Here is a 57,236-nt window from a genome sequence, read left to right on the forward strand (position 1 = left end):
GGCTGCCTAAAGAGTGCCCTCATAGGCCCAACCGGGCTTGGCTCGCGCACGGTCCGCCTCGTCGCACCACACAACAAACTGGTTCAGCACCAAACAGCTCCAGCCCGCTTCGCGGCCGACCGGTCAATCGGGTCCGCGCGTGCTTCTCTACTAACGTCTCCATCTCACTGCAATCGCCGCCCTTTGGTTTCCCTTGCGGACCCGGCGGCAGCGCGTAGCGCTGTGCCGAAGCTCTTTCGTGCTGAACCAGCGGCCATCTAAAACTAGCTCGTCAGACCGTGCGCGATCCAAGCCCGATTGGTCCTTTGAGGGCGACACTTAGGCGAGTGCCATCGAGGACGAGAGAACTACCCAAATTGCGTGTGACCGCGGGCTTGAAAAGCTGCTTTCTTTGCCTACTTTCTTTGCAGCAGCAAAGAAAGTAGGTGCCGCCCCGCACAGGGGCAACGCTAATAGACCACTAAAAAAACGGGATCCGGCGAAAACAAAACCTAAGCCACCTGCGCCGCCTGTCCCCCCAAATAAGCCTCGATAACCTTCTCATTAGCCTGAATCTCGGAAGGCTTCCCTTCGGCGATTTTCTGCCCGAAGTCCAGCACGGAAACCGTATCGCAAACGCTCATCACCACATCCATATGATGCTCGATCAACACAAGCGTGATGCCATGATTGCGCACCTTGCGAATGATCGCGACGAGTTCGCGAATATCCGGCGCGGTCAATCCGGCCGCGGGTTCATCGAGCAGAAGCAATTGCGGATCGAGCGCCAACGCACGCGCGATTTCAAGCAGACGCTGCTTGCCGTAGGGCAGATTGCGCGCTTCCTCTCCGGCGACATGCTCCAGGCCCACAAAACGAAGCATGTTGAACGCACGCTCACGCGCCGCGCGCTCTTCGCGCCGATATCGCGGACTCATCACGCCGACATCCGCGATGTTCGATCTGAACGTGTGATGCAAGCCGACGAGCACATTCTCCAAAGCCGTCATCTCGCCGAAGAGCTGCACGTTCTGAAACGTCCGAGCGATGCCCGACAGCGCAATCTTCGACGACGTACGCCCCGCGAGCGATTGCCCCTCGTATTCGATCGCGCCAGCAGTCGGGACATAGATGCCCGTCAGCACGTTCATCATCGTGCTCTTGCCGGAACCGTTGGGACCGATGAGGCCGTGGATCGTGCCGCGCTTCACAGTGAGATTCACATCGTTCAACGCCTTCAGGCCGCTGAACTGCATCAGCACGCCGCGCACGTCGAGGATCGTATCCGCGCCTTCCGTATCGACCGCCGCGACGGCATCGTCCTGGCGCGTATGGCTCGCGAGCTCATCGGTATCGACCTTCGTCACGCGCACGCGGCCAAGGTTCAGCGTCTTGCGCACGAAGCCGACGATGCCATCCTGCAGGTAATAAACGACGAGCAGGATCATCAGACCGAAGATGGTCAGACGCCAGTCGGTGAGCGCCTCGATCCAGAACGAAAACACCGCGAGTCCCGCCGTGCCGACGATCGGCACCGCAACGCGCTGCGGCGTCGTGGTCTTCTTCGCGAGCGCAAGCGCGGCGCCCGCGACGACGACGACCGCCAGCGCCGTCGCGACGACGCGGAAGTTGGAGATATCGTCGAGCAGCTTGGGTAACATGACGATCACCGTCGAACCGATGATCGCGCCCGTGCGCGTCTTGCGTCCGCCCATGATGATGGCGAGCAGGAAGAGGATGGTCAGTTCGAAGTTATAGGTGTTAGGCGAAATGTATTGCTCGGAATACGAGTACAGGCAGCCCGCGAGGCCCGCGAATCCCGCACTGATTACGAATGCAATTACCTTGTAGCGATACACCGACACGCCCATGCAGTCCGATGCGATGGGGCTGTCGCGCAGCGCTTCGAATGCGCGCCCGAGATGCGACTTCAGCACGCGATGCACGACGATCAGCGACACGACGAGCAGCGCCGCGACGAGCCAGTAGTACTGCACCTCGTCGAGCCTGTGTCCCGCGAACATCGGCTTCGGGATCTTGAGACCCATCGGTCCGTTGGTGAGGAAATCCATCTCGTTGATGAGAATCTGGATGATCGTGCCGAACGCGAGCGTCACCATCGCGAGATACGGACCGGACACGCGCAGCGCGGGCAATGCAAGGATCGCGCCGAAGCCGGCTGTGATCAGAATCGAAAGCGGCGCGGTCAGATAGAACGGCATGCCGAGCTTGATGAACAGCACGCCCGCCGTGTATGCGCCCACGCCGAACAATCCCGCGTGACCGAGCGACACTTGCCCCGTGTAACCCACGACGATATCGAGCCCGAACAGCAGGATCGCGTAGATCATGATGGTTTCGACGAGGTGGATGTAGTACGGATTGCCCGACGCCACCGGGAAAATTGCGAGTGCGGCGAGTCCGACGAGCGCCGCGATCCAGTTTTTTGTTTTCATCGTCGCCGCCTCAGACTTTCTTGATCGCCGTCTTGCCGAAGAGACCTGCGGGCTTGACCGCGAGCACGATCAAGAGCAGCACGAGTCCCGGCACGTCCTTGTAGCCGGTGGAGATATAGAAGCCGGTCGTCGTCTCTGCGATGCCCAGGATCATCCCGCCGACGATGATGCCCATGCCGCTCGACAAGCCACCGATGATCGCCACGGCAAACGCCTTGAGGCCGAGCACCGCGCCCATCGTCGCGCCGGTCAATGTCAGCGGCGCGATCAAAACCCCTGCAAATGCAGCGGTCAACGAGGAAAGCGCATATGAAAACGTGATGACGAGGCCGGTGTTGATGCCCATGAGCGACGCTGCATCGCGATCGTTCGCGGTCGCGACCACGGCCTTGCCGAAGATCGTCTTGCGGTTGAAGAACTCGACCGCGAGCATCATCACGAGCGCGCCGCCGACGACGAGCAGTTCCATCGGCAGCACGTTTGCGCCGAAGACCTTCAGTGGCGCTTCGGGCAGGGGCGAAGGAAAGCGCAGATCGTCGCGGCCCCCGACGTTTTCCGCGACGTTCTTGAAGATGATGCCGAGCGCGATCGTCGACATGATCCAGCCGAACTCGGACTTGATCTTGATGGCGGGCCGCACGCCGATGCGTTCGACGAACGCGCCCTGCGTGAGGCCGAAGAGACACACGAGCGGAATCATCAGCCAGTAGTTGACGCCAGCGGATACGAGCGTGAGGCCGACGAGCGCGCCGAGCATCAGGGCATCGCCCTGGCCGAAGTTCAGCGTGCCGGATGTGGCGAAGGTGAGTTGATAGCCGAACGCGATCACGGCGTAGATCATGCCGAGTGCTATGCCGCTATAGACGAGTTGAAGGAGGATCATGGTCGGGGTTTTTCTTGTGCAGGTCTGCGCTTCTTGAGATTCCTGATTTCGCTTCGGTCTATAGCTTTTGCGTGATGCTGTTTTGCTGGATCGCGTTTTCGTGTCGGCTCGGTGTCGTCGCCGGATCCCGCTCTCGCGTCGGTCTATTAGCACTGCCCCTGTGCGGGGCGGCACTCACTTTCTTTGCTGCTGCAAAGAAAGTAAGCAAAGAAAGCAGCTTCCGATACGCCCGCGGTCACACGCAATTTGGGTAGTCCTCTCGTCCTTCGTGGGCTGCCTAAAGAGTGCCCTCATAGGCCCAACCGGGCTTGGCTCGCGCACGGTCCGCCTCGTCGCACCACACAACAAGCTGGTTCAGCACCAAATAGCTCCGGCCCGCTTCGCGGCCGACCGGTCAATCGGGGATGCATGTGCTTCTCTACTAACGCCTCCATCTCACGGCACTCGCCGCTCGCCGGTTTCCCTTGCAGACCCAGCGGCAGCGCGTAGCGCTGTGCCGAAGCTCTTTCGTGCTGAACCAGCGCCCTTCGAAAACTGGTTCGTCAGACCGTGCGCGAGCCAAGCCCGATTGGTCCTTTGAGGGCACTCTTTAGGCGAGTGCCATCGAGGACGAGAGAACTACCCAAATTGCGTGTGACCGCGGGCTTGAAAAGCTGCTTTCTTTGCCTACTTTCTTTGCAGCAGCAAAGAAAGTAGGTGCCGCCCCGCACAGGGGCAACGCTAATAGACCACTAAAAAAACGGGATCCGGCGATATAAAAAAATCAATTCGAAGCAGTAGTGGTCTGCTTGGACCGCAGAGTCCCGCCGCCTTTCTTATCGGCGTCATACGCATAGATCACCCGCCCGCCCTTCACCTCCCCGATAACCGGCACATTCGGCGTAATAGCCTCGTGATCGCCCTTCGTAAAGGGCTTGTCGTACACCATCACGACACCTTCCACCTTAGTGTTCAAATTCTCGAGCGCTTCCTTGACCTTCGGCCCATCCGTCGTCCCCGCCTGCTTGATGGCCGCAGCAAGCAAATACACCGAGTCGTAACCTTGGGCAGCAGAAACCGGCGAATCGATCCGCTCGTTCTTCGGCTTGAATTCCTTCAGATAAGCCTCGATGAAGGCCTTGCGCTTCGGCGTGTTCGCTTCCTGAATGAAAGTCTGCGGCATGCGCGCACCTTCGCCGTTAGTGCCGGCATTGTCGATGTAATTGGCCATCGAAAGCGTCCAGCTACCGATCAAAGGCACCTTCCATCCAAGCTTGGCCATGCCGTTCGCGATCTGCGCAAGCTCGGGCCCGATGCCGTAAGTCAGCACCGCTTCCGCACCCGCCTCCTTCGCCTTCAGCAACTGGGCCGTCATGTCGACGTCCTTGATGTTGAACTTCTCCACGGCGACGGGCTTCACGCCTTTCGCGGCAAGCGCCTTTTCCAGATCCTCGCGGCCGAGCTGGCCGTAGTTGGTCGAATCGGCGAGAATCGCGACCTTCTTGAAGCCACGCTTCGTCACCGCTTCCTCGACGATCATCGGTGCCTGAATGCGATCGGCGGCAGCGTTGCGGAACACGTAGTTATCGGGCTGATCGTCGAATTGCTTCGTCACCACCGTGCCGGTCGCGACATTGTTGAACACCGGAATCTTCGCTTCCTGAAAGAAGCGCTGCGATGCGAGCGCTACGCCCGTGTTGATATAGCCGACAACCGCGACAACCTTCTCCTTGTTGATGAGCTCCTGCGCGATCTGCACGCCGCGCTCGTTCTTCGCTTCGTCATCGCGCTCGACCAGCACGATCTGACGCCCAAGCACGCCGCCCGATTTGTTGATCTCGGCGGTGGCAAGACGCACGCCATCGCGCATGCTGACACCCATGGAAGACGAACCGCCCGTGAACGGACCATCGACGCCGATCTTGATCGGGTCGGCCGCGTGCGCCAACGAGAAAACGCCGAACGCGAGCGTGCTCGCAATGAGCTTCATCTTCATGTGTGTCTCCGTCGCCTGATTCGTTATTTGAAAGTCCCATGCAACGCGGCGAATTTCGCAATGCCTTTTAAACGCATTCCGCGTTATCGATTACATAGACTGTGAGCGAGTTTAGAAAAATGTAAGGATATGACCATATTCGGACATACCCGAAGAGCACGAGCGTTAGCCCACACCCGATGCATCGCAACTGTGCAAAGCCCGGCATAACCCGGAAAAGATGCGAATTTAGACAGCATCCCAAAGCGTTTTCATGGCTTTCGAAACGGAGAAAACAGCGGGTATACGCGTAACGCCAAAGAAAAAAACGCGCGGCATCCCGGAGGATGACCGCGCGTAACCTTGCGCACTCTTCAGGCTATCGCAGCGATGACAGCGTTTGCGCGATGCACTTGTTATCGCGGCGCACCGGTTTCGATCGCGTGCGCGAACTGACGCAGCACCGCGCCCGATGCATCGGTGACGGCCCAGAACGTCATGCCATCGTGATTCCAGCGCGCGAGCGCGTAACCATCGTCGGATTGCGTGACGACCGGCTCCGTCTTCGCTTCGCCCTTGCGCTCGGGAAATACGTACACGTCGATCGGATGCTTCAGGTAGCGATACACGACGACCGCCACCGGCCGATGATCGATGTAATCCAGCCGTCCGCCGACGAGCGCGAAGCCCGGACCCGCCGGATCGATCACCGGCGGCGCATAGTCGATCCGGCCGTTGAACCACGGCTTCACCGTGTGCTTGTCGCTGGACAACACGTCGATCGGACGATCCGACATCAGCGCGCGCACATGGCTCGACACGATCTCCTGCGCGATGGGCGAGCCCGTCGATACGGACGAGACGAGCGGCAGCGCCTGGAACCACAGCATCGTGCCGAGCACGAGCGCCGAGAGCGTCGCGCCCGCGAATGCGCCGCCGAAGAACGGCCACGGCGCGGCAAACGGATTGCGCGAGCCGCGTTTCGCCGGACGCGCCGGCTCGCGCCTGCACGCCTCTTCCTCGGCCTGAGCCCGCACGCGCGCCAGCACTTGCGTGCGCAGATGCACCGGCGCGCGCTGATACAGCGAACCATCGGTAAGCCTCGCATCGAGCGAGGCAATGTCGTTATTTTCCATTTCCCGACTCCTCTGCGTGACCCGGTCCCGCGCGGCGCACGAGGCGCACGCTCGGCTTGTCCTGCCCGCCCTGGGCCGCGCGCACCGCCCCCGCCAGCATCTTGCGGCCGCGCGCGAGCCGTGACATCACCGTGCCGATCGGCACGCCGGTCACGGAAGCGACTTCCTTGTAGCTCATGTCTTCGAGTTCGCGTAACACCAGCACCTCGCGAAAGGCGATCGGCAGCGCCTCCAGCGCGCGATGCACCAGATGAATTTCGTCGCGGCGCACGGCGAGCGTTTCGGGATCGGCCGCGCCTTCCTCCGACCATCCCGGCAAGGCTTCGTCGCCGCCCAGTTCCTCGTCGTAGGGCGTCGCGTCGGCGAGTTGCACGCGCCGCCGCCATTCCGTGAACCACGTATTGCGCACGATCGCGAGCAGCCACGCACGCGCGTTCGCCTCCTCGCCGCCTTCGAATCCGCCGAAGAAACGGAACGCGCGCAGATAGGCTTCCTGCACGACATCGTCGGCATCGTTCGCGCTGCCCGACAGCCAGCGCGCGAGGTTGTACGCGGCGTCCAGATGCGGCATCACCGTCGCTTCGAAGCGCGCGTGTGCCGCCTCGGCGTCCGCCTGGCCGCGGCGCCCGGACCTGTCTTCTTTCGACCTGCCTGGCCACATCGCGCGGGTCTCCTTTCCACAATCACGTTCGGAAAACTTCGTTCGGGCGCGGCGGCATCGCTTTTCCGCGCCTTCCCATCCGTTACTCCTCACGCGGGCGCTTTATTCCCGTTTGCAACGGCGACTCAAAAAAATATAGCGGGAATATCCCGCCGCATTCGCTGGTTCGATGGACGGATGCCAACGCGATCCTGCCCGCCGCAACGGGCATCGCCGGCTTCGCGCCCATGCACCGACCGCCGTGGGCCCGACTTCACCGATTCGAACGACAAGAACCGCGGCCGTCATCATCAAAGGAACCATCATGAAACCCGACCCGAACGCACTGCCGCCCGCGCAGCAACGCGACGAACTCGACGAGCACGGCAAGCGCCGCCGCACCGCACTTTCGTGCATGGCCTGGGCGGGCGCCGGCGTCATCTGGACGGTGAGCGGCGGCGTGCCCGTTTCGCGCCTGATCTCTTCGGCGGAAGCGGCCGAGCAGACCGGCTCGTTCAGCTTCGTGCAGATCAGCGACAGTCACATCGGCTTCAACAAGGATCCGAACACGGAGCCGACGAGCACGCTCGAAGAAGCCATCAACCGCGTGAGCGCGATGGAAAAACGCCCCGCGTTCATGATCCACACGGGCGACATCACGCATCTGTCGAAGCCCGCGCAATTCGACACGGCGACGCAGATCATCGGCAAGTCGGGCATGGACGTGCATTACGTTCCCGGCGAGCACGACGTGCTGGTCGAAGAAGGCAACGCGTTTTTCGACCGCTTTTCCGGGCAATACGGCAAAGGCAGCACGCGTCACTGGTACAGCTTCGATCAGGGCGGCGTGCATTTCATCGGCCTGACCAACGTGATCGACCTGAAGGGCGGCGGCCTCGGCTTTCTCGGCGATGCGCAGCTCGCGTGGCTCAAGGCGGATCTGCAGGGCAAATCGAGCAGCACGCCGATCGTCGTGTTCGCGCACATTCCGCTGTGGGCGTTGTATCCGCAATGGGGATGGGGCACCGACGACAGCGCGCAGGCGCTCGCGCTCTTGAAACGCTTCGGCTCGGTAACGGTGCTGAACGGCCACGTCCATCAGGTGGCGCAGAAAGTGGAGGGAGAGATGCGCTTTTATTCGGCGATGTCGACGGCGTTTCCGCAGCCCGCGCCGGGCGCACCGTCCGGTCCGGGGCCGATGAAAGTGCCATCCGAACAATTGCGCACGATGCTCGGCCTGCGCGAAGTCACGCATATCGCGGGACGCGGGCAACTTGCCGTCACCGATACGTCGCTCGCGGGGGTGCAGTCATGATCGCATCGACGATTGCGCACTACGTTTCGCCCGACAATCTCCGCCCGCTCGCCGGCAAGCTGCTGCGCCAGGCCGCGCTTGCGCTGGTCGTGAAAGGCGTCATCGGCGTGGCGATTCCGTCGGCGTGCGCGGCAGAACCCGCGCAACAGGTCGCGCTGGCGAACGCGCCGACCGTTTCCATCGACAACTTCGCGTTCAATCAGGCGACGATTACCGTGCCCGTCGGTACGAAGGTGACGTGGGTGAATCACGACGACATGCTGCATACCGTCGCCGACGAGGGAAAGAGCTTCAAGTCCGATCCGCTCGACAGCGGCGACAGCTTCTCGCATGTGTTCGACAAACCGGGCACGTACAAGTACTTCTGTTCGCTGCATCCGCACATGACGGGGACGGTCGTCGTGCAATGAGTCGCGTCAGCCGCGCGCCTTCGCGATCGCGGCGAGATTGCCCTCGCCGAATCCGTGATGCCCGCGCCGCTCGACGATCTCGAAGAACATGTCGCCGGGCTTGCGCTCGACGAACGTCTGCAGAAAAAGCTGCGGCGTGCCGTCTCCGAGAATCTCGCCGTCGACGAGAATGCCGCGCGTGCGCAGCTTTCCGATGTCGAGACCGTGGCCCGGCAGACGCTCGTCGATCTCGTCGTAATAGCGCGGCGGCGGCTGCAGGAAGCGCACGCCACGCGCCATCAATGCATCGACGGAAGCGAAAATATCCGCCGATGCCAGCGCGATATGCTGCACGCCCTCGCCTTCGTGATCGGGCAGATATTGCTGCATCAGATCCGTGCGATAGGTGCCTTCCTCGTACACCGGAATGCGGATCGAGCCGCACGGCGAAAGCGTGACGGCGGAATCCTGCGAGACGTGCCAGTCTGGATGCACCTGATGAATCTCCGAGAAGTGCAGCACTTCCCGATAGAAATCGAGCCATTCCTGAATGCGGCCTGCGCCGACCGTCTGCGTGAAGTGGTCGACTTCGAGCAGGCCGGTGCCGTTGAGATCCGCGCGTGCTCCCGGAATCGGACGAAAGTCGATGTCGTAGATCGATGTCTCGCCGCTGTTCTTGCCCGGCCAGTGATCGACGAAATAGATATGGGAATCGCCGATGCCTTGAATCGCCGGAATCGCAAGCTCGTTCGGGCCGATTTTTTCGCCCTCGAAATCCCACGCGCCGTATTCGAGCGCGCGCTCGTGGGCGACCTGCGCATCGAGCACGCGAATGCCGATCGCCGCGATGCCGACGCCATGCGACTCGGCAAAGCGCGACGCGAACGAATCCGGCTCCGCGTTCAACAGAAAATTCATGCTGCGCTGGCGAAAGAGCGTCACCGCCTTGCTGATGTGCTGCGCGACGGGCACGAAGCCGAGCGTCTCGAACAGTCGGGCGAGCCCTTCAGGATCGGGGCTGGAAAACTCGACGAACTCCAGCCCCGCGATGCCGAGCGGATTGTCGCCGAGGTTCGAATCGGGCGTCGCGCGGGCGGAGGAAGAGGAGTCGGGCTGGGTCATCGGCAATACCTCGAAAATGTACGATCTGGTTCACGGACGCAAAACTACCACGACCTGCTGCTTCCGTGCGACCGGCGGCTTCATCCAAATGGCCGCGACGATGCGCCTAGAGTAGCGGCAGCGGGATTGCCGTGTCAAAGCCGGGGCCGCCCGACGCGTCCCGGCCGATCGTACGCGCCTTCAGGCGGCGAGGCGCGCCGCGCTCATCGACGGACGCTTCGCTTGCGGCGGAAACACGTTCCAGGTGCCGTCGTCATGGCGGAAGAAGATGATCGCGAGCGGGCCGCCCGGATGCTGCGCCTCGATGCAGACGTAGCGCGCGCCGGTGACATGCGAACGGCACAGACGCACGACGCGTGCCGGATGCGCGGCAGTCGGGGCGAGCCATTTGTCGACGGCCCAGTGCAGCGAGTTTTCGGTGGTTTGCATGATGGTCTCCTCGGAATCGATCGGCAAAACGTGAGGTTCAGGCTGCGAGCGCCACATTCATGCGGCGGCGGCGTTCGGCGGCGACATAGGCGCGGAAGAGTCCCGCCACGGCTCTGACGGCCGCGTGGGGATCGATGAAGCACGCTTGCACCTGACGGCTGCGGGCGCGGCCGTCGAGGCACCACGTAACGAAGTGCTCGCAGTTGTTGGTGAGCAGGTGATAGTTGTCTTCGCCGAGGCGGCTGCGGGCGCGGCGCACCGCTTCCATGCCGACGAACTTCGCGGCCGGGTTCTGGCGGATCGTGACTTCATGACCGGCGGCGAACTGCTCGACCGGGACTTCCTCGACCGGGCCGCGATGCAGCGACTTCGCGAAACCGGCATAGTGGATGACCATGCCGTTGCCGGCGTAGATGCCGTGATGTTCATAGCCGGAACGGCGCGTGACGAGTTCGGTGCCGAGCGCGGGTTCGTCGTCGAGCGAGAAGCCGTTCGCGGCGGCTTGCTGTTCGATCAGTCCGATTTGCTGGATGGTTGACATGGCTGGCTCCGATTTTTCTTTGCCTGGCGCCAGGTGTTTGTTCGGCGCCGGGTTGCCTAGCCTTTTGCATCTTCCTTGCCAGTGTCGATAAGTCATTGATTACGCGTGGTTATTGCGGAATCGGGAGCGTGTTTCGACGGCGTTGTGTTTTTCATCGGCCAACAGTTTTCTTGCGCGTTTGTTGGACCTGCTGCACCAGAATTCGCGTCGTGCGGGCCGATCGGACGCGCGCCGCGTGTGTTGGTTATGCGGCGCGACGCCAACATCGCTTGTTGGCGACGATCCAACGGATGCGATTCGGCATGCAGCCAGCCCCGTTTGGCCGATGCCGCCAGAACGCCGTCCCATCGGCGATTCGGACGCAATCTCCGCCATTTGGCGTGCGTCGGCATGGGCCTTGCATTGATCCGTGCGTCCTGCTCACAGGCCATCCCGGAGAAACGACATGTGCGCCTTGACCGTCAGCGATCTCGAATACGACCGCGTGCTGGATCACGCGGCGATGTCGGCCATCAGCGGCGGAGGCGGTGCGCCGTGGGTGTTCGGCTGGATCACGCCTTTCGTGGAGCGTTCATCGGGCGGCGGGGCCGCAGCCGGCGCGATTACCCTGATCGATGTGACCAACAACATCTACGCGGTCACGAACAACATCACCAATAACGTGACGAACATCACGGTCGGCCAGATGGTCAATCAGTTTCAGAACGTCGCGGTCAGCAATACGGGCAACGGCGCGAGCCTTACCGTCAGCCCGAATTCGGTCGCGGGGAATCGCGCGGGCTAAAGCGGTGCAGATCAAGATTCGCTTCGGACGCGCGTTGGTACACAATGAGCGGGATCGTCCGCAAGGCCCGCCCGACGCCGCGTCACCCAGCATTCCGGAGGTTGCCGTGACCTTCACCACCGAGTTTCGATGGACATCCGCCGCCCGCACCGACACGGGCTGCGTCCGGCAGATCAACGAAGACGCGCTGCTCGATGCGCCCGAGCGCGGACTGTGGGCCGTCGCCGATGGCATGGGCGGCCACGCGGTCGGCGATCTGGCGAGCCGGATGGTGATCGAGAGCCTCGCGAAGGTATCGCCGGCGAACGATCTTGCGGGCACCATCGCCGATGCCCGCGCGCGTCTTCTCGACGTGAACGACAAGCTGCGTGCGGAAGCGGCGCGGCGCCAGGTGTCGCGCATCGGCAGCACGGTCGTCGTGCTCGCTGCGCGCGATGGCGCGTGCGGTTATGTATGGGCCGGCGACAGCCGCATCTATCTGCTGCGCCAGGGACGGCTCGTGCAGCTCACGCGCGATCACAGCCACGTCGAGGAACTGAAGGCGCGCGGGCAACTCACGGCGGAAGAAGCGCTGCATCATCCGGCGCAGCATCTGATCACGCGCGCGGTCGGCGCGCTCGATGTGCTCGAACTCGACGAGAACACGCTCGCCCTGAACGACGGCGATACGTTCCTGCTATGCAGCGACGGTTTATCGAACGAAGTCAGCGAAGCCGAAATGATGAGCGAGCTCGCGCCGGGCAATTGCGATGTCGCCGCGCAAAGGCTGCTGGAAATCGCGCTCGCGCGGGGCGGGCGCGACAATATTTCAGTGGTCGTCGCGCATGCGGTCGATTTGATGGCGACGGATAAGACGCAGGTGAATCCGTCGATATAAAGGCGGCTCAACCGCCCGCCTCCTTGTTCTTCTGCGCCGCGGCTCGAAACTCCTTCGAATGCAGCCCGTGCTTTTTCAAAAGCATCTGCAGATGCGAGCGGTTCATCTCGTACCGTCTCGCAAGCTCGGCCACCGTTCCGCCGGTTTCCTGCAAGCCTCGTTCGAGAAACGCGCGCTCCGCTTCGTCGCTGGCGACGCGCTTCGCTTCCGCGAGCGAGCTCGCCGTCGCGATGCCGTTTCCGCTCGCCGCCGGCCCGCCCATTGCGAGCGAGAGCGATGACTTCGGCCGTATGTCGACCGGCAGATGATCGATGTCGGCCATATCGCCCGCAAGACACGCGAGCCGGTACACCACGTTCCGCAACTCGCGGATGTTCCCCGGATAGTCATAGTTGCGCAGAAAATCCCGTAGCCGCGGCGACAACTTCACCGGCCGGCGCTTCAATGTCGCGGCCGCTTCGTCGCCGAAATACGCGAGCAGCAGCGGAATTTCATCGCGCCGTTCACGCAAAGCAGGCAGCGTCAGATGAATGACGCTCAGCCGATAAAACAGATCCTCGCGAAAACGCCCCTCGTCGCAGAACTTGCGCAAGTTGCGATTCGTTGCCGCGACGATGCGCGTATCCACCGCGATGGGCTCGTCCGAACCCACGCGCTGAATTTCATGCGCTTCCAGTACGCGCAACAGCTTCACCTGCCCCTGCAAAGGCAGTTCGCCGATCTCGTCGAGAAAGATCGTGCCCGTGTGCGCGCTTTCGAATTTTCCCTTGCGATCATTGCTCGCTCCGGTGAACGCGCCCTTGCGATGCCCGAATAGTTCGGACTCCAGCAGATTGTCCGGAATCGCGCCGCAGTTCACCGAGATATACGGCTTGTCGGCACGCAATCCGTTCGCGTGAATGACCTTCGCCATCAATTCCTTGCCGGTGCCGCTTTCGCCATCGATCAATACCGGCAAGTCCGTCGGCGCGGCTTTTTCCGCGATTTCCAGCGCTTCCAGCAACTTCGGGTTATCGCCGAACGTGCCTTCGAATACGAAGCTGCGTTCGATCAGCGCCTGCCGCCGCGCGCCCGGCGGAAGATCGCGCTTCGGTTCGGCGGCCGCCGCCTGCACGAAGCGCTCCTTGTGCGACAGTTGCATGACTTCGTCGCGCAGGGTGCTCGCCTGCCGCAACAGCTTTTCGATCTCGGGACGCTCGAGCCGCGAGGTCCATCGAAGCGTCGAGCGCAAGATCTCGATCTTCTCGATGAGCCCCGCATACGAAATCGCCGATGACGCGGGCGCGCTGGTATCGCTTTCCGGTTGGTCGAGTATTTTCATGCTGCGCTCAGTTGCTTTTGCACGAGTTGGTAGTACATGCCCTTTCTCGCGACGAGTTCGTCATGCTTGCCCTGTTCGACGATGCCGCCTTCGTACAGCACGAGAATCTTGTCGGCGCGCATGATCGTCGAAAGGCGGTGCGCGATGATGACCGCCGTGCGCCCTTTCAAAATCTCCTGCATGTTGCCGAGAATATTGCTTTCCGATTGCGTATCGAGCGCGGACGTCGCTTCGTCGAATACGAGCAGACGTGGATCGTGATACAGCGCCCGCGCGATGCATAAGCGCTGAATCTGTCCGCCCGACAATCCTACGCCGCGCTCGCCGACCACCTGCTCATAACCGAGCGGCATCTTCGCGATGAACGCGTGCGCGTCGGCCATCTTCGCGACTTCTTCGATACGCCTTCTGTCCGGCGCTTCATCGCCGCTCGCGATGTTCTCCGCGATCGTCCCCGAAAACAGCAGGTTGCTCTGCATCACATAGCCGATCTGCGCGCGAAAGAAACCTTTATCGACGACGTTGATATCGTAGCCATCGACGGTCATCTTGCCTTCGCTCGGCGCATAGAAACCGACGAGCAGTTTCGCGAGCGTCGTTTTACCGGAGCCGCTGCGCCCGACGATCGCAATCAGCTCGCCCGGCTTGATATCGAAGCTGATGTTCTCCAGCACGTAGGGCGCATCGCCTTCACCATAACGGAAGTACACGCCGTTGAAACTGATATCGCCCTGCAGGTCGGGCAGCATGACGCGCTGCTGCATGTCTTCGGGCTTCTGCTCCGGCTCGATATCGAGCACGTCGCCGAGCCGCTCCATCGCGACGCCCGCATCGTTCAGCAGGCTCCACAAGTTGATGAGACCCATCAGCGGCGCGAGCACGCTGCCCATGTAGGCATTGAACGCGATCAGTTGCCCGATGGTCAGTTCGCGCGCAAGCACGAGATTCGCGCCGACCCATAACACGCCGATGGTCGTCGCCGCATTGAGCAACTGGCTGCACAAGCCCACCACGATATTGAAGCGCTGCGACTTGTATTGCACTTCGAGCGACTTCGCATACTTCTTTTCCCACTTGAGACGCACCGCGCGCTCGATACCCATGCCCTTCACCGTCTCGACGCCGCCGAGTGCTTCCATCAGATACGAACGCGCATCCGTTCCCGCTGAGAACGTTTCGCGCGCGTTCTGCTTGATGCGCGGCGTCGCGACGACCGTGAGCACCATCATCGGGATGACGAACGCAATCAGCAGCAACGTGAGCTTCACGTTGTAGAGGAACATGATCGTGAAGTAGATGAAGATCATCAGCAGGTTCAGCACGGTCGATACCGTCGATTCGGTGAGAAACGCGCGAATCGTGTGATTCTCCTGAAAGCGCGCGAACACATCGCCGGTCTTGCGCTTCGCGAAGAAGCCGAACGGCAGCGAGAACGTGTGCCTGAAGAACTGCGACATCATCGCGAAGTCCATGTTGCGGACCATGAAGTTCGCGAGATACGCACGTATCGTCGTCATGAGCTGCGTGAACAGGCTCGCGATGATGAGCCCTGCGATCAGCACATGAAGCAGGTTCACGTTCTGATGCACGATCACGCCATCGAGAATGTTCTGGATGATGAGCGGCGGTATCACGCCCAGCACTTGAATGACGAAGGTCGCGAGAAAGAGATGCAGCAGGATCTTCTTGTACGGCTTCAGATAGCCGACGAAACGCAGCCACGGCGAACGCGACACGGCCTTTTGCGTGAGATCCTGCCCCGGCGTGAAAAGCAGGCACGTCCCGCTCCAGCCGCGCTCGAACTCGCCGACGGTCATCTTCCTGAAGCCGATCGCCGGGTCCGCGACCCATACGTTCTCGCTCGACACGCCATAGACGATGATGTAGTGGTATCCCTCCCAATGCGCGATGAACGGCATCTCGAAGCCGCGCAACGATTCGAACGTGCACTGCACGCCGCGCGTCGTGAAGCCGAGCGATTCGCCGGCGCGTGCGAGTGAATCCAGCGTCGCGCCGGATGTCGTGACGTTGGCCAGTTCGCGCAGCTTGCCGAGCGTCATGTTGATGCCGTAGTGACGGCAGATCATCGCGAGACAGGCCGCGCCGCAATCCATCTCCTCCGCCTGCTCGATCCACGCGAAGCGCTTGATGACGCGCTCGCCCAGTTCGGGCTTCGTGTGCAGATCGAGCATTGCGGGCAGCTTGCGGCGCTCGGTGATCTTCTTCTGCCGCTGCAATTCGCGCTCGGTGAAGCGGATGCGCTCTTCGAGCACTTCGCGCAGCTTCACGTTTCGCTCGATGATGAAGTGCACGGTCTTCTCGGGAATCACGAGCAGGCGCGTATCGGTGCTCGCGATGGCGGAGGCCATCTGCTCCTGGCGCATCACGCAGGCCTTCTCGCCGAAGATCTCGCCGGGACCGAGCGTCGCGAGCACATGCCGCTCGCCGCCCTCTTCGCGCACGATCCGCACTTCGCCTTGCCGCACGACATAGAGACGCCGGTCGTCGCGCGACTCCTGCTTGAGAATCTCCTTGCCTTCCGCGACACGCTTCACGCCGACGCTGCGCACGCATTCTTCGAGTTCGGCCTTGTCGAGCTTGCCGCGCAGATCGAAGAGCTTTGCGACGAAGCCGCCCGCCGAGTTAATGGCGACATAGCTCGTGACGAAGGCGAGCGCGGCGGGATTCTTCGCGATGACGGGGTCGATCGCCGTGCGCGGGATGAACAGCAGCTCGGTCTTGCCGGAGGAGCGCACCGACGACTCATGGCGATAGTCGCGCAGCATCGCGATATCCGCGAAGGTCTCGCGCTCCTTCTTCACCCCCATGCTGATTTCCTTGCCGTGCTCTTCGGTGAAGATACGCACGGACCCCGCTTTCACGATATAGAGTCCATCGGCCGCATCGCCCGCGTTGCACACGGTCTCGCCGAAACCGAAGCGCCGCGACTCCGCTTGCGCCGCGAATTGCTCGATTTCCTCGCGCGTGAAGGGCGAAAGAATCTCCACCGACGAAAGAAAGTCGGCAGGCGAATCAAGGCTCGATGGAGCGTCCATGTCGTGTCGCGTTCCGGTCGATCAGCGTGCTTCGATGACGTGTTCCTGCGCGCGCGCCATCATCCAGTCTTCGCGCAGCAGGCGGCGAATTTCCGCGGACACGTCCTCGTCGAGCTTCGCCGGATACTTCGCCGTCACCGCGAAAATCTCATACGATGCGCCGTCCGCCGATACGAACGGCCCGAGCAGATCGCCGACCTCCGCGTTGAAGACTTTCGCCTCGACGTCCGGTTTCATCTGTCCGCGCATCACGCGGCCGATCACGCCGCCCGCGTCGCGCGTGTCGGCGAGCGAGTGCTCGCGCGCCATGTCGGCGAAGCTGTCGGGATCGTCGTTCAGATACGAGATCATTTCCTTCGCGCTGCCTTCGGTGTCGAGCAGGATATGACTGACTTCGATGCTGTCGAACTTCGGCGAGTTGAGCTGGAAGTACTCTTCGATCTCGCGCGCCGTGCCTACCTTGTCGAGCATCTTTTCCTGATACAGCGTGTCGGTGATGAAGACCTCGAACTCGTCGAGGCTCACATGCAGCGCATCGAGATAATTGTTCATGTCCGCCGCGCGATGCAGACCGCGAATGCGCCGGAACTGATCGGCGCGATTCTGGATTTCATCGTCGCTCACGGCGATACCCGACTTCTTCGCCGCGCGCACCGTGAGCTTGTCGCGCACGAGCTGCTCGATGAGACTGTCGAACTGACCATTCAACTTCAATAACCTGATGAATTCGCCGACGTCGACCACTTCGTCGTCGATACGCACAATCGCCGTCATATCGTTCTCCGTTCGGTTCCATGTTGAATTGCGGATCATGTTCGCGTTGCGGCGCCCGTGTAACCCCCCATATTTATCCCGCTACATTGCGGAACGGATCCAGCCCGAGATCGATGAGGCGCCGCTCGCGCACGACGATCTCAGCGGTCGCCGTCATGCCGTAACGCAGCGGATACTTCGTGTCCGCGATCTGATAGGAATCGCGATCGAGCGTCACGCGTCCTTCGTAGACGGGTTGCTTGCTCGTCGGGCTCGGCTTGGTCGCGGGCGAAATGAACGCGAGCGTGCCCTCGATCACGCCATAGCGCTGATAAGGAAACGCATTGAACTTGAGCTTCACCCGCTGCCCTTCGCGCAGAAACGCGCGGTCGTGCTCGGCGATCTCGATCTTGAGCACCGGCTTCGCATTGGCCGGCGCGATGCCGCCGAGCGGCGTGTTCGCCTGTATCTTGTCGCCGGGCTGCGTCGATGTCACGTCCGTCACCACGCCGGACACCGGCGCGAGAATCAACAGGAAATTGTCCTTGTCGATGTTCTCGAACTTGATGCGCGCGGCCGCATCCGCGACGAGGCGCGCGGTCTGTAGTTGCAAACGCAACTTGTCTTCGGTGCTCGCGACTTCGCGCATCGCGGCTTCGTATTGCAGACGCAGGCTCGTCGCTTCCTGACCGCTCGTTTCCAGTTGACGCTTGGCCTGCGTGAAATCGTGACTCAGACGGAAGTCGAGTTCCGCGAGCCGCGATTGCTCGACGCGATACGCGCCGTCCGCTTCGAGATAGGCATTGCGTTTCTGATCGACCTGCGCTTCCGCAATGCCGCCGCCGCCCGGCAACGCGAGCAGACGCTGAAAGCGGTCGAGTTCGACCTTCGCGGCATCGCGGGCGCGGCGCGCGTTTTCGAGCGTGCTGCGCGCTTCCTGCAACTGCGCCTTCTGACCTTCCGCGAGCTTGCTCGTGCCTTCGGCCACGCGCTGCTGATGTTGGTGCTCTTCCACATCCATCTGATCCTTGAGCGCGGCGATCTTGCGCTCCATCAGCAGCTTCTTTTCGGGGAACTGCTTCCATTCGCGCTCGGCATCGTCGAGCTTGAGCTGCGCTTCGAGCGCATTGGTCGCCGCTTCGATCGCACCGCGCGCATTCAGGCGCGCGACGACATCGTCCTTGCGCACGGGCTGCCCTTCGGCGATATAGAGATCGGCGAGCTCGCCGTCGATCGGCGCATAGAAACGCCGCACTTCCGATTCCGGCGCGAGCGTGCCTTGCGCCGTCACCATCACGTCCGCATGGCCGACGAACGACCACACGAGCGCCGACGCGACGAGCGCCACCATCGCGAAGACAAGGCCCTGCGTGAGCCGCGCGGGTTCCGCCGTGAGAATCGCGATGCCTTCGGCGCCGTGTTCGCCTAGCGCCTCCGACAGCGGCTTAAGGTGTGCGTCTCTCTTCACTGCTCGTGCCTCCGCCGATCAGACTCAGCTTGGTATTGAGAAGCCCCGGTTCGAGCACCATCCGCAGATCCTGCAGCGAACGCCGTTGCAGATCCGCTTCGGTGCTGATCTCATTGGCGAGCGCGGTCCACTTCGCCGTCGCGCTGTCCGCCTTAACCTGCCGGAAAATACGCATGCCGCGCGTGGCCGCGTCTTCCGCGTCGGACAGCAGCCGTGCCTGCGTCCGGAACACATCCGAGACGCCCGATTCGAGCCGCTGCGATCCGCCGATGCCGCCGTTCGTCCGATACTGCTGCCACGACGTTTGCGCCTGCGTCATCAACGCTTGCGCGCGGGCCGTCGCCCTGTCCTTCAACGCGGTGAATTCGGGCGCGACGGCTTTCGCGTAGAACGCGTCGCTCTCGAGATCGAGCGTCTCGTAGAACGACAGCAGCGCGTCTTCGTAGCCCTTCGAGCCGCGCGCCTTTTGCAGCTCGGCGAACTGCGCGGCCACGGCTTTCTTGTGCGCGAGTTCCTTCTGCACGGTCTGCGTCCACGAGCCTTGAGGCAGCTTTTGCAGCGCGTCGATCGCCTGCGCGCTCTGTCCGCGATTCCATGCATCCGCGACGCTCGTGTATTGCGCGAGCACGTCGGGCGGCGGCAACTGGCTCGCGGTCATCTGCCGAAATTTTTCCTGGAACGGCGGCGTCGAGAAATGGGCCTTGCTGACCGAACCCGCGAGCGGCGCGAGGCTCGCACCGTTGATGCTGCGTCGCAAGCCCGCGTAGGCATCGAGATCGGCGCGCACGCGATCGAGACCCGCGAGCCGCGGATACTTGTCCGCATATTCCTTCAACGCCGCGCCGATCGCATCGGGATCGTCCTGGCCGAGATTCTTCGCGATGCTCGCATCGAGCCTCTCGATGGCCGCGAGATACACCGAATCGTCGCTTTGCAGCTTGCGCAGATGACTCAGCGCGAGCGCATACGGATCGCGGAACTCGGGCACATAGCCCGCGATGCGGTCCAGATCGCGCTGATGTCCCGCCGCGTCCGCTTCCCAATGCTTCAGGATTGCGCCGATGCGCGGCTCGTCGCCGTACATGCGGATCGGCGCTTCGGCGCCGCCACGGCTCATCACAAAACTTTCCAGCTTGCCGATCCATTCGAGTTCGTCGATAAGCGAATGCACGTCTGCGTTGTGCTCGCTGAGCGAACGCATCTGCGCGATGATCGCGTCCGCGTTCGCGAAATCGCCCTTTTTCAGTGCAGCAAGCCAGCGCGGCACGTTCGACTTGAGCACGGCCTCGGTGTTCATCGACGTGAACGGCGCGTCCTTCGGATGCGTCTTCAGATAATCGTTCGTGACGGCCGCGGCCTCGGCGTACTCGCCGTGCTCCATCAGCGATTTGGCCTCACGCTCGTTCGAACCGCTATAGAAGAGCGCGGCGCCGACTGCAACGAGCGCCGTCAGCACGCACGCCACGATGATGCGCGTGCGGCGCGCGGCGCGCGCATCGTCGTTCGCGAGCACACGGCGCAACTCCGACACGAAGAGCCCGAACTTGCTGCGCTTCGCGGCGCGCGCGTCCGGGCGCTTTTCCTCGGCGGGTGTCGGCTGCGCCTCTTCGTTGACTTCATCCTCGCGCGCCGCGGCCTGATCGACGCAGAAGATGTCGAGAAACGAATGCGCCGAGCCGACGAAGGTCGTCTTGTCGCTGTCGGATTCGTCGTCGTGCGATGGCGCGGCGACCTGCGCGACGATTTCCGTGAGCGTCGATTCGCTTTCGTCGCCGTGCAGATGCACCACGTACGCGAAGTGCGTTCCGCCGAACGCGACGGTATCGCCGTTCTTCAGTTCGACCGCCGACGCGCCGAGCCGCTCGCCGTTCACGAACGTGCCATTGGTGCTGCCGAGGTCCTCGACGAACGGCGCGCCGCCCTTGATGAACACATGCGCGTGGCGCCGTGACACGTAATTGACCTGATGCGGATACTCATCGCGATAACGCGAAAACGTGTCATCGGTCTTGCTGACGAGAAACGGAAACTGCGCGAGTTCGATCGGCTGAAGACCGAGATCGTCGCGCTGCGGCGTAAGCGTGAGGCCGATTGGTTTCGGCGCATTCGGACGCCGCGCGCGCGGCGCGAACTGCACGCGATACGACAGCTTGCTGCCGAACGAAATGACATCGCCGCTTCGCACGCGCGCGGGCGTCTCGCGCACGGGCGTGCCATTTACGGCCGTGCCGTTCTTGCTGGCGAGATCGGCGATATAGACGAACCCGTGCTCGATGAAGATGCGCGCATGACGGCGCGAGAGCTGCGCCACGGCTTCGGGCGGACTCGTATCGAACGGCGCTTCGGCGCGGCCGATAGCGAAGAGATTTTCGTCGATACGGATCTCCGTGAGTCTCTCCGCCAGCTCGCGCGCAAGCTCGCCATGCGGCGCGGGCTTCAGGACGACGTCGAACGCCTCGCCCACGCTCGGCTGCGGATCCGCCACGGAAAAGCCTTGAGCCATGTCCATGTCACGAGGTACGTCCAGCCGCTGCCGCCGACGCGCCAGAGGATTGCCCGGCAACGTCGGGCGCATGGACAAGTTGGACCGCGCCGTAATCGAAGTCATTTGCAGCCGGCGGCTGTTGAGAGTTTAAGTCACGCATCGTCGTAGTCAATCGTGCTGCACCGCTGCATCACGCCATCCATAAGCGATTCGGCACGATCGTTAGCAATTCATATTATTAATTTGGTGCACATTATTCATGGAGTGCTTCACTTCAATCCGTCCTTGCTTGCGCTTTGCACATCGACGGTCGGCCAGCCGCCGCCGAGCGCCTTATAAAGCGTCACCGTGTCCGACAGAATTTGCTGATGGTTCGCGAGCAGCGCGAGTTGCGCCGCGAGCAGCGTGCGCTCCGTCTCGAACACCTGAAGCTGCGAGATCACGCCCTCTTTCAGTTGCGCGTCGATCTGCGCGGCGACGATCGTCAACTGGTCCACTTCCTGTTGCAGCTCGACGCGCTGCTTCGTATGCGAATCGAGATTGACCAGCGCGTTCTCCACTTCTTCGAACGCGTTCATCACCGTGCTGCGATATTGCTGTTCGGCCACCGTCGTCTGCGCCTCGGTCGTCTTGACGTGAGCGCGCACCGACGGATCTAGAATCGGGATATTGATGCTCGGCACGAAACTCAGCGTGAAGATCTTCAGGAGATCGGTCAGTTGAAAGCTTGCAGTGCCCGCGCGTCCAGTCAGGTTGATGGTCGGCAGTTGCGCGAGCTTCGCCTGGCCGACGAGGTCATACGCTTCGAGCACGCGATATTCGGCCGCGATCAGATCGGGGCGACGCGCGAGCAACTGCGATGGCAATCCCTCCGGCACCGGCGGAATCTGCACGCGCTTTTGCAGCTTGCCGTCGGGCATCCGGAACTCGCCTGCCGGCACGCCCATCAGCGTCGAGAGCGCGTTGTTCGCGAGATCGCGCGAGCGGCGCAACTCCAGCAACTCGCGCGTCAGCCGGTTGAGTTCGGCGCGCTGCGTGAGCACCTGCGTCTTCGGCACGAGGCCGTTCTTCTGCATGCCCTCGAAGATCGTCAGGATCTGCTGGTTGGTCGCGATGGTCTGCTTCTGCTGATCGATCTGATCGTCGAACTGGAGAATCTGGAAGTACGTCGTCGAGACGAGTGCGACGAGTTCGAGATAACCGGCGCGCCAGTCGGCCTCGGTCGCGCGGAATTCGGCTTTCTGCGCCTGCACGCCCTTCTCCACCGAGCCCCAGATATCGATGTCCCAGCTCACCTGCGTCGCCAGGTTGTACTGCTTCGAGAACTGCTGGCCGGTCGTCTTCTCGAAGCTCGCGCCCGCGCCGAGATCCATCGACGGCAACGCGCCCGCGCGCGCCTCGCCGATCTGCGCGCCCGCCACCTGGATGCGCGCGGCCAGCACCTTGATGTCGAAGTTGCCGCTGATGGCCTTTTCAACCAGCGAGTCGAGATACGGGTCGTTGAACTGCTTCCACCAGTCGGGCCGGATCGTGTCGGATGCGGCGACCTTCGCTGCGTCGGTCTTCGTGAAGGCGGTTTTCTCGGGCGTGTCGGGCCGCTGATACGTCGGCGGCGTCACGTCGATGCAGCCCGAAAGCAGCGCGGCTGCAACCAGCCCTAACGATGGCAACAAGGCTCGCACGATCTCGCTCCCGGTGAACGCGCACCGACGGTCAGTTTCATGGGTGAGAAGCACGGCGCCGGCCGTCCGGTCATTCAAGTAAATCACACGGCGCGCCGCGACTCCATACGGGTTAAGTCACGTTGCGCGCGCGTGCTCTTGAGGCACGTCGCGCGTCGTCGTGACGCGGTCCGGCGACGGATGCGACCCGCGCGCGAACCACTACGCCCGATGCTGAGGGCGGTGTTACGGCGAAGCTCCCCGCGCCCCGCCTTTGCTGCGACTACCTCGATGCTTACCGCACCGATATCCGGTTCATTCCTCGCGACGTTTCGCTTATGCGAGATCGCCCGCGATGCCGAAGTTCACGTTGGCGATGTTCTTCGCGCTCTGCGTCGGCGTGACCGTCGACTGCGACTTCAGCGCTTCGGCGAAGGCGATGTTGCTGCCGTTCTGATTGAACGTCGTCTGCGTCTGATTGATGATCTGCTGCGGATTGAACGGCATCGAGAGCGTCGTGCCGTTCATCGAGATGAAGCCGGGAAACAGGACCGCGGAGCCGCCGCGCACCGCCGACATCGCACGCGTGTCGAGATCTTCGGTGACGGGAAGGTCCTTGATGGTCAGCGTCTTCATTTCCGCTCTCCTTGGGTGCGCGTCGCGCATTCGGTGGTGGCTCGGAGCAACTTGTCTGCTCGCCGCCATTCAATGCACAGGCTGTGCCAATCGCGTCATACGTCATGCGTTTTTCTCTGCGCGCCGTGCTGCATATGGGCTGCGCCGATTTACGCTGCATCTGTCCTTCTAAGCCGATGATGCTGCCCGCCCGACACTTCCGATCTTCACTGTCGGTTGCCCGGCGACACCCGTGCGATTTGCAGGGGACGAACGACCCCCTCCGCGATACGCACGCGGATACGAGTTGGATGAAAGCAACCGGGAAAGGCGCCGCTCGATGCATCACGCGGCGCCCGGACTTACTTGACGTAGATCGTGATCTTTCGGGAATAGACGGGCGGGTTATGCGGTATGTGCTTGTCATCGCCCATCAAAAGCTGAAGCGTGTGCTTGCCCGGCGGCAGTTCGATCATCGTTTCGGTTTCGCCGGCGCCGTAGTGCAGATGATTGCGATCCGATGGAATCTCCTGATCCATCGGCGGCAGGTCCACATCGATCAGCAAATGATGATGCCCCGTGTTCGGAAACTTCACGCCGCGCGGCGCGACGCCCATGAAACGCAGCCCGAACCAGACGCGGAACGGCTTGCCCGCGGGCACGGTCTGGCCATCGTTCGGAAAGCCGATGTACGCATACGCGTTGGCCGGCGCGGGCGTCGTCCCGGCGAGTGCATGAGGCGCGGCGAACGCCGTCGCGAGCGTGGCGGCGACGAGGAGCGAACGCGGCAGCGCGAGCGCATCAGCGGATCGTTTTTTCATGTCATGTGCCCTCGGCAAGTGCACAGCTCATTTCACGATGATCGTGATCTTCTTCGAATACACCGGCGGGTCGTGCGGAACGTGGTTGTAGTCGCCCATCAGCAACTGCAAGGTGTGCTTGCCCGGCGGCAATTCGAGGCGAGCATCGGTTTCGCCCGCGCCGTAATGCAGGTGATTGCGATCGGACGGGATCTCCTGATCGAGCGGCGGCAGATCGGTATCGACGAGCAGATGGTGATGCCCCACGTTCGGCAGATCGACGCCCTTCGGACATACGCCCATGTTGCGCAAGCCCATGCGCACCCATAGCTTGCCGCCCGTGATCACGGCCCCGTCCGGCGGCCAGATGATGTAGGCCTCGGCGTTCGGCGGCGCGGGCGTGCGGGCACGCGCGGCGGAAAACGACGAATCGGCGGCCAATGCGGCCAGGGAAGCCAGCGCGCCAAGCACGGTTCTTCTCAGCATGTTATGCACGCCTCTCTCGTTGAAAGGCCTCGCGGATGGGCCAGGGAAATCGCTCCGGGCACGGACGAACGCTCGTGCTCGAGCGCGATGCGGATTACCTGATGCTGCGTCGCTGGTTTTTAGATTAGGACGTAACGTTTAAAAAAGATACGGTCACGCGGGGGGCTTGATTAACCTCATGACGGATACCTCCTTTCAGGGGATTAAGCGGCGTCTGAGCGCGTGCTATCGTTGTTGATGCCGTACCCGAAGCGTTGGCACCGCACGCGAATGCAGTGCGATGCCCTCCACTCAAAGCCGGACGGACAGGGTGTGAACATGTGGCGAACTCTTCTTATCGCGAGCGTTGTCCTGACGATCGGCCAGACGCTCGTATCAGCGAACGCGGCATCGGTCACAGCGCCGCCCTCTTCCCCGATCTCGACGATCGCACACGCGCCCCGTCATCTCGCGCTCGTGATCGGCAATGCCGACTATCTCGATCGGCCGCTCGCGAGCGCATCGCGCGATGCCGACGACATGAGCATCGCCCTGAACGCGCTCGGTTTCGACGTCACGCGCCGCACGAATCTCGACGAAGCCGCGATGCGCCAGGCACTCGATGCGTTCGCCGCGCGCCTCGGCCCCGACGATACGGCGCTCGTCTATTTCGCCGGCCACGGATTGCAGGCGGGCGGCGATGCGTTGCTCGTGCCGCTCGACGCGCGCGAGCAACGCCCCGCGACGCTCGTGCGCGATGCGATTTCCGCGCGGGACATCGTCGAGCGCATTACGCGGGCGCGGCCGGACGCGGCGAACATCGTCGTGCTCGACATGTGTCTCACCGATCCCTTCGAGACAACGCGCGCGCGCACGTGGACGCTGCCGCCGCGCACGCTCGTCGCGTATGCGGCTGCGCCGGGCGATGCCGCATCCGAAGACGCGCGCAACGGGCGCTATACCGCGGCGTTGCTGCACGCGTTGGGCGCGCGGTCATCGGTGACGCCGGCGGCGTTCGCTGCGGCGGCATCGGATGTCGCGCGGGCATCGCATGGCGCGCAGCGGCCGTGGATCGCGTCCACGCTCGATGACGGCTTCGCCATCGCCGATACGACGTCGAACATGCGTATAGCGGACGCGACCGCCATCGTGCCTGCCGAATCCGCCAGCATCGTCCGCACGCGCGGCATTCTGCCGAAAGACAGCAACGAGCAGTACGAACTGACGTTCTGGGATTCGATCAAGGACAGCACCTATCCGAGCGATTACGAAGCCTATTTGAAGGCTTATCCGAACGGCCGATTCGCGGCGCTCGCGAAGGCGCGCATCGAGCGTTTGCGCGCAGCCGGAAATGCAAAGCCCGCCGCTTCCGCGCCACCTGCCGCGACCGCCGCACCGGCCGCACCCGCACCCGCGCCGAAGCCGACGCCCGCGCCGTCCGCGCCGGCTACCGCTGCCGCGCCTGAAAAACCGCGCCCGAGCACGGCGGCAGCGCCTGCCGCGCCGCCCGCCGCCGTGACCACCAAACCGGCCGCCAAGACGGCGAGCGGCGGCGAGATCAAGGATTGCCCGGCGTGCCCTGTGCTGATCCCGATCGCCGCGGGCAGCTTCACGATGGGCAGCAACAACGACGATCCCGCCGAGAAGCCGCCGCATCGCGTGTCGGTCGGGCGTGCGTTCGCCATCGGCAAATACGAAGTCACCGTCGAGCAATGGAACGCCTGCGCCGATGCGGGCGCATGCACGCGCGTCGCGCCCGAAGGCGAATCGACGCCGCCCGGCAACGCGCCGATGCGCAACGTGAGCTGGGACGACGCGCAGGTCTACGTCAAATGGCTGAGCAAGGTGGGCGGCAAGCCGTATCGCTTGCCGACGGAAGCGGAATGGGAATACGCCGCGCGCGGCGGCACGCAATCGACGTACTGGTGGGGCGATCAGATGAAAAAAGGCACCGCCGACTGCAAGGATTGCGGCGATCCGTACAAGCCCGAAGCGCCGACGCCGGTCGGATCGTTCGCCGCGAACCCGTACGGCCTCTACGACATGAACGGCAGCGTCTGGGAATGGGTCGCCGACTGCTGGCACAGTTCCTACAAGAACGCGCCCGCCGATGGCCGCGCCTGGGACGATCCGTCGTGCAGCGTGCGCGTGATTCGCGGCGGCTCGTGGCGCGAAGGCGCGGCCTACATGCAGTCGGCGACGCGCTTCAAGTACAGCTCGAGCGTGCGGCAATCGCAGAACGGCTTTCGCGTCGCGCGGGACATGGAGTGAGGTCTATCCGCCCAGCGCTTTCAGGATGATCTGCGCCTGCGTGTCCCGCTCGATTTTCTTGAGCAGCGGCAGCGCCGCCCGAAAATCGTCGGGCGTGCAGACTTGCTTGCCGAAGCGGGCGTCGAGCGTGCGCGATATCTGGATCACGTTGGTCGACGGATCGAACACATAGCGCGCGCGATAACGAAAAACATCGCTTGTCAGATCGAGATCGTCGGGCACTTCGGCGACGTGCGTCGTCTTCGGCAGCGTGATCTGCGCGGTTTCGTCGAACGTGCCGCCGATGCACAGATACGGCTGCGTGCGCGTGCGCTCGGCGAGCCAGTTGCGCACCGCGGTCGCGATGCCGCCCGACAGGCTCGACAGCGCGGGCAATGCCGTCGTGCCCGTCGGCCAGACGATGTCGTCGAGCGTGCCGCGCAGCGTCGTCGCGAACGGGCCGCCGGTTGCATCGACGTCGCTCGTCGTCAACGCCCCCGCGCCGCGCAGATTCGTGTAACGGAGCCGGTCCGCCGCGATCTGGTCGCGCCGTTGCGCATTCGCGAGACGCAGGTTGATCCGCTCGATTTCCGCGCTCCATCCCGCGTCCTCGACCCAGTAGGCGAAGTTCGCCTCGCCCTTGTCCGCGACCTCGATCTGCAGCCGTGCCGTGCGCGCGAGCGGCTGCGTCGCGGGCGTGCGGGCCAGCGCGCCGGTATTCACGAGCAGCGCGGGCCGGTCCATGTCGGCGAGCGGCAGAAAGCCGAATTCGACGCTCGCCGCCGTGCTGTCCGCGAACACGTTCAGATCCGGCAGCCAGGTGACGATGTGGTTGATCGCGCCCGATCCGTAACCGGGCACCGACGGCAGCGTATAGACCGAACCGAGCCCGATGAGCGCGGGCTCGTTGCGAATGCCGACGGCATCGAGCAGCGCGCCGTAGAGCGCGACGTGATCCTTGCAATCGCCGTAGCGATTCGCGAGCACGTCCGTCACGCGATGCGGCACGGCCGGACTCTGCCCGATGAACATCGCGACGTAGCGGATATGGTGACGCACCCAGTCGTAGAGCGTTTTGGCTTTGGCGCGGTCGTCGGCGGCGTTTTGCGTGAGCGATTGCGCGAGCGCGCGGATCGCGGGATCGGTCGCGCCCGGATCGGCGGCGGCGTCGCGGTAGGCCTTCGCGAAGCTCGCGTAATCGGGAAAGGTCGTGACCATCAGCCGATCGCCGTATTGCGCATAGCCCACGGAGCCGCTTTCGATGCGCGCGAAACGATCGTGCCGGTACGTGAACGCGTAACGCGTGCGCCCGTTCGCCGTGACGGGCGGCTCGGCGACATAGCCGCGCGCATCGGCATAAAGCGGCTTGTCGGCGGGCAGATCGAAGACGAGCGTCTGCTGCACGACGGGCCGCTGCCCCGGATCGACGTAATAGTTGAATTGCCCGGGAATGACCGCCGCCGCCTGGCTCTTGCGAAAACGCAGATGCACGGTCGAGCCGATGCCCATCGCCGGAAAGATCACCGCGCGCAGTTTCGCGTCCTGAAACGTCGGCGCGCCCGCCGAGCGCGGCTCCTGAACGTCGCGGATCTGATCCGGCGAGACGTCGTGGCGCGCGCCGCTCGCATCGATCGAATAGGCCTCGACGATCTCCACCTTCGACACGCTCTTGTCATACCAGACGTAGCGCTGCGCGATTTCGTCGACGCCCGCCGACGTGTTCGCGCGCAGCACGGTGATGTCGTCTTCGGTGAGCGAGCCGTCGCTCGCGACGACGAACTCGTGAACGTCGCTGACGATCGTCGACGGGTCTTCGTCCGCCGCGACCGCCGCGCACGGCCACGCGCACGCGATGTAGCACGCCATCCGGGAAATGTTGCGACGTGCCATGTCGAAGTGTCCGCGCCGCGCAAGGGAAAACTCATCGTACAGGAGGACATGGCGGCCGCGCACGCCCGTTCAACCGGATCAAAAGTGCGACGAATCCTGGGACGAATCGAAGCGCGCGACAATTTGTATCATATTGCGATACAATTTCACGATTGTCGCACGCTTGCTTTTCGCGCCCTCGATCCGGCCAGCCAGTGTGACCTTCCACTGACTCTTCCCGGAACGCTGAAAAGTGACGCGTATCGCATTGCTTCGCTGGCTCCAAGGCTTTCTTCCCGCTCCGGTCACGCTGCGCTGGACCGAGCGATTGCGCGCGGGGCTCGGCGCGCTGATCGGCATTGCGCTGACGGGCGGGCTGGCGCATCTGCTGATCGGCGATGCATCCGCGATTCCGTATCTCATCGCGCCGATGGGCGCGTCCGCCGTGCTGCTCTTCGCCGTGCCCGCGAGTCCGCTCGCGCAGCCGTGGTCGATCATCGGCGGGAACATCGTGTCGGCGACGGTCGGCGTCAGCTGCGCGATGTTCGTTCACGATCCCGTCGACGCTGCCGCGCTCGCCATCTGTCTCGCGATCTGCGCGATGTTCGCGCTGCGCTGCGTGCATCCGCCTTCGGGCGCGGTCGCGCTGACCGCCGTGCTCGGCGGGCCGTCGATTCACGCGCTCGGCTATGGCTTCGTGTTCGCGCCGGTGGCGATCCAGTCGGCGGCGCTGCTCGTGTCGGCGATCGCATTTCACGCGCTCACCGGGCATCGCTATCCGCACGGCCACGCCGCGCCGAAACCCGCGGTCGCGCCGCCCGGCGCCGACTCGTTCACGCGCGCCGACCTGCAGGCCGTGCTGTCGCGCCGCAGCGAATTGCTCGACGTCGATCCGGACGATCTCGAAGCGCTGCTTCGCGAAGCGCAGTTGCAGGCCTACGCGCGCCGGTTCACGGAGTTCACGTGCGCCGACATCATGTCGCGCGCGATCGTCTCCGTCACGCCCGAGACGAGCGCGCAGGCGGCGCTCGCGCTCATCGACAGGCATCAGGTGAAGGCGCTGCCGGTGATCGACGCGACGCGCCGCGTGTGCGGCATCGTCACGCGCGCGGACCTGGCGCCGGTGCGCCGCGACGGCATCGGGCAACGCGCGCAGCAGGCGATCGAGCGGCTGATGCGCGGCCCGTCGACGACGCCGCCGCTCGTCGCCTCGCTGATGACAACCGACGTCTGCACCGTGAAGACGAGCACCGCCATCGCCGATCTGGTGCCGATGTTCGCGCACTTGGGGCATCACCACATTCCGGTGGTCGGCGCGCACGATCAGCTCGCGGGCATGATCACCGAAGCCGATCTGATCTCCGGCCTCTATCGACAATCGTTCGCGGGCGAGCGCAAGACCGCCTGAGCGCGTCCACTGAAATCCGATGAACACTCCGCGCAAACTCGACAAGCCGGACTTCGAGCAACTGTCCGAATTCCGCTATCAGATGCGGCGCTTCGAGCGCTTCTCCGAGCAGGCCGCGCAGAACGAAGGCATCACGCCGCTGCAATATCTGCTGCTCCTGCACATCAAGGGCTATCCGGGGCGCGAATGGGCAACGGTCGGCGAACTCGCGGAGCGGCTGCAATCGCATCATCACGGCGTGGTGGCGCTCGTCACGCGCTGCGAGGCGGCCGGGCTCGTGCGACGCGCGCAGAGCGAAGAGGATCGCCGTCAGGTGCGAGTGCATCTCGAAGCGCGCGGCGAAGAAGTGCTCACGCGCCTCGCCGCGCTGCATCGCGCGGAGATCAAGTCTCTCGATGGCGCGTTCCGCGTGCCGCAGATCGATTTCTGAATTCCTGGAGCGCCTTCATGGACCATCACAAACGTGACTTTTCGGTCAACGACCGGCTGCTGAAGATATGCGGACTCGCCGCCGTCATCGGCGGCATCGCCACGCTCGCGGCCGTCGTGCTCCTTGCGCTCATCCATCTGTTCACGAACCTGTTTTTCTTCGGCACGCTTTCGCTCGAGGACAACTCGCCCGCGCTCAATACGCTCGGGCCGTGGGTGATCGGCATTCCGGTGATCGGCGGACTGATCGTCGGCATGATGGCGCGCTTCGGCTCGGACAAGATTCGCGGACACGGCATTCCGGAGGCGATCGAGGCGATCCTGTTCGGCAAGAGCCGCATGTCGCCGAAGGTGGCGATCCTGAAGCCGCTGTCGTCGGGGATCGTGATCGGCAGCGGCGGGCCGTTCGGCGCGGAAGGCCCGATCATCATGACGGGCGGCGCGCTCGGCTCGCTGATCGCGCAATGCATCGACGTGACCGCCGCGGAGCGCAAGACGCTCCTGGTCGCGGGCGCGGCGGCGGGCATGACGGCCGTGTTCGGCACGCCGGTCGCGGCGGTGCTGCTCGCGGTCGAACTGCTGCTGTTCGAATGGCGGCCGCGCAGCTTTCTGCCGGTCGCGCTCGCTTGCGCGGTCGCGGGCTTCGCGCGCGCGGCGGTGTTCGGTACGGGCGCGCTCTTTCCGCTCGAAACGCCGCCGCCGCACATGATTTCGCTGCTTTCGTGCCTCGTGGCCGGGCTGTTGTCGGGCGCGCTGGCGTCGGGGCTGTCGGCTGCGCTCTACAAGCTCGAAGACCTGTTCCACAAGCTGCCGATTCACTGGATGTGGTGGCCGGCGCTCGGCGCGGTGATCGTCGGTATCGGCGGATATCTCGAGCCGCGCGCGCTCGGCGTGGGCTACGACGTGATCGGCGATCTGCTGCATCAGCACATCGCGATTCAGGTGGCGCTGTCGATTCTCGCCGTGAAGGCGATCATCTGGGTCGTCGCGCTGGCTTCGGGCACCTCGGGCGGCGTGCTCGCGCCGCTATTGATGCTCGGCGCGGGCCTCGGCACCGCGCTCGGCGCGATCCTGCCCGGCCACGACACTGCGCTCTGGCCGCTCGTGTGCATGGCCGCGACGCTCGGCGCGACGCTGGGCGCGCCGCTCACCGCGATCGTCTTCGCCTTCGGCCTCACGCACGATGCGAACGCGCTCCTGCCGCTGCTCGCCGCGACGCTCGTCGCGCACGGCTTCGCGACCGTCGTCATGAAGCGCTCGATCATGACCGAGAAGATCGCGCGGCGCGGTTATCACATCTATCGCGAATACGGCGTGGATCCGCTGGAGCGCCATCACGTCGATGAAGTCATGACGCGCGACGTGCTGACGATCGACGCCGCCACGCCGCTTTCCGACGTGCTCGCGAAGCATTTCGGGCCGCAACAGGTGCATCGGGCGTATCCGGTGGTGCGCGAAGGCGTGCTCGTCGGCATGCTGGACCGGGCGTCGCTCGCGACGTTGATCGGGGCGTCGCCGGTGGCGCAGTCGGGCGTCAGCATCGGCGATGCCTTGCAGCGCATGGAGCACGGCGCGCCGGCGTTCGCGCTGCCGGGCGAGCCGTGCCGCCTTGCCGCGACGCGTCTCGCCGTGCATGAACTGGAGCGCCTGCCGGTGGTCGCGGACGAGGCGTCGCGGCGGCTCGTCGGCATCGTGTCGCGCAGCGATCTCGTGAAGCCCGCACGCGCGCACTTCGACGAGGAACATCGGCGCGAGCGCTTCAGGGGCTTTCGGCGGACGGCGCCGGCGCTGAAGAAGCACTGAAGGATGCGAGGTCGGCGCAGAGATCGGCGAGCGGCTGCGTCCAGTCGCCCAGTTCGGTCTGACGATAGAGCCGCATCGACGGATACCACGGCGTGAAGCGCTGACAGTCGAGCCAGCGGCTGTCGCAGGCCCGCGACAGCAACACCCGCACCGGCCGATTCAGCGCGCCGGCGAGATGCCCCGTGCCTGTATCGATGGTGACGAGCAGATCGAGCTTCTCCAGCACGCGGGCCGTGTCGCCGAAGGTCGAGAGATGCGGCGCGATATCGGTCACGCCGTGGCGGTTCATGATCGCGCGTTCGTCGTCGCCGAGTTCGCCGACTTGCAGCGAACAGAACTGACAAGCCTGATTCGTCAGCAAGGATTCGAGCCGCTGAAGCGGCATCGAACGATACGGTTCGTGCCGCACGCCACTCGCGCTTCTCCAGATCAGGCCGATTTTCGGGCGCGTCGTTTCGACGTTCAACAGCGCATTGGCGTCATCGGACAAACGCTTGGCCGGATCGATGGCGATGCGCGCGGCGGGATTTTCCATCGGAAAGTATGGCGAGCGTTGATAGCGCGCGTAGAGACTGAAACCGAAGGTCACGCGATCGCAGCACGCGAGTTCGGCCGCGCGCTGCTCTTGCGTCGCCATCGACAGCTTGACCTGCTCGCTCTGTCGGAAGACTTCCTCCCAACCCGAAAATTGCTCGGAGACGATCATGCTCGCCCCTTCGCGCAGCAGCGCGTCGATGTAGCGCGAGAACTGCACGAAATCGCCGAAGCCGCCCTCCGCGGAAATGAAAATTCGCTTGCCCGCGACGGACTCGTCCATGCCGAGCAGCTTGTCCGGGAGCGCGCCGGCCCAATCGGGATCGGATTCGAGAACGAGTTGATGAAAGACTTCGGCATACGATCTGCCGCGGATCGTGCGATAGCGTTCGTTCGCCTCGTGAAACTTGCCGAGGGCGAACTGCACCATGCATAGCTCTTCGGTCAGCGCGTATCGATTGGCCTGCGAAAGCGGCTCTTCGAGTCCGAGCTTCAGGAATTCCTCGGCTTGCGCGTGCATCCCGAGAAAGCTGAGGTCGACGCCGAGTTGGGCAAGCCAGCAATCCGGGTTCGCCGACGCGGCGAGTTGCGCGGCGAGCGCACAGGCTTCGGCGGCGCGTCCTGCTGCTCGCAAAGTGCGGATGAGGTCGAGCGGCGCCATGTCTCGTATGTTGTCGATATCGGCCATGCTGATTTTTTGTAGGAAGGCTGCGGGCGGGAGGCGGTATGTTAGTTCCCCGATGCATCACGAGCGCAAAAAAGCGTCAATCCAAGGTAGATGTATCGGCCCAATGGGGGAAGGCACTTTGCGTCAAAAGGCGTTTCGGGGAGAGAAAGAATCGTGGGTGGCACTGGGCTGTGCCGATGAAAGCATCGGCGTCGGATTGCGCGTTCGCTGACGAACGTTCGAAACGGATCGCCCGATGTTCTCTACTATGCAAACTCTACCGCTGACATCGCCCGGCCCATGCCCAACCGCCGCGCTTTCCTCCGCCTCACCGCCGCCGCGCTCGCCACGCAGGCATTCGACACGGCACAGGCAGCCCAACCCATGCACACCCGCCCGATCCCGTCGACGAAAGAGCCTTTGCCCGTCATCGGCTGCGGCACCTGGCGCACCTTCGACGCCGGCGACGACCCCGCCCGCCGCCGCGAGCTCGCCGAGGTCCTGCGCGCGCTTTTCGCCGCGGGCGGCTCGGTAATCGATTCATCGCCGATGTACGGCTCCTCCGAAGCCGTCGCGGGCGCGCTGCTCGCGCAATCGCATACGCGCGACAAAGCGTTCATCGCGACGAAAGTCTGGACCGACGGACGCGAGGCCGGCATCGCGCAGATGGAGCAATCGCTGCGCTTGTGGCAGACCGATCGCGTCGATCTCATGCAGATCCACAATCTGCTCGACTGGCGCACGCATCTCGCCACGCTGCGCGACTGGAAAGCCGCCGGCAAGGTCCGCTACATCGGCGTCACGCATTACACGTCGAGCGCGTTTGCGCAGGTCGAGGCGGTGCTGCGCTCGGAGCGCATCGATTTCGTGCAGATCAACTACGCCGCCAACGACCGCGATGCCGAAGCGCGCCTTCTGCCGCTCGCCGCCGAGCGCGGCGTCGCGGTCATCGTGAATCAGCCGTTCGGCGGCGGATCGCTGCTCGCGGGCCTGCGCAACCGGCCGCTGCCGGATGTCGCGCAGGAAATCGGCTGCACGTCGTGGGCACAGCTCCTGCTGAAGTTCGTGCTGGGCAACCCGGCCGTGACCTGCGTGATCCCCGGCACCGGACGCCGCGAATACATGATCGATAACGCGCGCGCGGGCATCGGCAACTATCCCGATGAAGCGATGCGAAAGCGCATCGCCGATGCGGTCGCGTAAGGAGATGAGCATGAGCGATCCGTACGACCTGCAGCGTTTCGTCGACGCACAGGAAAGCGTCATCGACGACGTGCGCGCCGAGCTTTGCGCCGGCCACAAGCGCACGCACTGGATGTGGTTCGTGTTCCCTCAGATCGTCGGCCTCGGGCACAGCGCAATGGCGCAGCACTACGCGATTTCGTCGCGCGACGAAGCCCGCGCCTATCTCGCGCATCCCGTGCTGGGCGCGCGGCTCGTCGAGCTGACGCGCATCGTCAACGGGCTGCAGGGACGCACTGCCGGGCAGATTTTCGGCTATCCGGACGACATGAAATTCCATTCGTCGATGACCCTTTTCGCGCACACCGCCGACGATCCCGCCGTCTTCGAAGAAGCGCTGCGCCGATATTTCGACGGCCAGCCCGACGAGGCGACGCTTTCCCGCCTGACATGACGGGCATGGCCGTTGCGCTTCGGGAAACGTCCACTTTTTCCGGGAGCGCAAGCCATGGGCCAATCCTTCAAGCTGCACGATCACGTCCGCTGGAATACGCCGCAAGGCGAAACGACGGGCCGCATCGTGCGCATCGTCACCGAGCGCACGACGCTCGACGGCCACACGGTCAACGCATCGCACGACGATCCGCATTTCGAAGTCGAAAGCGACAAGAGCGGCAAGCGCGCCGTTCACAAAGGCGACGCGCTCAAGCGGATCTCGCATTGACCGCGCGCACCGCACGTTCGCACTATTGCAGTGCGCGCGACGCCACCTGACACCGTTCCTGCAGAAACCACGATAAACGTTCAAACTTCTACCGCGCTGGAAGCTTGAATCGCGCATTTCAATTGAACCGGATTGCCCCAATCCTTTGAGGAATCGAACCAATGAAATCGAAACTCGTGGCACTGCTCGTTGCATCGTCGGCACTTGGCCTGACTTCCACGGCATCGTTCGCCCAAGTCGCAGGCACGCAGCCGCTCGGCGTATCCGTCGAAGTATCGACCGCCATCATCGATGGCTGGAGCATCAAGAAATCCGTGTTGAACAAGCCGGTCGTCAACGAACAGGGACAACGCGTCGGCGTCATCAACGACATCATCGTCGCGCCCGACAAGTCCGTTTCGTTCGCGATCATCGCCGCTAACAAGTTCCTCGGCGTGGCGCGTCACGACGTCGCGATTCCGATCGAGCAACTGGACGTGAAAAACGGCCAGTTCGTGCTCGCGGGCGCGACCAAGGAGGCGATCAAGGCGCTGCCCGAGTTCCAGTACAACAAGGTGAAGGCGACGCCGATTCCGCGCGCGCAATTCGAGCATCATTGATTCGCCGTAGTGCCTGACGGGGCGGCCGCGCGCCGCCTCGCCCGAACTCAACCGGAGCCAGCCGATGTTCAAAGCCCTCATCCTCGACAAACAGGACGACCGCACGGTCGCGTCCATTCAGTCGATCGACGAAGCCCGACTCGCTTCATCCGGCGATGGCGGCGACGTGCTCGTGCGCGTCGACTTCTCCACGCTCAACTACAAGGACGGACTCGCGATCACCGGCAAGGCGCCCGTCGTACGCACCTGGCCGATGGTGCCGGGCATCGACTTCGCGGGTGTCGTCGAGACGAGTTCGCATCCGAATTACAAGCCCGGCGACAAAGTCGTGATGAACGGCTGGGGCGCCGGCGAAACGCATTGGGGCGGGCTCGCGCAGAAGGCGCGCGTGAGCGCCGCTCATCTGATCGGGCTGCCCGCGAACATCACGACGCGCCAGGCGATGGCCGTCGGCACCGCGGGCTATACCGCGATGCTTTGCGTGCAGGCGCTGGAAAAGCACGGCATCGGCGCACAGGACGGCGACGTGCTCGTGACGGGCGCGAACGGCGGCGTCGGCAGCTTCGCGGTCGCGATTCTGGCAAAGCGCGGCTATCGCGTGATCGCGTCGACGGGCCGTCCCGAGGAAGCCGCGCGGCTGCGCGAACTGGGCGCGGCGGATATCGTCGAGCGCGCGACGCTTTCCGAGCCGGGCAAGCCGCTGCAGAAAGAGCGCTGGGCGGCGGCCGTCGATTGCGTCGGCAGTCACACGCTCGCGAACATCTGCGCGAGCCTGCGCTATGGCGGCGCAGTCGCCGCGTGCGGCCTCGCGCAAGGCATGGATCTGCCGGCGTCGGTCGCGCCGTTCATCCTGCGCGGCGTCGCGCTGCTCGGCGTGGACAGCGTCTACGTGCCGCGCGAGCGGCGCATCGCGGCGTGGCGGGCAATCGCCGATGAAGTGCCGGTCGCGACCATCGAAAGCGTCGCGACGACGATCCCGCTCGCCGATGCGCCCGACGTCGCCGCGCGTCTGCTGCGCGGCGAGGTGAAGGGGCGCGTGATCGTCGACGTGAACGCCTGAAGCGGCGTCAGAACGTGCTCCAGCCGTCGGCGGTGGCGGGCTGCGCCACGGCCGCTTGAGCGACGCGCGGCGCGGGTTTCGCAACCGGCGTGCGCGGCGCGTGCGCCACGCGCGGCGCGGCCTGCGTGATCGCAGCCGCCGCGCCTTCCACCGTGAAGAACGCGACCGCCTCGTTGAGCCTGCGCCCCTGCTCTTCGAGCGACGTCGCGGCGGCGGCGGCTTCTTCGACGAGCGCGGCGTTCTGCTGCGTGACCTCGTCCATCTGCGTGATCGCGAGATTCACCTGCTCGATGCCGCGCCCCTGCTCCGCGGACGCCGCCGCGATCTCCTGCATGATGTCCGTCACGCGCGCGACGGCCTGCGTCACTTCGGCCATCGTCGTGCCCGCTTCGCTTGCCAGCAGCGAGCCGTCGCGCACCTTGCCCACCGAATCGGCGATCAGTTCCTTGATTTCCTTCGCCGCCGTCGACGAACGCTGCGCGAGGCTGCGCACTTCGCTCGCGACGACCGCGAAACCGCGGCCCTGCTCGCCCGCGCGCGCCGCTTCCACGGCCGCGTTGAGCGCGAGAATGTTGGTCTGGAACGCGATGCCCTCGATGATGCCCGTGATATCCGCGATCCTGTCCGAGCTGTCGCTGATGCCGTTCATCGTGTTCACGACTCGGCCGACGACATCGCTGCCCTTCTTCGCGATATCCGACGCGTTCGATGCAAGCGAACTCGCCTGCTGCGCGTTCTCGGCGTTCTGACGCACCGTCGACGTGAGCTCTTCCATGCTCGCCGCCGTCTCCTGCAGGGAAGCGGCCTGCTCTTCGGTGCGCTGGCTCAGATCGGTATTGCCGGTCGCGAGCTCCTTTGCCGCGCCGCCGACCGCGCCGCTGCTTTCGCGCACGCGGCTCACGATGTCGGTGAGGCGCGCGTTCATCGTGGCGAGCGCGCGCAGCAAATCGCCCGTTTCGTCCTTCGTATTCGCGACGATGCGGCTCGTCAGATCGCCGCGCGCCACCGTCTGCGCGATGCCGACCGCCTCGCCGATCGGCGCCGTGATCGAGCGCGTGACCAGCACGCCGCCGATCACCGCGAAGAGCGCCGCCACCACGCATAGCGCGATCAGCACGTTGCGCTGCGTCCGATAGCTCGCCTGATCCGCGCGCACGATTTCCTCGCGGCGCGTCGCGGTGTAGGCCGCGTAGTCGTCGGTGGCCTTGACGAGTTGCGCGAGCAGCGGACGGCACTCGTCGTCGAGCGCCGTCACCGCTTCCTCGTGCTTGCCCGCGAGCGCCAGCCCGGCGATCTTCGTCGCGACGGGACCGTACAGCGCCTCCACGCGCATCATTTCGGCGGCAAGACTCTTCGCCTTGTCGCTCGTATCGCTCGCGCTGGCGAGCATGTCGTTGAGTTGCTTCAGGCGCGCCTGCACGTCCTCGTGGGCGCGCGTGGCTTCGGCTTGCTCGAGTTCGATATCGGACGGTTTCGTGACGAGCACGAGATTACGCGCGGCGATCGCGCGGCGGTCGACGGCCGTGCGAATCTGACCGGCGACATCGGCGCGCGCGTTGATGCCGTTGACATAGTCCGCGAAGCCGTCCGTCGCGACGGACAGCGCGCGCAGCGACATGCCTGCCACCAGCACGACCAGCACCGCCAGAATGCCGAAGCCAGCGATCAGCCTGTTCTTGATCGTGATGTTCTTGAGGTTCATTTTCAGGGTTCTCTCAGGGTCCGTTCGGGGGACATACGGCGTCCGTGTGATCGCTTCGCGCGGCATACTGCTACGCGAGCGAACGATCGAGCGCAAAAGATGCGCGACGCTCTAAAGCTGATTACGGCTCACGATTTTTGGACTGAAGGGAAAAGATGCAAATAGTCTGCACTTTGTCCACGACGTTCGGTAATACCGTTACCATACAGATGCGCGAAGTTAGGTAAGCATTTCATTTTCTTTCCACGAACTTCTACATTCCGATGCCCGAGATCCTCGATCAGCGCACGCCCGGATTCGCCGATGCGCTCGCGACGCTTCCGCCGACGCCAACCGCCGGTCTCGCCACGAACGAACGCTACTGGGATGCGGTGCGCGCGCTGTGGCGTCACTCCGACGAGCTCATCAACCTTGAGAACGGCTTCTGGGGTGCGATGACCGAGCCGGTCAAGGCGATGTTCCATTACTGGACCGAGCGCGTGAACCGCGAGACGACGCTTCTGATCCGCCCGCATCTGATGTCGCTGTATCAGGGTTTGCGGGAGCGCGTCGCGATGGAAATGGGCTGCGCGGTCGAGGAGATCGAGCTGACCCGCAACGCGACCGAAGCGCTGCTCGCGCTCATCAGCGGCTACAACCGCCTCGCGCCGGGCGACACGGTGCTCTACAGCGATCTCGATTACCCGTGCGGCAAGGACGCGATGGAATGGCTGCGCGAGCGGCGCGGCGTCACGCCCGTGCGTATTACGATGCCGGAGCCCGCGACGCGCGAAGCGGTGCTCGACACCTACGCGAAGGCGCTGCGCGCGCATCCGCGCACGCGGCTCGTGCTGTTGTCGCACGTCTGCTTCGCGACGGGCCTCGTGATCCCGGTCGCGGAGATTTCGGCGATGGCGAAGGAAGCCGGCGCGGACGTGATCGTCGATGCCGCGCATTCGTGGGGGCAACTCGCTTTCGACGTGCCCGACTTGAACGCGCCGTTCGCCGCGCTGAACCTGCACAAGTGGATCGGCGCGCCGCTCGGCTGCGGCGCGATCTACATCCGGAAGGGACATGTCGCGTCGATCGATCCGTATCTCGGCGACCGCTCCTGGCCCGCCGACGATATCCGCGCGCGCGTGCACACCGGCTCGCCGAACTTCGCCGCGTGGTTCACGCTGCCGTCGGCGCTGGACGTGCATCGGCGCATCGGTGCGAAGGCGAAGGAAGCGCGTCTGCGTGCGTTGCGCGATGCCTGGGCGAAGCCCGCGAGCGAGCTTCCCGGCGTGCAGATCCTGACGCCGCACGATCCGTCGATGACCGCCGGCATCACTGCGTTCCGCCTGAACGGGCGCGCGACGAAAGCAGGTTGCGATGCGATCGTCGCCGCGCTGCGCGATCGCTTCGGCGTCTTCACGGTGACGCGGCCCGGCCCCGACGCGGGCGAAGTCGTCCGCGTGACGCCCGCGCTCTTCTCGCGCATGTCGGATGCCGAGCGTCTCGTCGAAGGCATCGCGGCGCTTGCGCGCGAAGCGAAGTAAGCGTCAGCGCGTCACCGGCCGTGCGTCGAGATGCTCGATCAGGCGTTCGAGCGCGTCCGAGCACGGCGCTTCGACTTTCAGCGCGAGGAGCGCGTCGGCGCGTGTCTTGCCGATGTTGATGGCCGCGATCGGCATGCCGCTTTTCGCGGCCCACTCGCAAAAGCGATAGCCCGAATACACCATCAGCGATGAGCCGACGACGAGCATCGCATCGGCGGCTTCGAGCGAGCGTGCCGCGTCGTCGACGAGCGCGCGCGGCACGCTCTCGCCGAAGAACACGACGTCGGGCTTGAGCACGCCGCCGCAGCGCGTGCAGCCGGGCACGTCGAAGGCGGCGAAATCGAGATCTTCGATATGCGCGTCGCCGTCGGGCACCGCGGGCGCCGTATAGCCGACGAAATCCGGATTCGCCGCTTCCAGCATCCGCTGCACGGCCGCGCGCGTATGCCGCTCGCCGCATTCGATGCAGCGCACTCGCCCGATATTGCCGTGCAGCTCGATCACATCGGGATTGCCGGCGCGCGTGTGCAATCCGTCGACATTCTGCGTGACGAGCCGATGTACCCGGGAACGCGCGGCGAGCGCGCGCAGCGCGTGATGCGCGGCGTTCGGCTGCGCGTTCTGCACGACCGGCCAGCCGATGAGGCTGCGCGCCCAATAACGCCGGCGCGCGTAGTCCGAACCGAGAAAGTCCTTCAGCAGAATGGGCGCGCGGCCCGTGCGCTGGCCTTCGCGATCGCGATAACAGGGAATGCCCGATTCCGTGCTGATGCCCGCGCCCGACAGCACGAAAAGCCGCGGATGCCGCTCGACGAATTCATGAAGCTGCTGCACTTGCCGTCCTTTTTTCGCTTGTCCGAGCGATTTGCTTTGGTGGAAATATAAGGCGAAACCGCCCGCGCCGCTGGCTGCGCATCCGGCCTTACCACTTTTTCGATATTGAAATTGGCTTGACCAAATCGGCGCGCATCGTTAGATTGACGGACGCCCCACTCCAACGACATATCGAGACATCCAGCATGCTGACCGTCATCTGCGAAACGCCCGGAACCCTGAAAGCCGAACAGCGCGAGAAACCGCAGCGCGCCGACAACGAAGTGCTGCTGCGCGTGAAGCGCGTCGGCGTGTGCGGCACGGACCTGCACATCTTCACCGGCAATCAGCCATATCTGTCGTATCCGCGCGTGATGGGCCACGAGCTGTCGGGCGTGATCGAGGAAGCGGACGCATCGAGCGGGCTGAAGGCGGGCGACACCGTCTACGTGATGCCGTATCTGTCTTGCGGCAAGTGCATCGCGTGCCGTCAGGGCAAGACGAATTGCTGCGTGAACATTCAGGTGCTCGGCGTGCATCGCGATGGCGCGTTCACCGAATATCTGAATCTGCCCGCGCAATTCGTCCATAAGGCCGAGGGCGTCACGCTCGATCAGGCCGCGATGGTCGAATTCCTCGCGATCGGCGCGCACGCCGTGCGTCGCGCGGACGTGCAGCCGGGGCAGCGCGTGCTGGTTGTCGGCACGGGTCCGATCGGCATGGCGGCCATCACCTTCTCGCGGCTGCGCGGCGCGAACGTCACCGCGCTCGATACGCGCGAAGACCGGCTCGCGTTCTGCAAGCGCGAACTGAAAGTGGACGCGACCGTGCAGATCGGCGAGCAGGACAAGGAACAACTGTCGACGCTCACGAATGGCGAATTCTTCGATGTGGTGTTCGACGCGACCGGCAATTCGCGCGCGATGGAACGCGGCTTCGAATTCATCGCGCACGGCGGGAAGTACGTGCTGGTGTCGATCGTGCCGGATCGCATCTCCTTCGCCGATCCGGAGTTCCACAAGCGCGAAGCGACGCTGCTCGCGAGCCGCAACGCGACGCCCGAGGACTTCGAGACCGTGCTCGCCGCGATGCGCAAGGGCGAAGTGCCGACGGATGCGCTCAACACGCATCGTCTGACGCTGAGCGATGTGCCGACGCAGTTCTCGTCGCTGCTCGATCCGAAAGCGGGCGTCGTGAAAGCGATCGTCGAATGCTGACGGGTTGAATCAGGGCGCGCCGCGTACAAAGCGCGGCCGTCCTTGCGCGTCGTGCCACGGCTCGGCGCTTTTGCACCAGATTTCGTACTGCGGCGGATAAAGGCCGGTTTCATCGAAGATGCCGGTCGGCACCTCGATTTCGTCGACGCCGTCGAACGCCAGATAGACCGGCGATCCGCACAGCGGGCAATGATGCCGCCTGCCCGTCGCGGAGCTCGCCCACGCGACCGTGTCGCCCGTCACGGCAAACGCATCGCGCGGAAAGATCGCGTAAACGCCGAACGGCGCACCGTGGATGCGCCGGCACGTCATGCAGTGACACAGATTCACTTCCTTCGGCGCGCCCGCGACGCGCACCCGCACCGCGCCGCACGCACATCCGCCTTCGTGAAGCGGCTGATTCATCGGGTGAAGTAGCCGCGGTTCTGCATGCATTCGCTGTAGGCGCGCCAGTAGCGCGTCATCGGCGGCTCGGGCGGCGGCAGCGGCGGCATCTTCATGTCGCCGCCGTAGATCGCGTCGGATGCGCCGGATGCGCCCGCCGCCATCGATGCGGGCATCGCCGGCATGCCGGGCATCGCGCCGGATGCCGGATGCGGCAAGGCGGTCACGCCCGTCGCGCCGGACGCACCCGACGCGGCGATCGCCGCCGATGCGCCCGATGCAGGCGCCGCCGCAGACGCCGCGAGCGCACCCGATGCGCCCGCCGCACTCGCCGGCAACGGCGGCTCGACCGGACGCGGCGGCGTGAGCGTGCGCGTGTCGCGCTGCGCCTGAGCGTCGCGCGATGGCGCTTGCGACTCGCGCGCCATGTTCACTTTGGTCGTCTGATTGGCGTAGCCGTAGCAGGCGGCGTTATCGATCGATTGCTGCCACGCGCTCTGGCTGCGGCCTGGCACGGTGAGCGGCTGTTGCGCGAAGGCGGCGCCACACGCCGCGAGCAAAACGAATCCCGCGTAAGTGGAAGGTCTCATTGGCTTGCAGTTCCCCGATGCGGTTTTATTAGTCGTTGCAGTTTCTTGCGCCGCTCGGACACACTTCGAGCGACGCGAGTCTGCGCCGGGCCTGCTGTCAAGGATACCGCGCCCGCCGAACCGTCCACGCCAGAAGCACTGGCATCTTCCGCCAACTTTCAGACGATGCGCGGCGCGGCGCACATTTGCCGCGATGAACCGCGCATCAGAACTTCATGCCGACGCCAAGGCCGATCACCCACGGATCGATCTTGAGCGAGCCGAGATCGGCGCCGCCCGCCGATGCGCTCGTTCGCATCCAGATCTTTTTCACGTCGGCGTTGACGAACAAATTCTTCGCCACCTGTACGTCGACGCCCACCTGCAACGCCGGGCCGAAGCTGCTGTGCTTGATCGACACCGGCGTGTCGCCCGCCTTGAGCTTGTCGTTGTAGAAGTACGTATAGTTCACGCCCGCGCCGACATACGGACGCACGCGCCCCGCGTGATTGAAGTGATATTGCAGGAGCAGCGTCGGCGGCAGCACGCCCACGCCGCCAAGCCCGCCGATGTTCGACGTCACCTGATGCCGCGACGTGCCGAGAATCAATTCCACACCGATGTCATCGCGGATCATGTACGTGAAATCGAGCTCCGGCACGATCGCGTTGTTGACGTTGACACCGAGCGTGCCGAGCGTGCCCCCCGCTGTCACATCGGGCTGAATGCTGATCGCGCGCAGGCGAACCAGCACATCGCCGGCGTGGATGCCGCCCATCGCATCGCTCGACGATGCGTCGCCTGCCGCCTGCGCCGCGCCCGCGAACAACGCCGCGCATGCCATGACGATTGCCCCGAGACCCTTTCTCATTTTTAGCTCACTCACGTTAAAAGTGAGAATTGTCCGAGCGAGGGTCGGTCGCGCCTTTGACCACAATCAACGCGCGCCAGACGCGCGCCGCCTATCGCGGCAAGCCTTGCGCGCGGACAAGCATGCTTTACGCATCGGCGGGTCTGCGACCGCGCGCCACTTGCGGGCGGGTCCGCGCCTTGCTGAACGAAGAGAACGTGCAGAACAAAGGGAGGAAGCAGATGAGACCCACAATCGGCACACTCGGGCGCATGACGGGGATTCTGCTCGGCGGCACATTGGCCGTCGTGGCGAGCGCGCAGCAGGCGCCGCAAAAACCGATCAAGCTCGATTACGACAGTACGCCCGCGTATCAGGAGAAAAACGTGACGCCGCCCGCTGCGGCCGCCGCGAATGCCAGCGATGCGCTGAAGACGCGGCCGGGCAAGACGTCATCGGGCAAGGGCGCAGCGCCCGACCGGCCGAACGGACTCGGCTTCGACTCGGGCGCGAGCGGCATGAGCAAGAAGCAGTAGATCACGCGTCGGCCGGCTTGTCCGGCCACGGCCACGTCGAATAGCGCGACGGCTTTTCCGCTTCCGCTGCCGGCGTGGCTTCGTGCGCAGGCGCCGCGCTCGTTGCGACTTCGGGGAGATCCTCGCCGAACCACGGCACTTCCTTGCGCCGCTCTTCCATGTAGGCGTTCCAGCCCTTCGCGTTGTCCGCGAAGAGATCGTGCTTCACGGTGTTCGCCAGCATCGGGCGATTCAGCGTTTCATCGAGCAGCGCTTTCGGCCAAACGAAAAACGCGCCCGATGCACGGCGGATGAAATCGCGCGGCGGCATGGTCGCGTCGACGAAGCCGAGCAGCGTGAAGCCCGCGAGCGCGTCGTTGCCCTTCACCGCTTCGCCGATGCTCGCGTATTCGTCGGCGCATTGGCTCAGGCAAAACACGGACTCCAGCACGTCGCCGAGATGCAGCAGCAGTGCGCGTCGTTCGTAGGGATCTTGCGTGGCGGTCTCTTGTTTCGTCATTCGCTGTTCCGATATGTCGAGGGTGGATTCTGCGGCGCGCGCACTGTCGCACGGGCCGCGTTCATCTCGAATTTTAGCGAACCCGGCGTCACGCGTCGGCGCGCCAGCGCCCCGATCACTTCACAAAGCGCGTGCGAAAGCTCAGTCGATAATCATTCGGCGATACACCGAGCCGCCGCGTGAACACGAGCCGCATGCGGTCCGCCGTGCCGAAGCCGCAGTCGTAGGCGACGGTTTTCAGCGGCGTGTCGCTGCTTTCGAGCATATTGCGCGCCGCGTCGACGCGCGCCCGTTCGACGAACTCGTGCGGCGTCAACTGCGCGAGTTGCACGAAGGCGCGCGCGAAGTTGCGCTCGCTCATGCCCGCGACGCTCGCCATGCGCGCGACGGACAGCCGCTCGCCGATGTGCTCCATGACGTACGCCTGCACTTTCGCGACCGGCGACGTGTGGTCGGCGGGGGCGCTCAGATACGGGCTGAACTGCGATTGTCCGCCGCGCCGCTGCGCGAATACGACGAGCCGTTTCGCGACCGCGAGCGCGACTTGCGCGCCGTGATCTTCGGCGACGAGCGCGAGCGCGACATCGATGCCCGCCGTCACGCCCGCCGACGTGACGAGATTGCCGTCGCGCATATAAATGCGATCGAGTTCGACGCGTGCGCGCGGAAAACGCTCCGCGAGCCGCGGCGCATTCTGCCAGTGCGTGGTGACATTGCGGCCGTCGAGCAGGCCCGCGTGACCGAGCGCGAATGCGCCGGTGCAGATCGAGCCGTAACGCTCGCAGCGCGACGCCGTATCGACGAGCCAGGTGCAGAGGCGCGGATCGGGTTCATCGACGGGAAGGCTCGGACCGCCCGCGACGAGCGCCGTGCCGTAATGGCGATCGGCTTTGTCGAACGGCAGATCCGCGACGAGCCGCGTGCCGTTCGACGCGCGCACGATGCGCTCCTCCGGTCCGACAAGCGTGATCTCATACGCGTCCGAGGCAGCGATGAAGCCGTTCGCTTCCGCGAAGACATCGACGGGACCGGCCACATCGAGCGCCTGCACGCCCTGAAAGATTGCGATTGCAACTGTCGGCATCGGAGAGAAAGTCGGTGATGAGCGCGCGTGGCGGAAGACGGCGTGCGCCTGGCAGAGTTCGACGCGTCGTTTCGATTGAGACGCGAGCGCCTTTTGAAGAGACTGAAGGCATCGGACGCGCTGCGCGATTTTAGCAACGCACGACGCTTCGCGTCTTTCATCGACTCACATTCCGGAGCTTCAAACATGAGCGAAATCATCGCAGGCATCAGCATTCCCGACAGCCAGATGGCGCGCGAAGCCACGCAACTCGTACGCGATACGGAACCCGACCTGCTCTATCATCACTCGCGCCGCGTGTTTCTGTTCGGCGCGCTCGCGGGCGAACGCAAGCGGCTGAAATACGATCCCGAACTGCTTTATATCGGCGCGATGTTCCACGACATGGGCCTCACCGATGCATACAGCAGCCCGCACGACCGCTTCGAAGTCGATGGCGCGAACGCGGCGCGCGATTTCCTGCGCGGGCATGGCATCGGCGAAAGCGAGATCGAGCAGGTGTGGGATGCGATCGCGCTGCACACGACGCCCGGCATTCCGCAGCACAAGAAACCGGTGGTCGCGCTCGTCACGGCGGGCGTCGAGATGGATGTGCTCGGTCTCGCCTACGACGAGTTCAGCGCCGATCAACGCCGGCTCGTCGTCGCGGCGCATCCGCGCGAGGCGAACTTCAAGGAAGGCATCATCGACGCCTTCGCCAAAGGGACGATCGCCAAGCCGGAATCCACTTTCGGCAACGTCAAGGCCGATGTCCTCGCGCTGAAAGACCCGAACTACAGGCGCCTGAACTTCTGCAGCATCATCCTCGGATCGGCGTGGAACGATCAGCCGCACGATCATGCGACGTGCCGCAATCCTTCGCATCGACACGCGTAGTTCAGCGACAAACGCGATACGGACCCATGTCGACGTGAAAGTGCGTCTTGTGCAAGGCGTTGTAGTCGGGGCCTAATGTGGTATCGAAGGCATGACACGCGCCTTCGTGAACGCGGCGCAGGAACTGGCCGTCGGGCGACGCGGCATCGTCCCAACGAGCGAGCGTGATGCGGCGTCCGTCATCGAGCACGAAGCCGGTCAGATCGATGGCGTTCGCGCTCGCGTGCTGGCTCAGCGCCGCGTCCTGCTGATGATTCACATTGCGGCAAGCATAACTGCCGACATGCTCGATGCGCGCGATGCGCTCGCCATACGTATCGAGCGCGGCCGCCTGAAGATATTGATGCTCGAAGTAGGCGATGCCGAGCGCGAGCGGACACGTCGCGAGAAACGGCGCGCTGAAGCGCACGTCTTGCGATTGCGTGACGCGTACGACGCTTTGGAGCGCGCATCCGCCCGGTCCGGTCGCATCGGCCATCTCGCGATAGACGAGACCCGAGCGCGCGAGCGCGGCATCGCAGCGTTGCGCGTCGTGCATCGTGCGCCATAATTTGAAGCGCGTGAGCGGACCTTGCGGCGCGCGCACGTCGAGCGGTGCGAACGGATCGTAACGCTCGGGCAGCACGATGCGTTTCGAATAGACTGCGTAGCCGAACATCGCCGCGCCGGCGAGCAACGCGAGCAACAGCCATCCGACGATGCGTGCGATCACGCGTGATCGGCCGTGTGCGCCGCGCTCACGCGCTCGGCGAGCTTGGCGTCGTAGCTCGAATGTACATGCACGCGCTTTTTCTCGGGATACGCGTACGAATACGCCTTGCGCAACGCGAGCGACGCTTCGTGAAAGCCCGACAGAATGAGCTTCTGCTTGTTCGGATAGTTGGCGATATCCCCGACTGCGAAAATGCCCGGCCGCGACGATTCATAGTTGGACGTATCCACTTCGATGCGGCCGCCGCGCACGTCGAGATTCCATGTCGCGATCGGCCCGAGCTCCGACACGAGACCGTAGAGCGCGACGATCTTGTCGACGGCCAGATCGGTCGAGCCTTCCACCTGCTTGATGCGTGCGCCGCGCAGCACGCCATCGGGCGCATCGAGCGATTCGATCATGCCGACGACGAACGACATCTCACCGGCTTCGACCGCGCGCTTCATCGTCGCGACGGAATTCGCGGCTGCTGAAAACCCGTTGCGCCGATGCACGAGCGTGAGCTTCCTGGCGATGTCCTTCAATGCGAGCGCCCAGTCGAGCGCCGAGTCGCCGCCGCCCGCGACGATGATCTCCTTGTCCGCGAAATCGGCCGCGCGCGAGACGCTGTAATGCACGTCGCGGCCTTCGAGCGCGGCGGCTTCGGGCAACTGCAGACGCTGCGGAACGAACGCGCCGTTGCCCGCGGCGATGAGGATCGCGGCGCAATCGAAAGTCATGCCGTTTTCGGTAGTCACGGTCCAGCGATGATCGTCATCGCGCTGCGTGACGGATTGCACGCGTTGATCGAGGTGGATCGGCACGTCGAAGGGACGAATCTGTTCCAGCAGGCGATCGACGAGTTCGCGCGCGGTGCATGAGGGAATCGCGGGGATATCGTAGATCGGCTTGTCGGGGTAGAGCTCGATGCACTGTCCGCCGATGCGGCCGAGCGTATCGACGATCTGGCACGAGAGGCCGATGACGCCCGCCTCGAAGGCCGCGAATAGCCCGACCGGCCCCGCGCCTATGATCAACACGTCGGTTTTTATCGCTTCGCTTTGAGGTTCCATTTCGGGGTTCTTTCCTTGGCCTGCTGACTTTTTCAGCATTCTTCGGGCCACGATACAGAAAGCGTTCTCTCGCGGCAACGAAACCCCTTGCGGCTTAGCGGCGATTGCTTTCAGGCGTCAGGCGCGGGCATCGAAGGCTTCGTCGAAAGAAACGGTTCCGGCGGGGACTTTTTCGCTGAAAGCTAACGCCTGGAAGTATTCGGCGGGCACACCGGGGAGCGTGAGCGCGGATTCGGGTCGGAAGCCGAAGCGTCCGTAATAACCTGGATCGCCGAGCACGACGCAGCCCGCGGCGCCATCGCGCTTCAGGTGCGCGAGCGCTTCCTTCACGAGTTCGCCGCCGATGCCTTCGCGTTGACGCGCGGGCGTCACGGAAAGCGGACCGAGGCCGAACCAGCCGCTCGCGGTTGCGCTGATGCTGATGGGCGAGATCGCGATATGCCCAATGATGTCGCCGTTTTCCACCGCAACGAGGGATAGCGTGAGGCGGCCCGTTTTTCGCAATGCGTTGACGATGAACTGCTCGGTGTGGCTCGAATAGGGCATATCGAGAAATGCGGCAGTGGTCAGTATTTCGATCGCGTCGATGTCGCTGAGTTGCTCGTGGCGGATTGATGTGGATGCCTTCATAAGGTGCTCTGTCTTGCGGTGGTGAGGCGTGCATTCTAGCTCTGGGCTATATCGCCGGATCCCGTTTTCGTGTCGGTCTGTTGGCGTTGCCCCTGTGCGGGGCGGCACTCACTTTCTTTGCCGCTGCAAAGAAAGTAAGCAAAGAAAGCAGCTTTTCAGGCCCGCGGTCACACGCAATTTGGGTAGTTCTCTCATCGCAGATGGCACTCGCCTAAAGAGTGCCCTCATAGGCCCAATCCAGCTTGGATCGCGCACGGTCTGCCGCCGGAATGCGTTGAGCGCGCCGGTTCAGCACGAAAAAGCATCGGCACAGCGCTACGCGCTGCCGCCGGGCATTCAAGGGAAACCATCGGTTTGCGCACGCAGTGCGATAGCGATGTCACTAGCGAAGCACACGCATCCCCGATTGCCAAATCGCGCATGACCGCGGGCCTATCAGTAGCTGCTTTCTTTAGTTTTAGTTACTGCAGCCCCGCACAGGGGAAGTGCCAATAGACCGACGCGTAATCGGATTTGATAGAAGCCGAAGGCAAACCAAACATCACTTCGCATTCGCCCCCGAATTCAACTCCCGCGCGTAATACATGGCAGCAGCATCGATCTCCTCGGGCGTCATGTTGCGCGCGACATTGCGCATGACCCCATCGATATCGTTGGTCCGCGTCCCATTGGCAAACGCCAGCAACTGCGATTTGGTGTAAGCCGCCGGCAAGCCATCGAGCCACGGACTCCCCGCCTTCGTATCGATGCCCCCATGACACACCGCGCAAGGAGCGATATTTCTCATCGGCGCACCGTGCGCGACGATCGGCGGCGCAAGCGCACTGCTCACCTTGCGCTGCGCCGGCGGCCGCGGCAAGTTCGCGTAATACGCAGCGAGATCGCGCATGTCCTGATCCGAAAGATTCATCGCCATCGGCGACATCACCGCGTTGTTCCGCGCGCCCTTCTGAAAATCGATCAACTGCTTGTAAATCACCGACGCATATTGCCCCGCCAGATTCGGCGAGTTGGCCTCGCTCATGCCACGCTCGCCGTGACACATCGTGCATCGTAGAGCCAGCGTCGCGCCACGTCCGATCGAATTCGCGCTCACCTTGTCGAGCAGTTGAGGCGTCATCTCCACGCTCGTCAGCTTCTCTTTCGGCTCGACCGCCGCGCCGCCCGCATACCACTCGCGCGGCACGCCCGCCGCGCTGCAGATCGCATTCCAGATGCCGGCGAACTGCGCATCGCGCTGCACCGAAGGCAGCCACACGAATCCGATCAGCGCCGATACCACCGCAACCGCGATCGTCCCCAATACGCTGACCGTGAACCAGCGATTGCGAAATGTGAAGAGGCGTTCGTCGCTCATCGCTGCGCTCCGATCGGCACCGCAGGCACCGCCGTGTCCGAACGCGCCAGCAACTGCGCAATCGGATAGCCGTAGTTGACGAGCGTAAGCCCGATCATCAGCACGAGCCACAGCGCAAAGCTGTTCAACGCCACCGGAAGCGTGCGCGGCTCATGCACCGCGCGGCTGAAGCGGAACGCCTCGGGCTGCACCAGCGGCGCGCGATGTCCCCTTATGAGCACGATGAAAAACAGCACCGCCGACACAACCAGAATCAGCCCGCCGACAACCGATATCACGACGGACAGCGCCTGCGCCGCAAGCGCCGGATCGTTGTAGTCGTAGAACGCCATGCGTCGCGGCATGCCAAGAATGCCGACGAAATGCCACGGAAAAGTCAGCACGATCATGCCGATGAACCACAGCCACAATTGCCAGCGCATCAGCTTCACGCTCTGCAATGCGCGGCCCGTCAGATGCGGCCACAGATCGTAGGCGATCACGAAGTACATGATGACGATCGCGCCGCCGAAGATCAGATGGAAATGCCCCGTCACCCATTGCGTGTTGTGCACGGTCGAATCGAGCTGATAGCTCATGTTGATGAGCCCGCCCGCGCCGCCGAAACCGAGCATCACGAACGAGAACGCGAGCGCAAGCATCATCGGGTTGTCCCACGGCAACGCCTTGATCCAGCCGAGCGGACCGCGTCCGCCGCGCAGCCGCGCCGCAATCTCCACCGACGCGCAGATCGTGAACACGGTCAGCAACGTCGGCACGGCGACGAGCGTCGTAAAGACCGAATGCATGAACTTGAAGCCCGAGCCGACTTGCGGATCGGCGAACAAGTGATGAATGCCGATGGGCATCGACACGACGAGGAACAGGATGAACGAGATGCGTGCCATCGCATCGCTGTAGAGACGGCCGCCGATCGCGCGCGGAATGATCGTGTAATACGCGATATACGCCGGCATCAGCCAGAAGTAGACGATCGCGTGCAGCGTCCACGAGAAGAACACGCGCGCGAGTCCCGCGTCGATGGTCGTCTTCCAGCCGATCGCGACAGGCAGAATCATGAACAGCACTTCGATGGCCGCGCCCACCGCCGTCCAACCCCACAGATACGCGCCCGCGACGGTCGCGAACATCGCGAGCGGGATCGGCTTGCCGCGATTCTCGCGCTTCCACGACGCGAGATTCACCGACATCAGCGCCACCCAGACCCACGATCCGACCACGACGAACACGACGCCGACGTAATAGAACACGTTGCCGATCATCGGCGGATAAAAGGTATAGAGCACGGATGCGAGACCCATCGCGACGGGCACAGTAGCCGTCACCGCGCCGATCGCGACGAGCCAGAAGCCGAGCCACGCGAAGCGCAAACCCACGAGCGGGCGCTTCAACGCAAGCTCGCTGACCGCATAGCCGAAGCCCATCGCGATGAGCGTCGGGAACGCGTAGCCCATCACCGTGCCGTGCTCCGTCACCGAGCGATAGTAAAGCTCCGGATTCTGCAGCCACGGATGCAGCGGACTGCGCACGAGCATCTGCCATGCGCCGAGCAGCAGCGCGACACCGAAGGCGATGAACGCCAGCCAGAAATGCGCGAGGACGAGGCGCTTGCTATTGAACACAGGACACTCTCCGCGAATTGGCCGGCATCTTGTCGGCCATCTGCATGAATTCGGCGCGATCCACCACCTTCACATGCGCCCACATGTTCTGATGCCCGGTGCCGCAATACTCGTGACAAGGCATCAGATGGTCGCCCGGCTTGTCGAAGGTCGTCTTGAAGGTCGAGACATAGCCCGGCTCCAGCATCGAATTGATGTTCGTGTCGGTGATCAGAAAGCCGTGCACGACATCCGAACTCGTCGCGCGGAACGTGACCGGCACGCCCGCCGGCACGACAAGACATTGCGGCGTGAACGAATACTGCTGCGCGACGATACGCACCGTCACGGAGCCGTCCGCCTCGGGCGCGCTGCCGAGATTGCTTTCGATGAATTCGCCCGATACGTGCAGCGTTTCCGGGCGGACCGTCTCGACGCGCGAGGGCGGCATCATCGCCCAGTGCACGCCGGTGTAGACGACCATGCCGACCAGCACGACGACGATCGCGAGCACGAGAATCGCCCAGCGCCGTTCGACCCGTTCGGCGACATCGTGCGAGCTTGGATGGATGGCCATATGCGACGCCTTAATGAATCACTGGATCACGCCGCGCGGCAGGAACACGGCGAAGTAAAAGATGAACCAGATGCCGATCACGATCGCGGTCGAGATGCCCGCGAGCGCGATCGCGCCCGACGGGCCGCGCTTCACGATCTCGTCGAGTTGCGCGTCTTCCTTCGCGAGTTCATTCGGGTCTTCGGTCATGGTGTCGTCGATGCTCAATAAAGTGGCGCCGAACGCAGCTCGTTCACTTCCTTCACGGAAACCGGCGTGCCGTGGTTGCCCCACGCGGTGCGGATATACGTGACGACCGCCGCGACCTCGACATCCGAGAGCGACTGCGCGAACGGCGGCATGCCGTAAGGCTTCGGGTTCTTGAACGTGCCCGGCGGATAGCCGCCGTTCAGCACCATGCGGATCGGATTCACCGACGAGTTCATCACGATCGATTGATTGTTCGCGAGCGGCGGGAAATCGGGCGGCTTGCCCTGGCCTTGCGTCGCGTGACATTCGGCGCAGTGCTGGTCGTAGACCTTCTTGCCGAGCGGCGCGAGATCCGAGCGCGCCTCGACGGCCGCCTGGCTCGGCGGCGCGGGCTTGTCGCCGGAACGCGCGGGCAGCGCCTTCAGATAGACGGCCATCGCGCGCACGTCTTCCTCGCTCAGATATTGCAGACTGTCGTAGACAACTTCGGCCATCGGTCCATACACCGCACCGCGATTCGACACGCCCGCATGCAGCAGGCCGACGATGTCCTCCATGCTCCAGTCGCCGAGACCCGCTTCCTTGTTCGACGTGAGCGACGGCGCGTACCAGTTCTGGATCGGGATCAGCCCGCCTTCGAACGCCTTCGACTTCACATTGCCGCCGAGCGCGTTGATCGCGGTGTGGCACATCGAGCAATGACCGAGCCCTTCGACGAGATATGCGCCGCGGTTCCATTCCGCGGATTGCGTCGCGTCCGGCTGATACTCGCCCTCGCGAAAGAAGAGCGAACGCCAGCCGTACAGCAGCTCGCGTCGGTTGAACGGAAAACGCAATTCGTGCGGCCGGTTGGGCTGATGCACCGGCGGCGTGGACATCAGGAATGCATAGATTGCGTCGGAGTCGGCGCGCGTGACTTTTGTATAGGACGTATAGGGCATCGCGGGATAAAGCAGCGAGCCGTCGCGTGACTTGCCCGAGTGCATCATCGTGTAGAACTCGCCGGCGCTCCAGCTGCCGATGCCCGTCTCCTTGTCCGACGAGATGTTGGGCGTGAAGAGCGTGCCGAAGGGCGTGTCCATCGGACGGCCGCCGCCGAACGTCTTGCCCGCCGGCAGCGTATGGCACGCGATGCAATCGCCCGCGCGCGCGAGATATTCGCCGCGCTTGACGGTCGCGGCGTCGGCGCTCTGCGCGATGGCATGTTCGATCGGCGCGGCGCACGCCGCCATGAAGACCGCGACGGTCAGCGCTCGGAATGGGCGAAAACGGAGCACGTCGGGTCCTCGCTTAGTTGTGGACGCTGCCGCACGCGAGCGGCATCTTGAGCGAACCGGCGGCGACCGGCACCGGATCGGCCGGCGCGGGCAGCGTCGCGAGGTAGGCCGCGATCGCGGTGATGTCGCGGTCGGAGAGCAGTTTCGCGACCTGCCCCATGCAATCCGGCGCGACCGTCGAGCGCGTGCCGTATCGCCATGCGCCGAGTTGCGCGCTGATGTAGTCGGCATGCAGGCCGAGCAGACCGGGAATCGCCGGCTCCATGCCGGTCATCGACGCGCCGTGGCAGCTCACGCAGGCGGGCACGTTGCGCGTAGCGTTGCCCTTCGTGACGAGCGTCTTGCCGAGCTCGAGCGTCTTCGAATCGACGGTGACGGGCGACGGCGGCGGAAACGGCGGATGTTCGCTCGCGAAGTATTCCGCGATCTGATTCAAATACGCGTCGGGAAGATACGCGAGCAGGTAATTCATCGGCGGATACTTGCGCCGGCCGTCGCGAAAAGCGAGCAGTTGGTTGTACAGATAGCCGGCGGGCTTGCCGGACAGACGCGGGAAGTAGTCGTTGTCGGTGCCCTGGCCCTGCGAGCCGTGGCATGTGGCGCATCCCATCACGCGGGCCTGCATCGTGTCGGGCGCGCGCTCCAGCGGCGCGTTGTCGGCCGCGAACGCTCCGATGCTGAAAAACGCGAAGAGCGCGGACCAAAAGAATGTGCCGAGCTTTGCCACGTTTCGCACGTAACCCCCGTTGTCGATTTGCCGTGTTCGATGTGCCGGGCGCGTGCTGCTCGTCCGGCTCGGTTCTTCAAGGCGCTGCAATGTTCTTGCTGCAGATGGGTTGCGCTAGGCTTTTCTGATCTTAGAAGAGATCGCCCGTTTTTCCCAACTCAGAGATTGTCTCAATCTGTCACATCGATGCGCGTGACAAATCCAAGTGTTTTTTGCGTTCGAACAATGAACCGCATCTTTTTGAGACGAGCAACGACGTCGACCCGATCTGCTAAGGACTGTAGATAGTCGCTTTGCGCGGCCATGTCCATCATTTCGAGATGAACGAGGTGTTGCTCATTTGAGCCCGAGGCGCTTGGCGAGGCGATTGAGATTCGCGCGATCCAGACCGAGCTCGCGCGCCGCCGACGCCCAGTTCTGGTTGTGACGCTTCAACGCGTCGAGGATGAGCGTGCGTTCGTAGGCCGTCACGGCGTCGCGGAAGTCGGCGCCCGGCGCGGGCAGCGGCGCGGCTTCGACGCGCGTCGCGGCATCGGCGGCCAGTGCGGTGTCGCCGGCGAGCGTGAGGTCGGCGGCGGTGAGCGTGAGGATGCGCGGACGTTCGCGATGCGCCGCGAGCGCCTTCAATGCGCTGCGTCCGATCAGATGCTCCAGTTCGCGCACGTTGCCGGGCCAGCGATACGCGAGCAGCGCGGCTTGCGCATCGGCGGAAAGACGCAGGCTCAGGAGGCCGAGGCGCGAGCGGTTCTCTTCGAGAAAGTAGCCGGCGAGCAGCAAGACGTCGCGTCCGCGTTCGCGCAACGGCGGCACGACGAGCGGATACACCGACAGCCGATGATAGAAGTCCGCGCGAAAGCGCCCTTCACGCACTTCCTCGGCGAGATCGCGATTGGTGGCGGCAATGAGCCGCACGTCGACCTTGTGCTCGCTGTCCGAGCCGATCCGCTGCAACTGGCCGTTCTGAAGCACGCGCAGCAGCTTGGCCTGCACGGGCAGCGGCAGCTCGCCGACTTCATCGAGAAAGAGCGTGCCGCCATCGGCGAGTTCGAACTTCCCGCGCCGGTCCGACGACGCGCCCGAAAACGCACCGCGCACATGCCCGAAGAGCTCGCTTTCGACGAGCGTATCGGGCAGCGCCGCGCAATTCAGGCTGACGAGCGGTTTGTCGGCGCGCGGCGAAAGCGCGTGAATCTCGCTCGCGACGAGCTCCTTGCCGACGCCCGTCTCGCCGGTGATGAGCACGGTCAGATCGCTCGACGCGACGATCGCAATCTCTTCCTGCAAGCGGTTATGCGGCTCGCTGCTGCCGATCATTTCGCGCCTTCGCGGTCCGCTCGCCTGCCGATACACCTCCGCACGCTGACGCTCGGCCTCGCTCGATTTCGCGAGCGCATCGATGCGTTCGGCGAC

General features: G+C 63.9%; 52 protein-coding genes and 1 pseudogene (1 of these 53 running past the window's edge). 17 read left to right on the plus strand and 36 right to left on the minus strand.

Annotated elements, in window-relative coordinates:
• Nucleotides 1-491: 491 nt before the first annotated feature.
• The 5 genes from NCS03_RS17615 to NCS03_RS17635 form a co-directional block, all read right to left on the minus strand.
• Complete coding sequence (locus NCS03_RS17615; RefSeq protein ID WP_250529494.1) at nt 492-2,435, minus strand: branched-chain amino acid ABC transporter ATP-binding protein/permease; 1,944 nt, start codon at nt 2,433-2,435, stop codon at nt 492-494.
• Between the two features lie 10 nt (nt 2,436-2,445).
• Nucleotides 2,446-3,318: a branched-chain amino acid ABC transporter permease gene (locus NCS03_RS17620; RefSeq protein WP_250529495.1), complete on the minus strand. Its 873-nt coding sequence runs from the start codon at nt 3,316-3,318 to the stop codon at nt 2,446-2,448.
• Between the two features lie 763 nt (nt 3,319-4,081).
• Entirely contained in the window at nt 4,082-5,293 is a 1,212-nt protein-coding gene (locus tag NCS03_RS17625) for an ABC transporter substrate-binding protein (protein WP_008353271.1), read from the minus strand.
• A 395-nt stretch (nt 5,294-5,688) separates the two neighbouring features.
• Nucleotides 5,689-6,408: an anti-sigma factor family protein gene (locus tag NCS03_RS17630; protein WP_175979379.1), complete on the minus strand. Its 720-nt coding sequence runs from the start codon at nt 6,406-6,408 to the stop codon at nt 5,689-5,691.
• Nucleotides 6,398-7,069, minus strand: coding sequence for an RNA polymerase sigma factor (locus NCS03_RS17635; protein WP_250440631.1), 672 nt, complete (start codon nt 7,067-7,069; stop codon nt 6,398-6,400). The genes NCS03_RS17630 and NCS03_RS17635 overlap by 11 nt, the downstream gene beginning before the upstream one ends.
• 304 nt (nt 7,070-7,373) lie before the next feature.
• Between NCS03_RS17635 and NCS03_RS17640 the strand changes: the two genes are divergently transcribed.
• Complete coding sequence (locus NCS03_RS17640) at nt 7,374-8,363, plus strand: metallophosphoesterase family protein (protein WP_175979380.1); 990 nt, start codon at nt 7,374-7,376, stop codon at nt 8,361-8,363.
• On the plus strand, nt 8,360-8,773 hold the full coding sequence (locus tag NCS03_RS17645; protein WP_008353264.1) for a cupredoxin domain-containing protein: 414 nt from the start codon (nt 8,360-8,362) through the stop codon (nt 8,771-8,773). The genes NCS03_RS17640 and NCS03_RS17645 overlap by 4 nt, the downstream gene beginning before the upstream one ends.
• 6 nt (nt 8,774-8,779) lie before the next feature.
• Here the strand turns inward: NCS03_RS17645 and NCS03_RS17650 are convergent, their stop codons facing one another.
• The 3 genes from NCS03_RS17650 to NCS03_RS17660 all read right to left on the minus strand — a co-directional run bounded on the left by NCS03_RS17650 (nt 8,780) and on the right by NCS03_RS17660 (nt 10,844).
• A complete protein-coding gene (locus tag NCS03_RS17650; protein ID WP_250456796.1) occupies nt 8,780-9,874 on the minus strand; it encodes a 4-hydroxyphenylpyruvate dioxygenase family protein in 1,095 nt (364 codons plus the stop codon).
• A gap of 180 nt (nt 9,875-10,054) precedes the next feature.
• A complete protein-coding gene (locus NCS03_RS17655) occupies nt 10,055-10,303 on the minus strand; it encodes a hypothetical protein (RefSeq protein WP_033537064.1) in 249 nt (82 codons plus the stop codon).
• Nucleotides 10,304-10,340: 37 nt separating this feature from the next.
• Nucleotides 10,341-10,844: a lecithin retinol acyltransferase family protein gene (locus NCS03_RS17660; RefSeq protein WP_250440632.1), complete on the minus strand. Its 504-nt coding sequence runs from the start codon at nt 10,842-10,844 to the stop codon at nt 10,341-10,343.
• A gap of 445 nt (nt 10,845-11,289) precedes the next feature.
• On the opposite strand from NCS03_RS17660, the gene NCS03_RS17665 reads away from it, so the two are divergent.
• Nucleotides 11,290-11,628 carry a hypothetical protein gene (locus NCS03_RS17665; RefSeq protein WP_250435869.1) on the plus strand — a complete coding sequence of 113 codons (339 nt, stop codon included), beginning with the start codon at nt 11,290-11,292 and terminating at the stop codon, nt 11,626-11,628.
• A 106-nt stretch (nt 11,629-11,734) separates the two neighbouring features.
• Nucleotides 11,735-12,505: a PP2C family protein-serine/threonine phosphatase gene (locus NCS03_RS17670; protein WP_250435870.1), complete on the plus strand. Its 771-nt coding sequence runs from the start codon at nt 11,735-11,737 to the stop codon at nt 12,503-12,505.
• 7 nt (nt 12,506-12,512) lie between these two features.
• Here NCS03_RS17670 and NCS03_RS17675 read toward each other — a convergent pair whose 3' ends face one another.
• The 9 genes from NCS03_RS17675 to NCS03_RS17715 form a co-directional block, all read right to left on the minus strand.
• Nucleotides 12,513-13,826 (minus strand): sigma-54 interaction domain-containing protein, encoded by a 1,314-nt coding sequence (locus NCS03_RS17675; RefSeq protein ID WP_250529496.1) that lies wholly within the window; start codon nt 13,824-13,826, stop codon nt 12,513-12,515.
• A complete protein-coding gene (locus NCS03_RS17680) occupies nt 13,823-16,882 on the minus strand; it encodes a peptidase domain-containing ABC transporter (protein ID WP_008353255.1) in 3,060 nt (1,019 codons plus the stop codon). Before NCS03_RS17680 ends, NCS03_RS17675 begins: the two co-directional genes overlap by 4 nt.
• 21 nt (nt 16,883-16,903) lie before the next feature.
• Nucleotides 16,904-17,656, minus strand: coding sequence for a peptidylprolyl isomerase (locus NCS03_RS17685; RefSeq protein WP_008353254.1), 753 nt, complete (start codon nt 17,654-17,656; stop codon nt 16,904-16,906).
• A 73-nt stretch (nt 17,657-17,729) separates the two neighbouring features.
• On the minus strand, nt 17,730-19,103 hold the full coding sequence (locus tag NCS03_RS17690; RefSeq protein WP_008353252.1) for a beta-barrel domain-containing protein: 1,374 nt from the start codon (nt 19,101-19,103) through the stop codon (nt 17,730-17,732).
• On the minus strand, nt 19,081-21,606 hold the full coding sequence (locus NCS03_RS17695) for an FHA domain-containing protein (RefSeq protein WP_250529597.1): 2,526 nt from the start codon (nt 21,604-21,606) through the stop codon (nt 19,081-19,083). The genes NCS03_RS17690 and NCS03_RS17695 overlap by 23 nt, the downstream gene beginning before the upstream one ends.
• Before the next feature lie 251 nt (nt 21,607-21,857).
• Nucleotides 21,858-23,270 carry an efflux transporter outer membrane subunit gene (locus NCS03_RS17700; protein WP_239294402.1) on the minus strand — a complete coding sequence of 471 codons (1,413 nt, stop codon included), beginning with the start codon at nt 23,268-23,270 and terminating at the stop codon, nt 21,858-21,860.
• Between the two features lie 315 nt (nt 23,271-23,585).
• A complete protein-coding gene (locus NCS03_RS17705) occupies nt 23,586-23,885 on the minus strand; it encodes a hypothetical protein (RefSeq protein WP_008353246.1) in 300 nt (99 codons plus the stop codon).
• A gap of 341 nt (nt 23,886-24,226) precedes the next feature.
• A complete protein-coding gene (locus NCS03_RS17710; RefSeq protein WP_372492482.1) occupies nt 24,227-24,685 on the minus strand; it encodes a DUF4399 domain-containing protein in 459 nt (152 codons plus the stop codon).
• 27 nt (nt 24,686-24,712) lie between these two features.
• On the minus strand, nt 24,713-25,150 hold the full coding sequence (locus NCS03_RS17715) for a DUF4399 domain-containing protein (RefSeq protein ID WP_033537047.1): 438 nt from the start codon (nt 25,148-25,150) through the stop codon (nt 24,713-24,715).
• 318 nt (nt 25,151-25,468) lie between these two features.
• Here NCS03_RS17715 and NCS03_RS17720 point away from each other — a divergent pair, with 318 nt between their 5' ends.
• Nucleotides 25,469-27,400 carry an SUMF1/EgtB/PvdO family nonheme iron enzyme gene (locus tag NCS03_RS17720; RefSeq protein WP_250440636.1) on the plus strand — a complete coding sequence of 644 codons (1,932 nt, stop codon included), beginning with the start codon at nt 25,469-25,471 and terminating at the stop codon, nt 27,398-27,400.
• A 3-nt stretch (nt 27,401-27,403) separates the two neighbouring features.
• Here NCS03_RS17720 and NCS03_RS17725 read toward each other — a convergent pair whose 3' ends face one another.
• Nucleotides 27,404-29,245: a DUF3857 domain-containing transglutaminase family protein gene (locus NCS03_RS17725; RefSeq protein ID WP_502801528.1), complete on the minus strand. Its 1,842-nt coding sequence runs from the start codon at nt 29,243-29,245 to the stop codon at nt 27,404-27,406.
• 256 nt (nt 29,246-29,501) lie between these two features.
• On the opposite strand from NCS03_RS17725, the gene NCS03_RS17730 reads away from it, so the two are divergent.
• The 3 genes from NCS03_RS17730 to NCS03_RS17740 are packed head-to-tail and all read left to right on the plus strand — an operon-like array spanning nt 29,502 to nt 32,888.
• A complete protein-coding gene (locus NCS03_RS17730; protein ID WP_008353239.1) occupies nt 29,502-30,656 on the plus strand; it encodes an HPP family protein in 1,155 nt (384 codons plus the stop codon).
• A 19-nt stretch (nt 30,657-30,675) separates the two neighbouring features.
• A complete protein-coding gene (locus NCS03_RS17735; RefSeq protein ID WP_008353238.1) occupies nt 30,676-31,086 on the plus strand; it encodes a MarR family winged helix-turn-helix transcriptional regulator in 411 nt (136 codons plus the stop codon).
• Nucleotides 31,087-31,103: 17 nt separating this feature from the next.
• Entirely contained in the window at nt 31,104-32,888 is a 1,785-nt protein-coding gene (locus NCS03_RS17740) for a chloride channel protein (protein ID WP_175979387.1), read from the plus strand.
• Here NCS03_RS17740 and NCS03_RS17745 read toward each other — a convergent pair.
• Nucleotides 32,845-34,110 carry a glycosyltransferase family 9 protein gene (locus NCS03_RS17745; RefSeq protein WP_250529498.1) on the minus strand — a complete coding sequence of 422 codons (1,266 nt, stop codon included), beginning with the start codon at nt 34,108-34,110 and terminating at the stop codon, nt 32,845-32,847. The genes NCS03_RS17740 and NCS03_RS17745 overlap by 44 nt on opposite strands.
• Nucleotides 34,111-34,389: 279 nt before the next feature.
• Between NCS03_RS17745 and NCS03_RS17750 the strand changes: the two genes are divergently transcribed.
• The 5 genes from NCS03_RS17750 to acuI all read left to right on the plus strand — a co-directional run bounded on the left by NCS03_RS17750 (nt 34,390) and on the right by acuI (nt 37,654).
• Nucleotides 34,390-35,292, plus strand: coding sequence for an aldo/keto reductase (locus NCS03_RS17750; protein WP_250529499.1), 903 nt, complete (start codon nt 34,390-34,392; stop codon nt 35,290-35,292).
• A 10-nt stretch (nt 35,293-35,302) separates the two neighbouring features.
• Entirely contained in the window at nt 35,303-35,725 is a 423-nt protein-coding gene (locus tag NCS03_RS17755) for a DUF1810 domain-containing protein (RefSeq protein ID WP_250529500.1), read from the plus strand.
• A gap of 54 nt (nt 35,726-35,779) precedes the next feature.
• Entirely contained in the window at nt 35,780-35,995 is a 216-nt protein-coding gene (locus tag NCS03_RS17760; protein WP_034471954.1) for a hypervirulence associated TUDOR domain-containing protein, read from the plus strand.
• Between the two features lie 161 nt (nt 35,996-36,156).
• Nucleotides 36,157-36,594, plus strand: a complete 438-nt coding sequence (locus NCS03_RS17765; protein WP_008353227.1) for a PRC-barrel domain containing protein — start codon at nt 36,157-36,159, stop codon at nt 36,592-36,594.
• A gap of 64 nt (nt 36,595-36,658) precedes the next feature.
• The gene (gene acuI / locus NCS03_RS17770) at nt 36,659-37,654 is read left to right on the plus strand and encodes an acrylyl-CoA reductase (NADPH) (protein WP_250529501.1); all 996 of its coding nucleotides are present in this window, start codon (nt 36,659-36,661) and stop codon (nt 37,652-37,654) included.
• 7 nt (nt 37,655-37,661) lie between these two features.
• On the opposite strand, the gene NCS03_RS17775 is transcribed toward acuI, so the two are convergent.
• Entirely contained in the window at nt 37,662-39,356 is a 1,695-nt protein-coding gene (locus NCS03_RS17775; RefSeq protein ID WP_250529502.1) for a methyl-accepting chemotaxis protein, read from the minus strand.
• Nucleotides 39,357-39,619: 263 nt separating this feature from the next.
• Between NCS03_RS17775 and NCS03_RS17780 the strand changes: the two genes are divergently transcribed.
• Nucleotides 39,620-40,876 (plus strand): aminotransferase class V-fold PLP-dependent enzyme, encoded by a 1,257-nt coding sequence (locus NCS03_RS17780; RefSeq protein ID WP_250456806.1) that lies wholly within the window; start codon nt 39,620-39,622, stop codon nt 40,874-40,876.
• 3 nt (nt 40,877-40,879) lie between these two features.
• On the opposite strand, the pseudogene NCS03_RS17785 reads toward NCS03_RS17780, so the two are convergent.
• Nucleotides 40,880-41,716: pseudogene (locus NCS03_RS17785) on the minus strand (NAD-dependent protein deacetylase); the annotation flags it as partial.
• A 179-nt stretch (nt 41,717-41,895) separates the two neighbouring features.
• Here NCS03_RS17785 and NCS03_RS17790 point away from each other — a divergent pair.
• Entirely contained in the window at nt 41,896-42,906 is a 1,011-nt protein-coding gene (locus tag NCS03_RS17790; RefSeq protein WP_008353221.1) for a zinc-binding alcohol dehydrogenase family protein, read from the plus strand.
• Between the two features lie 9 nt (nt 42,907-42,915).
• On the opposite strand, the gene NCS03_RS17795 is transcribed toward NCS03_RS17790, so the two are convergent.
• The 3 genes from NCS03_RS17795 to NCS03_RS17805 all read right to left on the minus strand — a co-directional run bounded on the left by NCS03_RS17795 (nt 42,916) and on the right by NCS03_RS17805 (nt 44,703).
• A complete protein-coding gene (locus NCS03_RS17795; protein ID WP_250435883.1) occupies nt 42,916-43,311 on the minus strand; it encodes a GFA family protein in 396 nt (131 codons plus the stop codon).
• Nucleotides 43,308-43,880: a hypothetical protein gene (locus NCS03_RS17800; RefSeq protein WP_033537049.1), complete on the minus strand. Its 573-nt coding sequence runs from the start codon at nt 43,878-43,880 to the stop codon at nt 43,308-43,310. Before NCS03_RS17800 ends, NCS03_RS17795 begins: the two co-directional genes overlap by 4 nt.
• Nucleotides 43,881-44,085: 205 nt before the next feature.
• Entirely contained in the window at nt 44,086-44,703 is a 618-nt protein-coding gene (locus NCS03_RS17805; RefSeq protein ID WP_175979572.1) for an OmpW/AlkL family protein, read from the minus strand.
• A gap of 248 nt (nt 44,704-44,951) precedes the next feature.
• Between NCS03_RS17805 and NCS03_RS17810 the strand changes: the two genes are divergently transcribed.
• Nucleotides 44,952-45,245 carry a hypothetical protein gene (locus NCS03_RS17810; RefSeq protein ID WP_250529503.1) on the plus strand — a complete coding sequence of 98 codons (294 nt, stop codon included), beginning with the start codon at nt 44,952-44,954 and terminating at the stop codon, nt 45,243-45,245.
• Between the two features lies 1 nt (nt 45,246).
• On the opposite strand, the gene NCS03_RS17815 is transcribed toward NCS03_RS17810, so the two are convergent.
• Together NCS03_RS17815 and NCS03_RS17820 are read right to left on the minus strand one after the other, a co-directional pair.
• Nucleotides 45,247-45,744, minus strand: coding sequence for a hypothetical protein (locus tag NCS03_RS17815; RefSeq protein ID WP_008353214.1), 498 nt, complete (start codon nt 45,742-45,744; stop codon nt 45,247-45,249).
• Between the two features lie 115 nt (nt 45,745-45,859).
• Nucleotides 45,860-46,828, minus strand: coding sequence for a GlxA family transcriptional regulator (locus NCS03_RS17820; protein ID WP_250529504.1), 969 nt, complete (start codon nt 46,826-46,828; stop codon nt 45,860-45,862).
• A gap of 186 nt (nt 46,829-47,014) precedes the next feature.
• Here NCS03_RS17820 and NCS03_RS17825 point away from each other — a divergent pair, with 186 nt between their 5' ends.
• The gene (locus NCS03_RS17825; RefSeq protein WP_175979397.1) at nt 47,015-47,704 is read left to right on the plus strand and encodes an HD domain-containing protein; all 690 of its coding nucleotides are present in this window, start codon (nt 47,015-47,017) and stop codon (nt 47,702-47,704) included.
• 1 nt (nt 47,705) lies between these two features.
• On the opposite strand, the gene NCS03_RS17830 is transcribed toward NCS03_RS17825, so the two are convergent.
• The 10 genes from NCS03_RS17830 to norR all read right to left on the minus strand — a co-directional run.
• Nucleotides 47,706-48,416 carry an extensin-like domain-containing protein gene (locus NCS03_RS17830; protein WP_250503012.1) on the minus strand — a complete coding sequence of 237 codons (711 nt, stop codon included), beginning with the start codon at nt 48,414-48,416 and terminating at the stop codon, nt 47,706-47,708.
• The gene (locus tag NCS03_RS17835; protein WP_175979399.1) at nt 48,413-49,468 is read right to left on the minus strand and encodes an NAD(P)/FAD-dependent oxidoreductase; all 1,056 of its coding nucleotides are present in this window, start codon (nt 49,466-49,468) and stop codon (nt 48,413-48,415) included. The genes NCS03_RS17830 and NCS03_RS17835 overlap by 4 nt, the downstream gene beginning before the upstream one ends.
• Before the next feature lie 117 nt (nt 49,469-49,585).
• Nucleotides 49,586-50,098, minus strand: coding sequence for a GNAT family N-acetyltransferase (locus NCS03_RS17840; RefSeq protein ID WP_250440648.1), 513 nt, complete (start codon nt 50,096-50,098; stop codon nt 49,586-49,588).
• Between the two features lie 541 nt (nt 50,099-50,639).
• A complete protein-coding gene (locus NCS03_RS17845; RefSeq protein WP_250435891.1) occupies nt 50,640-51,455 on the minus strand; it encodes a c-type cytochrome in 816 nt (271 codons plus the stop codon).
• The gene (locus NCS03_RS17850; RefSeq protein ID WP_008353201.1) at nt 51,452-53,077 is read right to left on the minus strand and encodes a b(o/a)3-type cytochrome-c oxidase subunit 1; all 1,626 of its coding nucleotides are present in this window, start codon (nt 53,075-53,077) and stop codon (nt 51,452-51,454) included. The genes NCS03_RS17845 and NCS03_RS17850 overlap by 4 nt, the downstream gene beginning before the upstream one ends.
• Entirely contained in the window at nt 53,067-53,633 is a 567-nt protein-coding gene (locus NCS03_RS17855) for a cupredoxin domain-containing protein (RefSeq protein WP_175979402.1), read from the minus strand. The genes NCS03_RS17850 and NCS03_RS17855 overlap by 11 nt, the downstream gene beginning before the upstream one ends.
• Before the next feature lie 18 nt (nt 53,634-53,651).
• Nucleotides 53,652-53,822, minus strand: a complete 171-nt coding sequence (locus NCS03_RS17860; protein WP_033537070.1) for a hypothetical protein — start codon at nt 53,820-53,822, stop codon at nt 53,652-53,654.
• A 14-nt stretch (nt 53,823-53,836) separates the two neighbouring features.
• On the minus strand, nt 53,837-55,054 hold the full coding sequence (locus NCS03_RS17865) for a c-type cytochrome (protein ID WP_008353197.1): 1,218 nt from the start codon (nt 55,052-55,054) through the stop codon (nt 53,837-53,839).
• A 58-nt stretch (nt 55,055-55,112) separates the two neighbouring features.
• Nucleotides 55,113-55,775, minus strand: a complete 663-nt coding sequence (locus NCS03_RS17870; RefSeq protein ID WP_502801529.1) for a c-type cytochrome — start codon at nt 55,773-55,775, stop codon at nt 55,113-55,115.
• A 387-nt stretch (nt 55,776-56,162) separates the two neighbouring features.
• Nucleotides 56,163-57,236, minus strand: the 3' portion of a protein-coding gene (norR, locus tag NCS03_RS17875; protein WP_250503015.1) for a nitric oxide reductase transcriptional regulator NorR. 528 nt of this gene lie beyond the right edge of the window; only the last 1,074 of its 1,602 coding nucleotides appear in the window; its start codon lies beyond the right edge, outside the window — the gene reads right to left on this strand; it ends in the stop codon at nt 56,163-56,165.

It is taken from the genome of Caballeronia sp. ATUFL_F1_KS4A, from assembly GCF_023630905.1.
Classification (GTDB): Bacteria; Pseudomonadota; Gammaproteobacteria; order Burkholderiales; family Burkholderiaceae; genus Caballeronia; species Caballeronia zhejiangensis.

Excerpts from the sequence above, each read along its gene's own strand:
- NCS03_RS17725 (WP_502801528.1), bottom strand. The coding sequence starts at position 29,245 with ATGGCGTGCTACATCGCGTGCGCGTGGCCGTGCGCGGCGGTCGCGGCG.
- NCS03_RS17685 (WP_008353254.1), bottom strand. The coding sequence starts at position 17,656 with ATGACGGCGATTGTGCGTATCGACGACGAAGTGGTCGACGTCGGCGAA.
- NCS03_RS17635 (WP_250440631.1), bottom strand. The coding sequence starts at position 7,069 with ATGTGGCCAGGCAGGTCGAAAGAAGACAGGTCCGGGCGCCGCGGCCAG.
- NCS03_RS17650 (WP_250456796.1), bottom strand. The coding sequence starts at position 9,874 with ATGACCCAGCCCGACTCCTCTTCCTCCGCCCGCGCGACGCCCGATTCG.
- NCS03_RS17625 (WP_008353271.1), bottom strand. The coding sequence starts at position 5,293 with ATGAAGATGAAGCTCATTGCGAGCACGCTCGCGTTCGGCGTTTTCTCG.
- NCS03_RS17715 (WP_033537047.1), bottom strand. The coding sequence starts at position 25,150 with ATGCTGAGAAGAACCGTGCTTGGCGCGCTGGCTTCCCTGGCCGCATTG.
- NCS03_RS17640 (WP_175979380.1), top strand. The coding sequence starts at position 7,374 with ATGAAACCCGACCCGAACGCACTGCCGCCCGCGCAGCAACGCGACGAA.
- NCS03_RS17630 (WP_175979379.1), bottom strand. The coding sequence starts at position 6,408 with ATGGAAAATAACGACATTGCCTCGCTCGATGCGAGGCTTACCGATGGT.
- NCS03_RS17675 (WP_250529496.1), bottom strand. The coding sequence starts at position 13,826 with ATGAAAATACTCGACCAACCGGAAAGCGATACCAGCGCGCCCGCGTCA.
- NCS03_RS17765 (WP_008353227.1), top strand. The coding sequence starts at position 36,157 with ATGAAATCGAAACTCGTGGCACTGCTCGTTGCATCGTCGGCACTTGGC.
- NCS03_RS17710 (WP_372492482.1), bottom strand. The coding sequence starts at position 24,685 with ATGAAAAAACGATCCGCTGATGCGCTCGCGCTGCCGCGTTCGCTCCTC.
- NCS03_RS17720 (WP_250440636.1), top strand. The coding sequence starts at position 25,469 with ATGTGGCGAACTCTTCTTATCGCGAGCGTTGTCCTGACGATCGGCCAG.
- NCS03_RS17645 (WP_008353264.1), top strand. The coding sequence starts at position 8,360 with ATGATCGCATCGACGATTGCGCACTACGTTTCGCCCGACAATCTCCGC.
- NCS03_RS17815 (WP_008353214.1), bottom strand. The coding sequence starts at position 45,744 with ATGACGAAACAAGAGACCGCCACGCAAGATCCCTACGAACGACGCGCA.
- NCS03_RS17820 (WP_250529504.1), bottom strand. The coding sequence starts at position 46,828 with ATGCCGACAGTTGCAATCGCAATCTTTCAGGGCGTGCAGGCGCTCGAT.
- NCS03_RS17845 (WP_250435891.1), bottom strand. The coding sequence starts at position 51,455 with ATGAGCGACGAACGCCTCTTCACATTTCGCAATCGCTGGTTCACGGTC.
- NCS03_RS17680 (WP_008353255.1), bottom strand. The coding sequence starts at position 16,882 with ATGGACGCTCCATCGAGCCTTGATTCGCCTGCCGACTTTCTTTCGTCG.
- NCS03_RS17760 (WP_034471954.1), top strand. The coding sequence starts at position 35,780 with ATGGGCCAATCCTTCAAGCTGCACGATCACGTCCGCTGGAATACGCCG.
- NCS03_RS17615 (WP_250529494.1), bottom strand. The coding sequence starts at position 2,435 with ATGAAAACAAAAAACTGGATCGCGGCGCTCGTCGGACTCGCCGCACTC.
- NCS03_RS17865 (WP_008353197.1), bottom strand. The coding sequence starts at position 55,054 with ATGGCGGCGTGCGCCGCGCCGATCGAACATGCCATCGCGCAGAGCGCC.
- NCS03_RS17750 (WP_250529499.1), top strand. The coding sequence starts at position 34,390 with ATGCCCAACCGCCGCGCTTTCCTCCGCCTCACCGCCGCCGCGCTCGCC.
- NCS03_RS17695 (WP_250529597.1), bottom strand. The coding sequence starts at position 21,606 with ATGGCTCAAGGCTTTTCCGTGGCGGATCCGCAGCCGAGCGTGGGCGAG.
- NCS03_RS17795 (WP_250435883.1), bottom strand. The coding sequence starts at position 43,311 with ATGAATCAGCCGCTTCACGAAGGCGGATGTGCGTGCGGCGCGGTGCGG.
- NCS03_RS17780 (WP_250456806.1), top strand. The coding sequence starts at position 39,620 with ATGCCCGAGATCCTCGATCAGCGCACGCCCGGATTCGCCGATGCGCTC.
- NCS03_RS17745 (WP_250529498.1), bottom strand. The coding sequence starts at position 34,110 with ATGGCCGATATCGACAACATACGAGACATGGCGCCGCTCGACCTCATC.
- NCS03_RS17835 (WP_175979399.1), bottom strand. The coding sequence starts at position 49,468 with ATGGAACCTCAAAGCGAAGCGATAAAAACCGACGTGTTGATCATAGGC.
- NCS03_RS17775 (WP_250529502.1), bottom strand. The coding sequence starts at position 39,356 with ATGAACCTCAAGAACATCACGATCAAGAACAGGCTGATCGCTGGCTTC.
- NCS03_RS17825 (WP_175979397.1), top strand. The coding sequence starts at position 47,015 with ATGAGCGAAATCATCGCAGGCATCAGCATTCCCGACAGCCAGATGGCG.
- NCS03_RS17790 (WP_008353221.1), top strand. The coding sequence starts at position 41,896 with ATGCTGACCGTCATCTGCGAAACGCCCGGAACCCTGAAAGCCGAACAG.
- NCS03_RS17740 (WP_175979387.1), top strand. The coding sequence starts at position 31,104 with ATGGACCATCACAAACGTGACTTTTCGGTCAACGACCGGCTGCTGAAG.
- NCS03_RS17665 (WP_250435869.1), top strand. The coding sequence starts at position 11,290 with ATGTGCGCCTTGACCGTCAGCGATCTCGAATACGACCGCGTGCTGGAT.
- acuI (WP_250529501.1), top strand. The coding sequence starts at position 36,659 with ATGTTCAAAGCCCTCATCCTCGACAAACAGGACGACCGCACGGTCGCG.
- NCS03_RS17805 (WP_175979572.1), bottom strand. The coding sequence starts at position 44,703 with ATGGCATGCGCGGCGTTGTTCGCGGGCGCGGCGCAGGCGGCAGGCGAC.
- NCS03_RS17860 (WP_033537070.1), bottom strand. The coding sequence starts at position 53,822 with ATGACCGAAGACCCGAATGAACTCGCGAAGGAAGACGCGCAACTCGAC.
- NCS03_RS17735 (WP_008353238.1), top strand. The coding sequence starts at position 30,676 with ATGAACACTCCGCGCAAACTCGACAAGCCGGACTTCGAGCAACTGTCC.
- NCS03_RS17800 (WP_033537049.1), bottom strand. The coding sequence starts at position 43,880 with ATGAGACCTTCCACTTACGCGGGATTCGTTTTGCTCGCGGCGTGTGGC.
- NCS03_RS17755 (WP_250529500.1), top strand. The coding sequence starts at position 35,303 with ATGAGCGATCCGTACGACCTGCAGCGTTTCGTCGACGCACAGGAAAGC.
- NCS03_RS17810 (WP_250529503.1), top strand. The coding sequence starts at position 44,952 with ATGAGACCCACAATCGGCACACTCGGGCGCATGACGGGGATTCTGCTC.
- NCS03_RS17855 (WP_175979402.1), bottom strand. The coding sequence starts at position 53,633 with ATGGCCATCCATCCAAGCTCGCACGATGTCGCCGAACGGGTCGAACGG.
- NCS03_RS17840 (WP_250440648.1), bottom strand. The coding sequence starts at position 50,098 with ATGAAGGCATCCACATCAATCCGCCACGAGCAACTCAGCGACATCGAC.
- NCS03_RS17655 (WP_033537064.1), bottom strand. The coding sequence starts at position 10,303 with ATGCAAACCACCGAAAACTCGCTGCACTGGGCCGTCGACAAATGGCTC.
- NCS03_RS17705 (WP_008353246.1), bottom strand. The coding sequence starts at position 23,885 with ATGAAGACGCTGACCATCAAGGACCTTCCCGTCACCGAAGATCTCGAC.
- NCS03_RS17660 (WP_250440632.1), bottom strand. The coding sequence starts at position 10,844 with ATGTCAACCATCCAGCAAATCGGACTGATCGAACAGCAAGCCGCCGCG.
- NCS03_RS17620 (WP_250529495.1), bottom strand. The coding sequence starts at position 3,318 with ATGATCCTCCTTCAACTCGTCTATAGCGGCATAGCACTCGGCATGATC.